The sequence below is a fragment of the Paenibacillus cremeus genome, assembly GCF_007786445.1.
GTDB lineage: Bacteria > Bacillota > Bacilli > Paenibacillales > NBRC-103111 > Paenibacillus_G > Paenibacillus_G cremeus.
In genome coordinates this window covers 1-57671 of record NZ_VNJI01000047.1, presented here as the reverse complement: position 1 = coordinate 57671, position 57671 = coordinate 1, and the positions used below count along the sequence as shown (strand labels likewise).

The window sequence follows — 57671 nt, the reverse complement described above, 5'->3', positions numbered from 1 at the left end:
GCAGCTGCAGTTCTATTTGAGCGGTTTAAACCGGCTGAAGACGGTGAAACCGAATCGGCCGCGCGTGCGGGAGGTAGGCAGCGAGCTGACTGCTGAGGTGCCGGTGGAGGTAGTGCTGACGTTTGAGGATCAGCGGCCGGAGAAGCAGGTGTTTACTTTTACACTGAAACGAAGCGGTGAGGGGTCCCCATGGAAAATCGACACCCTGACGCCGATCTCACGCAGCAAACGATAAAAATGGTTATGCACAAGGAACTGGCAGGCGGCTTGGCGAAGTAGGGGAGAGCATAAGCGATCTGAAAGGAGATTCACTTCAATGATCAGCTGTACTTTCCATGAGCTTCGCAAAGCCGTTTTTGCTGTGCAAAAAAAGCCAAAGTCAACCACTTTATTAGGGGCTTCCCTCGACAAGGAAGCGCTTCGCGCGCGGCTAAGCCAGCCATGCCTCGAAGCCTACATTGCTGAAGTCCGCGAAGAAGCGGTGCGGGCCAAGACAGAGCCGGTGCCGCAGCTGCCGTTCGAGCTGTTTCACCTGTTCTCCACGACGGGCACGAGGAAGGAATATGAGACGCCGTATTTTGAGCGCAGAGGAAGATTGTTAGCGCTTGCGCTGGCTACTTTGGCGGATGAAACGCAGGAGTTTGTCGTCACGCTGGAAAATTTGATCTGGGACATCTGCGGCGAATATTCCTGGTCGCTTCCTGCGCACCTTCCGTCCACGATGGAGAGCGTTCGAAGCGCACGCGTCGCGCCGGAGCATACGGTCGATTTGTTCGCTGCGGAAACCGCGCACGCATTAGCGGAAACGCTTTATCTGGTCGGCGAGCGACTGCACCCTTGGGTGGAGCTTCGCATCCGGGAGGAAGTGGAGCGCCGCATTTTCAAGCCGATCTTCGATACGCCGTACCACTTTGGCTGGGAGTCGCAGACGCACAATTGGTCGGCGGTTTGTGCAGGTAGCGTCGGGATGGCGGCGATGCTGCTGGTGGAGGACGCTGAGCGTCTGTCCGGGATGCTGGACCGGCTGCTTCGCGCGATGGGCTGCTTCCTGCAAGGCTATGGCGAGGACGGCTGCTGCTCGGAAGGGATTGGCTACTGGAATTACGGCTTCGGCTACTATGTGTATTTCTCCGAAATGCTGTATGAGCTGACGGAGGGCGCTATTGATCTGCTGCAGGGTGAAAAGCTTCGCGCTATCGCCTCGTTCCCTTCGGCGGCTGCGCTGACGGCGCCGGTGTACGTCAACTTCTCGGACTCCAGCCAGCGGCACGAGCCTTATCCGGGGCTGCACAGCCGGCTGCACCATCGGATTGGGCAGCAGCTGCCGGAGATGACCCGGGTGCCGTCGCTGCATGCCGATCACTGCTACCGCTTTGCGGCCAACGTGCGAAGCCTGCTCTGGACCGATCCGGCGCTGCTGCGAAAGCCGGCGGCGGTGGGCACGTTCTATTTCCCCGAGACGGACTGGATCGTGGACAAGCAGTTAGCCGCAGGGGGCATGCTGGCCTTCGCCGCCAAGGGCGGACACAATGCGGAGCCGCATAACCACAATGACCTCGGACACTTCATCCTGCATATCGCGGGCGACAGCTTGCTGGCCGACTTGGGAGCAGGGGTGTACACGAAGGGATATTTTGGCGCCCAGCGCTATACGTATTTACATAATGCCTCGGAAGGGCATTCCGTGCCGATCGTTGGCGGCCTGCCTCAGGCGGCCGGGCGTCAGCATGCCGCGCGCCTCCTTCGCCGGGAGCAGTCCGAGGGGACGCTCCACTACGAGCTGGAGCTCGCCGGGGCGTATCCTGCGGAAGCGGGGCTTCGCTCGCTCATCCGCGCCTTCGAGTGGAAGGTGGAGCAGGCAGGTGCGGTGCTGTCGCTGACGGATGCGGTTACTTTTGCTGATGGAGGCCGGGCGATTGAAGAGGTGTTCATCAGCTACCATGAGCCGAAGCTAGGGGCGCCTGGGCAGGTGCTCTGGCAGGGAGCGCGTGGGGAAGTAACGCTGAGCTACGAGGCTTCGGAGTTCGATGCGGCCATCGAGGCCATTCCTACGCATAAGCACAGCTCGATGCCGGTCACGGTATACCGGGTGCGCCTGCAGCAAAAGGCATCAGCTCCAGCTCCGGAAGTGGTCTGCCGCTTTCAATTTGCTTGCCGATTGACGAATTGAGGTCATAATCCAAAGGAGAAAATGCAGATGATCACAGCCGCATTAATTGGCGCCGGCCATCGGGGAATGCATGCCTATGGTACGTATGCTTTGAAGCGCCCCCATGAAATCCGATTCGTAGCGGTGGCCGATCCGAACGAGGAGCGGAGACGGGCGTTCGCGAAGCAGCATGGCATTCCGGAGAGCGCGCAGTTCGAGTCGGAGGAGGAGCTGTTCGCGCAGCCGAGGCTGAGCGATTCCCTCCTGATCTGCCATCAGGATGCACAGCATTATGCTGCGGCGATGAAGGCGATGGAGCTGGGGTACCACATTTTGCTGGAGAAGCCGATGTCGCCCGACCCTCTCGAAGCGCTGCAAATGGCGGAGCAAGCCGAACGTCTCGGCTGCCTGCTGGCGGTTTGTCACGTGTGCCGATATGACCATTATTATAGCACCGTGAAGCAGCTGCTGGATGACGGAGCGATCGGCAGGCTGATGACGATTCAGTGGAACGAGAATGTCGGCTTCTGGCATCAGGCGCACAGCTTTGTGCGGGGCAATTGGCGCAACTCCGCGGAGACGAGTCCGATGATTTTGGCCAAGTCCTGTCACGACATGGATCTGCTGCAGTGGCTTGCGGGCGGCCGCTGCGTCAAGGTGTCCTCCTTCGGCAGCTTGAGCTACTTCAATGAAGCCAATGCCCCTGAGGGCTCCACAGCCCGATGTACGGACGGCTGCAAGGTGGAGCACGAATGCCCGTATTCCGCGCTCAAATGGTACTACAATGAGAAAAGCGGCTGGCCGCAAAACGTCGTGACCTTGGAGCCGAAGCTGGAGCTGCGGATGAAGGCGCTCTTGGAGGGGCCTTACGGACGCTGCGTATACCGCTGTGATAACGACGTAGTGGACCATCAGGTGGTCAATCTGCTGTTCGATAACGAGATTACCGCTGCCTTCACCATGACGGCGTTTACGCAGGAGACGAGCCGAACCTTCAAGCTCATGGGGACCCGCGGGGAAATTCGGGGGCATCATAAGCGCGGGGAGATCGAGGTCATTCATTTCTCCGGCAAGCGGGAGTTGATCTACCCGGAGGTAGTGGAGGGCGGCCATGGCGGGGCGGATACGCTGATCATGCAAAATTTTGTCCAGCTGGTGCGAAAGAACGAACCCGCATCAGTGAAAACCTCGGCTATGGAATCGGCTAGCAGCCATATGATTGCCTTCGCGGCGGAGCATTCCCGGGTCACGGGGGAGACGGTGACGATGAGCGATTTTGTGGCGGAAATTCGGGGCCGCCGCTAAAAATAATCATGCAAAGAAACCCGGTCATTGACCGGGTTTCTTTGTGCTTCCCGAGGCCTGCCGCATAAAAACTGCTCATCTATGGAATAATTTCCACGAGATGTTAAAGGGAAAGGCGGCGCTGAGGCATGTTCCGGTTTCTGGTACAACGCAATCGCAGCAAAGGGCGAACGCAGCAGGGCGAAGCGTCCGCGCAGCAGGTCATCGACTCGGGGCGAAGAATTGAGCCCTCGGTGCAAAGCAACATCGCCTATATCCAGCAGCTGCTGGGCTCACCCTCCGATCTGATTCTGCGCGAGTTTACGATCGGCCCTCTGAAGCATCCCTGCGCGCTAGTGGCCATTGACGGCTTGTTCGACCGTAAGGTGCTGAATGAAGAAGTGCTTCGGGTGATGCTGTCGGGTGAATGGCAGCAGCACAAGGAGCTTCCCGAAGACGGGGACCAGCTGCTGCAGATGCTGCAGCAAGAGGTGCTGTCCGTCACGGATATTTTGAAAGCGACTACGATGGACGAGCTGATGCTGGAGGTCATGTCGGGCAATGCCGCGCTGTTCGTTAGCGGCTCCCATCAGGCGCTGACCCTCAGCAGCCAAGGCTGGAAAAGCCGCGCCATTCAGGAGCCGGTCACCGAGCAGCTGATCCGCGGTCCCCGCGACGGGTTTACGGAGGATTTGCGGAGCAACACGGCGGCGATCCGGCGTCGGCTGAAGGATCCGAATCTGCGCTTTGACACCGTGAAGATTGGGCGCAGGGCGAAGAAGGATATCGTCATCTGCTATATCGAGGGGATCGTCAATCCTGAGCTGGTCAAGGAAGCGAAGCGCCGGGTCGATACCATTGATCTGGACGATACGGAAGATTCCGGCATGATCGAGCAGTGGATTATGGACAGCTTCATGAGCCCGTTCCCGCAGCTCCAAAGCACGGAGCGTCCGGATCGAACCTCAGCCTCCCTCGTTCAGGGAGGGGTAGCGATTCTGGTGGACGGCACACCCTTCGGGCTTACGCTTCCGCTCACCATTACGGCGCTCGTTCAATCGCCCGAGGACTATTATCACCACTGGATTATCGCGACCTTGATGCGGGTGCTGCGGATGATTGCGGCGTTTATCGCCACGTTCCTGCCGGCGCTCTATATCGCTTTGGTTGAATTCCACCAGGGTATGATTCCCTCGAAGCTGGCGTTCTCGATTGCCGGCAGCCGGGAAGGGGTTCCGTTTCCGGGGGTCATCGAAGCAGTGCTGATGGAAGTGACGCTGGAGGTGCTGCGGGAGGCAGGGGTTCGGCTGCCGAAGCCGATCGGGCAAACCATCGGTATCGTCGGCGGTCTGGTCATCGGCGAAGCGGCCGTATCGGCAGGCATCGTTAGTCCGATCATGGTCATCGTCGTCTCGATTACGGCGATTGCTTCCTTCGCGCTCCCTTCCTATACGTTTGCGATCTCGCTGCGCATCCTCCGTTTTGGAATTATGATGCTGGCCGCCGTCTTTGGGCTGTTCGGCATCGTCCTGGCGTATATCATGATCAATATTCATCTGGTGAATCTCAAGAGCTTTGGTGTCCCGTTCCTTACTCCGTTTGCGCCGTACTTGAAGAAGGATTGGAAGGATCTCGTGATCCGGGCTCCGGTCACCATGCTTACGAGACGCCCGCAAATGCTGCAGACGGACGATAAGGTTCGAATGAATACAAGGGGTGACTCGACCCAGTGAAATCATTTGAATACGGCGATCAAGAGGTCACAACGACGGAATTGTTCATTCTCTTGCCTTCGTTTATCCATGGCGTGGTCATTCTGACGATCGCCCGGATCTTGAATGAGAAGGTGTTCCCATTTGGCGGCGTGCTGGCCATCCTCTTGGGCGGCGTGCTCACCGGGCTGGCGGCCTGGCTGGCTGCGAAGGTGGCCAGCGGGTTTCCCGGCCGTTCGTTTTTCGATTATGCCTCCCTGATCGTATCGAAGCCCGCTGCACTGGTGCTTACTTTGACGATGGCGGTTCATTTTTTGCTGATTACGGCCTTCGAGGTATCTGCTGTAGGAGATATTACAAGGCTGTATTTGCTGCCGAAAACCCCGATGTTCGTGTCCGCGCTCTCGTTTTTCCTGGTCATCATTTATGGGGTATGCGGCTCGAGGGTCGGCTTGGTGCGGCTCAATTTGCTCTTTTTTCCCATTTACTCGCTCATTCTGGTCGTCACCCATCTGTTTGTCGTGGAAAACTTTGACCTCGCCAACCTCAAGCCGATTGTGATCACGGATACGAAAGGCGGCTTCTGGTCCGCTACGGGAAAAGGAACGTTGTTCTTCGTCGGCTTCGAGATCTTGCTGCTGTACAGTCAATACGTTAAGCAGTCGAGTAAAATTCCGAAAGCAGCTGTAAAAGGAATGATCCTAACCGTCGTCATCGCTTTATTCAGTTATGTAATGGTCTCGGGTGTAATGGGGCATCTGGCACCGGTACAGCTAATGTTCCCTGCCATTGAGGTCATGAAAGAAGCGCAAATTACAAGCGGGATTGTGGAGCGCGGCGACGTGCTGTTTTTTGTCATTTGGATGATGACGATTTTCAATACCGGAGCCATGGCGTTCGACGCGATGCTGCTGGCCGTGGAGCCGCTGTTTCCGCGGATGAACAAAAAGCTGGCGGCCATGGGCATGGCGCCGTTGATTTTTCTGATTGCGATGCTGCCCAAAAATACGCAGGACGTCTTCCGCATCATTCAGGTCGATACGTATTTGCAGGTGCCGCTCGCCTTTGCCGTGCCTCCGCTGCTGCTGTTGGTCGCCAAATGGAGAAGGCTGATGCATCGGGAGGTGGGGGGATGAAAAGTTTTGAGTACGGCGATCGGGAGATGAGCTCGACGGAGCTGTTTTTCTCAGTCGCATCCATGATTCTCGGACTAGGAATTCTGACGCTGCCCCGGGGGCTGACGACCACCGTGCCCTCCTCGGACGGATGGATCTGTATCGTGATCAGCGGAGTGATTGCCATGGGAATCGCGTGGATTTTGGCGAAGCTGTCCGCTTCCTTTCCCCAGCAAACCTATGTGGAATTTTCAGCCAGGTTAGTGGGAAAGCCTATGGCTTTGGGGCTTGCGGCGTTATTTCTCGTGGCCTACATCTGCTTTGCCAGCTATGAAATTCGCGGGGCGGCCGAGGTGTCGAAGCAGTATTTGTTCAAAGTAACGCCGGTAGAGGTCATCGGTTTGGTCTTCACTTTGGTCGTAGTCTATGGGGTTTGCGGGACGAGGATCGGGCTGCTTCGGCTCAATCTGCTGTTTTATCCTATCGTATTCGGTGTCTTTCTGCTCATGCTGGCGATGAATATCAATACCTTTGATTGGGAGCATCTGAAGCCTATGGGGGTCAGCCATTGGAAGGAGATCGCTCTGGGGACCAAGGAAAGCGTGTTTTCTTATCTCGGGTTCGAGGTGATCCTGTTCTATACGGCGATGATGAATCGGACCGAAAAGGTCGCACAGGCGACCGTTTGGGGCGTTGGTATCACCATGGTGCTGTACCTGCTGCTGTTCCTTTTCGTGGTTGGCGCCTTCTCCGCTGAGGCGACCGCCCAGCTGACGTTTCCGACCGTAGAGCTGGCAAAGGAAATCGAGGTCCCGGGCGCGATCATCGAACGGCTCGAATCGTTGTTTTTTACGATTTGGCTGATGACGATTTTCAATTCGGCGGCCATGGCGCTTGATATTTGCGCTACCATCGTGAACGCCTTTGTGAAAGTGCGGAACCCGAAGACCGTGGTGTTCTTCCTGACGCCGTTCATCTATTTTTTGGCCTTCTTTCCGGATAATTTGGCCGAATTAAGCGACTTTGGCACCTTCACCAGCGTGGCGGATCTGACGGCCGGGATGCTGATTCCCATGGTGCTCTACGGCATTACAAAAATCAAAGGGGTGCCCGGCCATGGCGGGAATTAAATCGCTGCTAAGGGTGCTAACGGTGCTCGTTCTGGCCGGACTGACGCTGATGACGACCGGCTGCTGGGACCGGGTGGAGATTGACGAGCGCGGTTTTGTGATCGGCATCGCCGTAGATCTCCCGCGTAATCCGAAGGCAGAGAAGCGCAGCGCGAAGGAGGCGCCGAACAAGCCGAAGGGAAAGCAGCGATATGCGGTGACCTATCAATATGTCTTGCCCGGGAGGCTGGGCAGCAGCGGCGGGGGGCGGGCGTCTTCGTCCTCCTCCGGGGGCGAGGCCTTCCTGAATGCGACGTCCGAAGGTGATACGCTCTATGATATCGACAAACAGGAAACGACTCGCATTAGCCGCTCGCCCTACTATGAGCATATGAAAATCATTATCGTCTCCGATGAGCTGTCGAAGCGGCCCGGAGAATTTTCCAACGTGCTGGATTTTTTTCTACGGACACCGGAGATGCGCCGAAGCGCCAAGGTGCTGGTCTCCTCCGGAGAAGCCCGGGCCGCTCTGGAGATTCACCCGGAGACGGAGAAGCTCACGGCGATTTACATTAACTCCATCACGGAGAACAGCAAGAAAACCGGCCGAATGCTGCCTGCCACGAAGCTAGGGGATATTCATGAGTATTTGCTGTCGAACCGGAGCTTTGCCGTGCAGCGGGTTGTTGGTACGGGCGGCAAGGAAGCGAAGGTCGTGGGGGCCTCAATCTTTCACAGCAAGAGCAACCGGATGATCGGTTTTTTGGGACCGGAGGAGACGGAAGGGCTCAATCTGCTCACGGGGAAGTTTCATAGTGGGATGGTGAAAGCCCAGGTGGATGACGGACTCGTGGTCTTCGAGGCATCGACGGCCAAACGCAAAATTATCGCGGATGTTAGCGACCCACACCATATCCGGTTCACCATTCAGCTGCAAGTGGAGGGGACGATCGGGGAGACGTTCAAGCAGATGGATTTTCAAAAAAAGGAGACGCTCCAGAAAACGGAAAAAGCGGTTGTGCAAGAGATCGAGCGGATGGAGAAAGAGGCGATTGCGAAGCTTCAAAAAAGGTTTAAAACCGATGCGATCGGACTGGGGGCCTATTTAGAAGAAAACTACTATAAGGTGTGGAAGCCCATCCAGTCCAACTGGGACTCGGGGGATAACCTGTTTGCAAGCAGCGAGATTGCGCTGCAAACCAGCGTGAAAATTCGACGGGCGGGAACGATCAACCGTTCCACCCGATCTTAGGAAGGGGAATGAGAATGCTGGATTCGGTTAAAAGCTTTATTCCGCCCGCCATGATCTGGGTCGGCGCCGTGCTGTCGGGCTTGCTGCCGTACTTAGTATACCGGATCAACAAGAAGCTGCATGAGCTGGGAGATCCGCCTTGGAAAAAGCAAGAGCCCTGAATATCGGTCGGCGTATGAAAGAAGCCCTGCCTCCATTGGACATGGATGGCAGGGCTTTGGTATTTAAACTTAGGTACAGAAGAAGGACTGTATTCGTCTCAGATCGAGACCGAAGTACACCCAGAAGCCAAACGGACCTTGCCCGAACCAGCGATAGCCGGCGATCGAGTTGCGGCCGACGAAGGTCAGAAACATCCAGTATTGCTCGCCGTTGGTTTGCCAGATGTATACATTTCGGAAAAGGCATCTCCGGATGCTGCCCGGATCTACGGCGAACGCCGAGGCTTGCGCCTGCTGCGGGATGAAGGAAGGTGGCGCGGATTGTGGTGCGCCGATTTCACCTGGGTTCGTTCCTGGGCCCGCGCCGCCTCCTGGCGCGCCGCCGGGGAAGCCACCCGGAGTACCGCCAGGGAATCCGCCTGGTGCACCACCCGGTGCACCGCCGGGGAATCCGCCCGGGCCGCCTGGTGCGCCGCCAGGAAAGCCACCAGGGAATCCGCTCGGTGAACCGCCGGAGAAGCCGCCTGGCATGCCTGTATCGCCCGGCATCATCCCGCCAGGCATTCCTGTGCCACCCGGCATCCCGCCAGGCATTCCTGTGCCACCCGGCATTCCGCCAGGCATGCCCATGCCACCCGGCATTCCGCCAGGCATGCCCGTGCCACCCGGCATTCCGCCAGGCATGCCCGTGCCGCCCGGCATTCCGCCAGGCATGCCCATGCCGCCCGGCATTCCGCCAGGCATGCCCATGCCACCGGGCATCCCCGGGAACAGGGCGCGATACGGGTCAAAGAAGTATGGATCATAATAGTAAGGGTCTGGGTAAAACATGTATACACCTCTCCTTTTCGCTTAAGCAAGGCTTCCAAATCATGCGAATGCCTATAGACAATACAATATATGTGCCAATCGCCTAAAGGTGACCGCGGGCATGAATGAATTCGAGTGGAAATCAGCAAAATATGGGTATCTTGTAGCGAGGGGTAAATCACATTGAAGCACACAAAAAAGCTGCTTACCTTACTGGGAACTGTTATGTTATTAACGGGATGCGGAGCGGGCAACAATAGCGCTTCTCCGACCCCTTTCGGAACTTCGTCCTACCAAGGCAGCACGGATGACCGGCTGTTCAACCCTGCTGTGGCGGACCGCGATCCCCTGCTGCAAAAGGGTGACGCCAGCATCGAGCAAGTCCTCCACGGCTATCGGGCGCAGGATGCCTCTACTAATCGAGGCAGCGGCATCCGGATGCTGGGAAGCAGCGAGTTCGTCGAGGTGCTCCCGGATCCCGCTGTCGCGCCGCAGCAAGGCAGCTATGCGGAGAACGCGATTGCGACCGCCTATATGTATTACGGGGCGCCGTATCAATACGGCTCGGACCGAACGGACCCTTCCACCTTCGACTGCTCGGACTTTACGCACTGGGTTTTCCTCTATGCGCTCGGGATGGACCTTCCGAAGGACTCCCGTGCTCAAGCGCGGTATGTGCAAACCTTTTCCAAGCGGACCTACACCGATATCACCCAGGCCCAGCGCGGCGATTTGCTCTTTTTCGGCGACTTCCGGGGGGTTAAGCAAGAGCGGTACGTCGGCGTGCCGAAAACGATGGACAGCATCAGCCATTGCGGCATCGCACTAGGAAACGGAAAAATCATTCATACGGCGTCCAAAGCCACAGGCGGCGTACGCGTCGATGAGCTTTCCAATAATCATTTGGAGTGGCGGTTTATTTACGGAGGCTCGGTATTGGACGTCCAGTAATCTTGGCTTGTTTTGCAGCAGCTTGTTCCTTTTTGAGGGAATGAGCTGTATTTTTTTTGAGCGGCGGAGGGTATTGACTTCGAGTCAACTCTAACCGATACAATAGGGGCATCTTTCGGGGAGGAGTGGTGCAGGATGAATACGAAGATCGTGGTGACGCAGTACGGAGGCGCCGAAGCGCTGGAGGTAGTCGAGGAGCCGCTGCGGCGGCCCGGCAAGGGAGAAGTACGTATACAGGTGCAGTGTGCAGGCGTGGCGCTTTCGGATATTATGAGGAGAGAGGGAAAGTATCCCGGTTCACCGACGCCGCCTTTTACCCCGGGGTATGATGCGGTAGGGATTGTAGATGCCGTAGGAGAAGGAGTACACGATTACACGGTAGGGGAGCGGGTGTGTGTCTTTTATCACGGCACGGGCGGGTATGCGGCGTATGCGTATGCTCCGGCCAGCGACCTTGTGCGCGTCCCGGAATCCGTGGATGCCGGGCAAGCGGTGGCGGTCATTCTGAACTACGTCACGGCGTATCAAATGCTGCATCGCTTCGCCCGAGTGTCCGCCGGTGACCGGCTTCTCATCCATGGAGCCAGCGGCGGGGTCGGTACGGCACTGCTGGAGCTGGGGCGGCTCGCTGAGACCACGATGTACGGCACAGCATCTGCCGCGAAGCACCCGATCGTATCGCAATATGGCGCAATGCCGATCGATTACCGCACGGAAGATTTTGTGCAGGTGGTTCAGCGTTTGGCACCCGGAGGCGTCGAAGCGGTTTTTGACCCGATCGGGGGGACGAACTGGCAGCGGTCGATGACCACCTTGAGCCGCCAGGGGCGGTTTATCGGGTACGGCTACACCTCGGTGCTGGGGGAAGCGAAGACGGAGGACTGGCTTACCGATTGGCGGGCGCTCGCCGAAGGGCAGCGGACTGCGAGCGGGAACCCTGCCTATATGTACAGCATAACGACCTTACACCGGGAACGGCCGGACTGGTTCCGGGAGGACCTTGGCGTCCTCTTTGGCTGGCTGGAGCGGGGGATCATCGATCCGCTGGTGTCCCACCGGATTCCGATTCGGGACGCGGCGTGTGCGCACCAGCTGCTGCAGCAGTCGCAAGCGGCCGGCAAAGTGGTTCTTACGGCTTTATAGGTCACATGACAGGTTGACAACTGCAATCGTTGAAAATCGCGATTTCAGTTGCAGCAAGGAGGAGAAAGCCCATGTATTCCATCGGGGACATTGCCGAAATCACGGGGCTCACGGCCTACACGATTCGATATTATGAAAAAATCGGCGTTCTCCCGAGTCCCTCCCGTCAGGACGGCCGACGCATTTACTCGGAGCAGGATCTGCAGTATGTCCGGTTCATCCACGGGCTCAAGGCAACCGGAATGAGCCTGGAGGACATCGCGGCCTTCACCCAGGACGGCTGCCTGCTGACTCGTGATCCGGCGGAGACCGGCATCGGCGAGATGCTCAGCAAGCGAATGGCCATCCTGGATGGCCACATTCGGCTGCTGGAGCAGCAAATCCTGCAGCTGGAAGCCGTCAAGGCGGTTGCGCAGGAGAAGAGCGCGTTTTATGCCGACTTGCTGGAGAAGGAAGAACGGGAGCGCTCCGGCTCCGCTTAAAAGCCAAAAGAGACGACGCTCCCCTATCGGGAAAAAAGCGCCGTCTCTTTTTTAAATCAAAAACATCGCTACGATCGTCGTCACGACCAGCCCTACAATGACGGGCACGAGGTTACGCCGCGCCAGCTCGAACGGATCTACGCCGCAGATCGCCGCCGCTGGGATGAGCGCCCACGGGATGAGGGTCCCGCCGCCGACCCAGATTGCGGCAATTTGCCCGAGGGCAGTCAGTGTCGCAATGCCGGAGCCGATTGCGGTGGAGAACAGATGCGCGATGGAGCCCGCCAGCGAAATACCGGAGAAGCCGGAGCCGTCGAGGCCAGTGATCGCGCCGACCACAGTCAAGGTGACTGCGCCGATCGCTTGATTCAGCGGCACCGTATGGGCGAGGGCGAAGCCGAGGTCGTTGACAAGCCCTTGGGACCCGGCAGGCAGCACCTTGCCGAAGATGTCCGTGAAGGCGGAGTCGCCCAAGTAGAAGAAGGCGGCGATCGGAATGACCGGACCGAATACCCGGAAGCCGAACAGGAAGCCGTCGATCAGGTAGCTGGTCGCCTGCTCCAGCCCTTTTCCGCGATGGGCCAAGAGCGAGATGAGCAGCATGGCGAGCAGCGCTGTGCCGCCGATGAGCGCCGTGGCGTCGCCGCCCTGCAGCTTCAGCACGAACATCGCCGCCACATCCGCCAGGAACAGGAGCGGAATGATCACTGCGAGCGTGGTTCGGGCTGGGCGGGACAAGAACGACGCGGCTGCAGGCGTCCCGTCTTCATCCGCTGCGGCTTGCGCCGTGACTGTCCGCCCCGTGTCGGCGGTCAAGCTGCCGCTGCGCAAATCCCGGCGCACCATCCAGAAGGCGGTGACGGTGGTCACGACGCCCATGACGATGACCAGCGGCACGCTGGCCGAGATGACATCGGCGACCGGAATGCCTGCGGCATCCGCCGTCAGCTTCGGTGCGCCTTGAATAACGAAGTCGCCGGAGAGCGCGATCCCGTGGCCGAACAGGTTCATCGACATGGCCACGGCCAGGGCGGGCAGGCCCACGCGCAGCGCGACGGGCAGCAGAACGGCCCCGATCAGCGCCACCGCCGGTGACGGCCAGAAGAACCAGGAGATGATCATCATGACGATCCCGATGACCCAGAAGGCCAGGGCCGGCGTGCGGATCAGCTTGGCGAACGGCGAAATCATCGCCTCATTGATGCCGGTTCGCGTCAGCACCTTGCTCATCGCCACGATGATCGAGATGATCAGAATCGTGCCGAGCAGCTCCTTAATGGCATAAATAAAACTGTTAAACACCCCGCTGACCGAAGCCTCCAGGGAGTGGGTCGATAGCACACCGAGCAGAAAAATGCCGACAATACACAGGATCGTCGTATCGCGCCGCAGCACCATGAATCCGATGATCAGCACAATAAACAGCAAGTAAACCCAGTGCAATGATATTAATGTGACATCCACTTCCGTACACCTCCACTAGACAAAAGCCTAATGCTTTTGATACTACAACGTATGCACGAATTGGATTTTGGTGAGATCATGCCCTGGGAGGGACAACGGAACTCAGTTCCGCTAAAACGCCGAATGGGGGCTTTCGTGTGCTAGCAGCGGAACTGTATTCCGCTATTTGCTCCATTTTGGAGCAGAGGACGCGCATACGAGCTAAATAACGGAACTGAGTTCCGCAAGCCTGAGCCGTCGCGCAGCGCGGAAAACCCGCGCTAGTGCGCGCCGCCGGCGCCTGAGCTGTCGCGCAGCGCGGAAAACCCGCGCTAGGGCCCGCCATCGGCGCCTGAGCCGTTGCGCAGCGCGGAAAACCCGCGCTAGGGCCCGCCACCGGCGCCTGGGCCGTCGCGCAGCGCGGAAAACCCGCGCTAGGGCGCGCCACCGGCGCCTGAGCCGTCGCGCAGCGCGGAAAACCCGCGCTAGGGCCCGCCACCGGCGCCTGAGCCGTCGCGCAGCGCGGAAAACCCGCGCTAGGGCCCGCCACCGGCGCCTGAGCCGTCGCGCAGCGCGGAAAACCCGCGCTAGGGCTCGCCATCGGCGCCTGAGCCGTCGCGCAGCGCGGAAAGCCCGCGCTAGGGCTCGCCACCGGCGCCTGAGCTGTCGCGCAGCGCGGAAAGCCCGCGCTAGGGCTCGCCACCGGCGCCTGAGCTGTCGCGTAGCGCGGAAGGCCCGCGCTAGGGCTCGCCGCCGGCGCCTGAGCCGTCGCGCAGCGCGGAAAACCCGCGCTAGGGCCCGCCGCCGGCGCCCGAGCCGTCGCGCAGCGCGGAAAACCCGCGCTAGGGCTCGCCACCGGCGCCTGAGCCGTTGCGAAGCGCGGAAAACCCGCGCTAGGGCTCGCCATCGGCGCCTGAGCCGTCGCGCAGCGCGGAAAACCCGCGCTAGGGCTCGCCGCCGCGCCTGAGCCGTCGCGTAGCGCGGAAAACCCGCGCTAGGGCGCACCATCGGCGCCCGAGCCGTCGCGCAGCGCGGAAAACCCGCGCTAGGGCCCGCCGCCGGCGCCTGAGCTGTCGCGCAGCGCGGAAAACCCGCGCTAGCCGCCTGCCCCCGCCAATCCCCCGAAAAAAGAAAAATAACGGAACCACGTTCCGTTATTTGCTCCATTAAACGCTATATTAATTTAAACCGTCTGCAGCACAAACTTCTCCACCACATGCTTAACGCCGTCCTCGTTGTTGCTCAGCGTCACGTAGTCGGCGATCTCCTTCAGCGAATCGACGGCATTGCCCATCGCGACGCCGAGTCCGGCCACCTCCAGCATCTCGCGGTCATTCCAGCTGTCCCCGATGCCAATGACCTGCTCCAGCTCCAGGCCGAAGTGGTCGGCCAGATGCGACAGCGCATGCCCCTTCGTCCCCTCAAAATGTGTGACCTCGAGGAAATGAGGCTTCGACTTCGTGATGTGCACCTGCTGCCCCAGCAGTCCGCGAAGCTCCTGCGCCACGCGATCCAGCTTCGCCGGCTCATCGATCATGAGCAGCTTGGTTGAAGACTTGCCAGCCAGCTCCGCAAAATCCGGATACACCGTGAACGGAATCTTCGACAGCTCGGCGTACGCTTGGGCCTTCGCATTGTCTTCCTTCACATAAAGAATGTCATCGACGTAGGCTTGCAAGTGCAGGTCCTGGCGAGCACAGTAGTCAAAAATAAGGCGTGCAGCCGACTCCGGAACGTTGCGCTCGTAGAGCACTTGGTCGTCGATTGCATTTTTCACCAAGGAGCCTTGGTACGTAATGAGCGGCACATTCAGCTCCAGCTGGCTGGCGAGCTGCTTGGCCGAAGCGTACATGCGTCCGGTGGCGAGCGTGACAATGACGCCCTGCGCCATGGCCTCGGCCAGCGCTTGTTTGGTACCTGGAGTAATCTGTTTCTCATCGTTGATTAACGTGTCGTCGATGTCGATGGCTAGCATTTTGTACATAGTAGGTTTCTCCACTCCCGTGATCTCTAAATTGACCTCATTATACCCGAAAAATGCCCCCGGGGCTACAGGACAGCGCCACAAGCCCTGCGGCTTGTTCATTTTCCGTTCATATGAAGTTCATATAGGTTTGCTATTTTGTTAATGTACATAATGATCAATTACGTGAAGCATTAGCGTCGAGAGGAGTATGCTTTTTGAAGATCAGCCTGGAGGGCAAATTACGTGTAATCGTGCTTGTTTTCACCGGCCTTGGAGCAAAAGGGGATTGAGCTTCACCTTGAGCTGGCTGAAACGAAAATCGTCGCCGACGAGGATCAATTGAACCAGGTGTGGTTAAATTTGCTGCAAAATAGCATCAAGTTCACTCCAGCGGCGGGACAAATTACGCTCGAGCTTACCTTCAAGAGGAGATGGCCGTCGTTCATGTCCATTACGGTCAAGCTGCCTAAAGCCCCGAGACCGAGCAACAAATAAAAAAACAAGCGGCGGTACGAAGCCGCCACGTGTTCGTCTGACTTATGAAGTTCATTCTACTCATTCAGGTGATAAGGCACGGTCGCAACGACGATGTCTTTTTCACGAAGCAGCCTGGAGCGGATCCGGTAGGCTGACTGATTGTGCAGCAGCCGCTGCCACCAGGTTTTAGCTACGAATTGAGGGAGCAGCACCATCACGGTCTGTTTTTCCCGGACATGCGAATCGATCCGTTCGATAAATTCAATCAGCGGCTTCACGATGGTACGATATCTGGAGCGGAATACGACGAGTCGCACGCCAGGATTCCATTGCTCCCACTTGGTCTGCATTTTTTCCTCATCCTCATCGGAGAAGGAAATGTAGAACGCTACGACGTTCGGTGTCAAAGTCTTGGCATATGAGATCGTGGACGCGACCACACGGTGAATGCCGGCGACCGGAACGATAATGATCGATTCCTTTTGCGGCAGCGGCTCCTCCAAGTTGATGCGCAGCTGGTTGGCCACGTCCTCGTAGTGGTTGTAAATCTTCGTGATGCACCACAGGAGCAGCGGCGTGACGACGATGACAATCCAGGCGCCTTCCTCGAACTTGGTGATACAGAAGATCAGCAGCACCGCAAACGACACGAGCGCACCCAGCCCGTTAATGGCCAGCTTGCCCTGCCAGCCCTTCTGCTTCTCCACCAGCCACTTGCGCACGAGCCCGCTCTGCGCCAGTGTGAAGGATAAGAAGACGCCGATCGCATACAGCGGAATTAAGGCATCGGTTTTGCCGTGGAACGTAATCAGCAGAATGCTAGCCAGAACACCCAGCGTGACGATCCCGAAGTGAAACGACAAGCGGTCTCCGCGGTTCGCGAACATGCGCGGGAAGTTTTTGTCCTGGGCCATGATCGAGGCAAGGATCGGAAAACCGTTAAAGCTGGTATTCGCAGCCAGCGTCAAAATCATCATGGTAGCGATCTGCGTGGCGTAGTACATCGTACCGCGTCCGAACGCTTTTTCCGTTACCATGGAGAGCACGGAGGTATGCCCGTTCGGGTCGGGCGTGATGCCGTAGGCCAGGGTGAGCACCGTGACACCGCCGAAGATAATCGCCAGCAGCACCCCCAAGGTGAGCAGTGTCCGCTTGGCATTGTTCATCGATGGCGTTCGGAAATGAGGCACCGCATCCGAAATCGCCTCAATCCCGGTCACCGCTGAGCAGCCGGAGGAGAAGGCTTTGAGCAGGACGAACATGGTAAGCCCCGCGGGGACCGAGCTCGGAATGACATGAATCGGAGTTGTGTGGCTGGCTCCCGTGACCAAATCGAAGATGCCTTTGCCGATCAGGAGCAGCACGCACAGAATAAAGAAGTACGTTGGGAAAGCGAACACGGTCCCTGATTCCGACGTCCCTCGCAGGTTTAACCAAACCATCAGCCAGACGAGCACCAGGGCAATCGGTACGATATAAGGAACGGCGATCGGGAATGCGGACGTGATCGCCTGAACGCCCGCGGAGATCGATACTGCTACCGTTAGGGTGTAGTCAATCAATAAGGAAACGCCGGTCAGTCTTCCGAACGACATCCCTAAATTTTCTTTGGTGACCATGTAAGCCCCGCCGCCCTGCGGATAGGCGTCAATGACTTGTCTGTAGCTGATCACGAGAATGGAAATCAGAAGAATAATGGCAATGGCAACCGGCAGTGAAAAAGCGTATGCCGCCGCGGCTCCCACAGCTGCGAGTGCGATTAGGATTTGCTCGGTTCCGTAAGCAACGGAGGATAAAGCGTCCGACGAAAGAATCGGCAGCGCCTTCCAGACCGGCATGCGTTCATGTTCTAGCTCATTGGACTTGAGCGGCCTTCCGAATATGACGCGTTTGATAGTTTGGCCTGTCATTTGTGCACCTCGAAATAAAAAAATAATTTCTCATTGAATAAATACTGCGTGTGTTTGTTTGTGCCCATGTGTCCATAACAACACAAAAAACACAAGGTTAGAGTCTTGTGTTATCTCCCCTTCTCACCCGTCGCTTACGAGGTTAGCTGTCGGATTAGGGCTGTGAGAAGCTTGCCCCTCCCATGCGTCTGCATAGGATTCACCCCGTTGTTGGGTCCCCCGTTTTTCGTGTTGAAAATTCAGCGTTATGAAATTATTTGTAAGCATGACTTGAATATTACGATTTTGTTCCCTGATTGTAAATCGTCCGACACCGAGGATTGCGCGAGTATCGGACCGGATTAGGGCGAGATAGCGTTTACATCCATCTCAAGGTTCATCGTTCTTGCTTTTTTAGCCGATTGCTTGCCTCCTGAAAAAAAGTCAAACGACCATCCGCCAATTTAGGCTTAAGGAACGGGTGGTCTGCCTACACGTACATTTTGGTGCTTTAATAAGATACAATGATTTGCCATTCTTCCAGCGAAAGGCGGATTCAGATGGGAAAAGCGAAGCGCAAAGCGTGCGTAACCAAGCGTGTGAGGCAAACCCACACCCATGAATTTTTGGCCAGCACCAAGCTTGCGGAACAAGGTAACGACCGGCACAATCATCGGTTTGCAGGAGTAACCGGCCAAGTCATCCCGCGCGGAAACAGTCACGTGCACAAGATTAAATTCAATAACACCGATTTCCTCAACCATCTTCATAATCTGAAAAACATTACCACCGGCCCTGCGATTCCAGTTGGCAACGGCAAGCATATCCACTTTGTCACAGGGATGACGACGCTCAATGATGGCCATCGGCACCAGTTTAATTTTGGGACATTAATCGATAAGCCATTGGTGTAAAAAGATAGGTTACGCAAGGGGGGCTGCCGCGGGGGCAGTCTTCTTTTTATATTCGATTTACCGATCTCGCGTAGCTGGATATAATAGAGCCAATACGAAAGATTTTCAAATGAGGTGTGAGCGTGCAAAATTATAAAGATCTGTTGAGCGACATTCTGGAGCATGGGGTGCAAAAGGAAGACCGGACCGGCACCGGTACGATCTCGGTGTTTGCCCGGCAGCTGCGGTACGATCTGGCGGAGGGCTTCCCGCTGATCACGACGAAAAAGCTTCATATCAAATCGATTCTCCATGAGCTGCTGTGGTTTCTGAGCGGGGAGACGAATATTAAATATTTGCGCGACAACGGCGTGACGATCTGGGATGAATGGGCGGATGAAAATGGGGATCTCGGCCCGGTGTACGGCTCGCAGTGGAGATCGTGGCCGACGCCGGACGGACAGGCCATCGACCAGATTCGCCAAGTGATCGAGCAAATTCGGAACAATCCGGATTCGCGCCGTCATCTGGTGAGTGCATGGAATCCGGCCGAAGTAGGCCGTATGGCGCTGCCGCCGTGCCACTACGTGTTCCAATTCTACGTGGCGGAGGGCAAGCTGTCCTGCATGTTCAACATGCGTTCGGTGGACACCTTTCTCGGACTGCCGTTCAATATCGCGAGCTATGCATTTTTGACCCATATGGTGGCGCAGCAGTGCGACTTGGAGCCAGGAGAGCTGATCTGGACGGGCGGGGACGTGCATATTTACTTGAACCATCTGGAGCAGGTGAAGCTGCAGCTCACCCGTGAGCCGTTCCCGCTGCCAAAGCTGATCATTAAGCGGAAGCCGGACTCGATTTTCGATTATCGTTTCGAAGACTTTGAAATCGAGGGGTATCAAAGCCACCCGTCGATCAAAGCTCCGATTGCAGTTTAGGTACAGATATCCGGGAAGGGGAAGGGTCGTATGATTTCGTTTGTTTTTGCTATGGATGAGGCGCGCGGCATCGGGATGGAGAACCGGCTGCCGTGGTATTTGCCGAACGACTTTGCTTTTTTCCGGCGGCTCACGACCGGGCATACCGTGCTCATGGGGCGCAAAACGCTCGATTCGATCGGCAAGCCGCTGCCGAAGCGGCATAATGTGGTGCTGACGCGGGATCGGTCGGTCGAGATTCCCGGCTGCGAGGTGATTCACTCCGTGGATGAAGTCGTGGAAAGGTATGGCCGCGGCGGAGTGAAGGAGGGCGAAGAGCTGTTTGTGATCGGCGGCGTGGAGACGTTCCTGCTGTTTTTGCCCTATGCGGATCGGATGTATATTACCGAGATCATGCACCGTTTTCCGGCGGATACGTTCTTTCCGGAGGTGGATGCGCACGATTGGGTAGAGGTTACGCGTGAGCGCGGACTGAAGGATGAGAAGAACCCGTACGATTACGATTTTGTCGTGTATGATCGGGTGAGAGGATGAGCTGGCGGCGGCTTGCAGCAGGTGTGGCAGGGTGTCTCGCGCTGCTGCTGTGGCTGCCAAGGGGACAAGCTTTTGCGGCTTCCGGAGTTTCCTATGAAACTTCTACGTCGTCCTATGGCGGCAAGTCCTTTACGGTGTCATGGGTGACGGCGGATTTGTCGGATCCGCACCTGCGCGTGATGCCGGTGACGGCGGAGGACGGGATCGGCCATGTGGAGAGCTTCGGCAGCCTGATGGAGCGCAGCGACGCGGTGGCCGGCGTGAACGGGACATTCTTCGACGCGTACGAGGCGGACGATTCGAAACGGCATCCGAACGGGCTGATGATCGATTCCGGCGGCTTTGTCCGGTCGGGTGAGAACGTGGCCCTGGCGATCCGCACGAATAAAACGGCGCTGATTCACCGGCTGACCACTCAGCTGAATGTGAAGGTGAAGCACGGCAAGTCTTCGTACAGCTTCAAGCCGTGGGGCGTCAATACATACTATAGCGACGATGTGGCGGGGCAAGTGATCGGCTATACCCGCGCTTATGCTTCCGTGATTGACAAGCCGGGCGGTGCCAAGGTGATCGTCGAGAGCGGAAAAATTACCGCCATCACGGAGAGCGCGGCGAACGTGCCGGAAAGCGGTTATGTGTTCTTTATTGGGCATACCAGCGGCAACGACCGCTACTTACTGCCGAATTTGCACACGGGCGATGAGATGGAGCTGGAAGCCACGGTAGCGGACGGCTCCAACTGGATTACGGAAACCGCGGCGCAAGCCTGGGAGTCGGCGATCGGTGTGGGGCCGAAGCTGGTGACGGCCGGGGCCGTCGATGTGGATGCGGCACGCGATGGATTCAGCGATCCATCGATGGTGAGCTCCGCGAACATTCGCAGCTTCGTCGGGGTGGACGGCGCCGGTCGGCTGGTGCTCGGCACCATCTCCTCGGCGACACTGCAGCAGATGGCGAATGTGCTGGCTGGGTTCGGCTTTCAGGAAGCGATGAACATGGACGGCGGAGCCAGCTCGGGCCTCTATTACGATGGCACGATGAAGCGGACGCCGGGCCGGCTGCTCAGCAATGCGCTGGTGATCAAGTGGTATGATCAGCCGCAGGTGCAGGTCGTGGTGAACGACCGCTTCGTGAATGAGTTCCGCGGCTTCGTGCAGCAGGATGTGACGATGGTGCCGTTCCGCGGCATTTTGGAGCGGATTGGCGCGGAGTTCAGCTGGAACGACCAGAATCGGGTGCTGACGGCGAAGCGCGGGAAGACGGAGCTGACGCTGCGTCCGGATGTGGCGGAAGCGGTAGTGAACGGGAAGCCGGTCAAGCTGCAGCAGGCTCCGGTCATCGTGGACGGGCATATTTATGTCCCGCTGCGTTTTGTTGCGGAGACACTAGGGGCGACGGTAGCCTGGGATCAGGCGCTTTACCGCACATCGCTGCAGCTGAAGTGAGAAGGACGGCTGCTTAGGATTCAGGAATGAAGCGGGCGGTTTTCGTGCATCTTAAACGTTGAGTGATGTCACCATTCTATTCCACTCGCGAGGAGATGCCGAGCATGACCCAGACCAACCAGCATCAAATGCCGAGCCGCCACGTCATCGACAATGCGGAAAAGGCGATCCAAGTCGCCAAAGACGCTGAGATGGCCGTCCGCCACGCGCAGATCGAATCGAATCCGCACAAGCTTCAAGCCGCGATGGCAGAGCTTGAGGCGGCTCAGCATGCCGTAGCCAAGGCGCAGAGCCAGATGAACGCGCATTGGGATGATAATCGCCCGCATCAGGAGCTCGTCCAGGTGCAGGACGACCTGAATCAGGCGCAGCAAAGCCTTGAGATCACGGCATCGAATTCGATGCAGCCGAAGCAGGTTCGCTAGCGCGAACAGAACCAAGACTCCTCGGATCACCGGGGAGTCTTGGTTCTTTTTTGTCGGTTTGACGCGGCGATGCGCAAGCGGGGGTAGGGCGTGGCTCCGGGCCTGATCGACCCATGCAAAGCGGAAAATCCGCTATAGAGCGTGCCTCCGGGCCCGGTCGACCCATGCAAAGCGGAAAATCCGCTATAGGGCGTGCCTCCGGGCCTGGTCGACCTGTGCAAAGCGGAAAATGCGCTTTAGGGCGTGCTTCCGGGCAAGGACGACCCGTGCAAAGTGGGTAATCCGCTATAGGGCGTGCCCCCGGGCAAGGGCGACCCGTGCAAAGCGGAAAAACCGCTATAGGGTGTGCCCCCGGGCAAGGGCGACCCGTGCAAAGCGGAAAAACCGCTATAGGGTGTGGCTCCGGGCCTGGTCGACCCGTGCAAAGCGGAAAATCCGCTATAGGATGTGGCTCAGGGCCCTCGGGCCTACAGGACCATCCCTTCATAATAGAGCTGAGACCAGGTGGCCGTTACAAACCGACTAGTCTCCGTTTTTTAGCCTATCACCTTTAGATGGCTTGCATATGCATATATTGATAAAGCACAACCAGAGCGAACGTGAGTAGCATACTCCACAGTGCATACTTCCATTGCTTGACTGTAACGTCCATTTGGTTTCTCTCCCTCGTATGTGTATGTAGTGATCTACGTTAATTGTAAAATAGTTCGGTCCAGCATGGTGTTAAGTTTTCATGAAGCCCCTGCGCTGCGCATTAAGCCTCCGGTTCCTTCATCCGCCGAAGCTCCTTAAGCGAATAAAACGTGCCCCTCCAGTAAATGCCTCCCTGCCGCAAAGTCAGCCATACGGATCGAATTACGATATACGTCAGCAGCCCGACGGAGAACGGGAACACGATCCATTCGATGCCCGTGCGACCCGTCATGGAGCGGATCAGCATCCAGTACACCGTCAGCATCAGCGCGATGTCCAGAAGAAACACCAAGCTTGTCCAGCCGGGCGCGGCCACCATGCCGATGAACGGGAACAGAAACATCGCCAGCTGCCCGATCACGCCAAGCGCTGCTAGAGTCAGGCTGTAGTGGAAGCCGGAAAACGTATTTTTCTCCAGTCCGCGCATCGCCTCCGGTACGCTCCGGTACCACTCCACCGCGAGATGGTGCATGCCCGAAGCCAGCCGCTGGCGCAGCATCGCCTGCTTGACCAGTCGGCCCAGCTGCAGATCGTCGTCCGGACGCAGCGCGATCGCTTGATGGGTGCCGATCCGTTCATAGGCGTGCCGGGTGATCAGATTGAACGCCCCGATCCCCATGCCGTGCCGCTGCTGAAAATCATCATTGGCCCGCCAAGGCCGAATGAACAGGCTGAAGGAGAAGAAAAAATACTGCACGAACGCCTTCAGCCAAAAGCCCTTCGCCACCATCCGAGGCGCCAGCGTTAGATGGTCCGCCTGCTGTCCTTGCATAAAATGCACGGCATCGGCCACTGTCTCCGGTTCAAACCGCACGTCCGCATCGGTAAACAGCAGGTATTTGCCGCGCGCCTGCAGGTAGCCTTGGTAGAGCGCGTGATTTTTGCCGAGCCAGCCGGAAGGAAGCGACGTGATATGAATAATCCGCAGCGGAATATCGATACCATCCCGGCCGAGAGACCAGCGGCGCAGCTCGTCCAGCTTCCGGCCCGTGGTGTCCTGCGACCGGTCGTTGACTGCGATGATCTCCAGCCGCGGATAGGTTTGCCCGAGCAGGTGCTGCACCGTTTCCGTGATCGAGGACTCCTCCTCCTTGGCGGCGACAATGACCGAGACCAGCGGCTGCTCCCCGGCCCCGGCGGCAGAGGAACGCGGAAGCTCCAGCATCCACTGGCGGGAACGCATTGTGTCCCACAGCATGAAAAGCCAATATAACAGTGTCACTAGCGCCCAAGCCGCCATGATCCGCATCCGTGTCACCCCCTTTTGAACCCACGCTAAACCGGCATGTCCGTGTCGCATCTTGTCACCAAAGTATATCACGGCGTCTTGGGCCGCAACAAATGTTGCAGGGGAGGGGCGGGAGCAGTATGCTACAAGTAAGCACGCTGAACGCGAATGATAGAGCAAAGGGGGCCAATCATGACAGAGCATTCGATTCAGCCGTTGTTCCGTAAAAAAATAAAAGCCGCCGAGCTGTCCGAGTTTCTGCAAATGATTCACAGCCGCGGCGTTAGGACAAGCGATTTGCTGTTTCTTTGTATTGGAACCGACCGCTCGACAGGAGATGCCTTAGGGCCGCTGGTCGGGACGATGCTGGAGGAGGCCGGCTACCCCGATGTGGTAGGGACGCTGGCGCATCCGTTCGATGCAAGCAATATGCGCGAGCGACTTGCCGCTCTTCCAGCAGGGAAAAAGGTCATCGCCATCGACGCCTGCTTGGGGCAATCGGCTTCTCTTGCTTGGTACCAGGTGTCGAACCGCCCGATTGAACCGGGCAAGTCGGTCGGCAAGCAGCTGCCGCTGGTCGGCGATTATTCCATCGCAGGCATCGTGAATGTGGATGCGGGGCAGAAGTATGCGATTTTGCAAAGCACCTCGCTGTACCGCGTCATGAAGATGGCGGGGGAGATTGTAGGGGCGATCAAGAGCGTCTTTCCACGGGACGGACAATAACGATAGCCAAAAAGGGAGGTTCGGGCATGCGGGACGGCGGTATGGACTGGGGATCGGGCGGTGGAGGCGGCGGTGGAAGGCAAGCCTTGCAGATGAGAGGGAAGGCCAAGCTGAAGGACGTTTCGCTAACCCGCATCTACGGCTTGTTCAAAGGCTACCGGCTGCCGCTCGCCGGTATTCTAATCCTTGCGCTGATTGGAGCCGTCATCGGACTGGTGCCGCCGCTCGTCATGCGCGAAATTATCGACAAGGCGCTGCCGAATGGCGATGTGCCGCACCTGCTGCTGCTCGTTCTCCTCATGGTGCTGCTGCCGCTGGTGAGCGGCTTGATCGGCGTGTGGCAAAACCATGAGAATACGAAGGTCGGACAGGGGGTCATGCGCGATTTGCGGCAGGACCTGTTTGCGAATTTGCAGCGGCAGTCAATGAGCTTTTTTACCGATGCGAAGTCGGGGGAGATCATCCAGCGGCTGACGGGCGACGTGCAGGCGGTGCAAAATGTGGTCACAACCCTGGTCGTCTCCGCAGTCACGCAATCCGTCATCGTCGTCACGACCATCGGCATCTTGTTCGCGCTCGACTGGCGGCTGGCCATTCTGGCTACGATTATCCTGCCGCTGTTTCTGCTGCCGGTGCGCAAAGTATCCGAGATGCGAAAAAAGCTGCGCGGTGAAACCCAGCGAACCCGGGGTGAGATGTCGGCGCAGCTGGGCGAAATCTTTGGTGTGTCCGGGGCGCTGCTGACGCGAATTTTCGGGCAGGAGCCGCTCCAGCAGCAGCAGTTTACGCACCTGAACCAGAAGGTGATGGATCTAGAGCTGCGGCTCAACCTGGTTGGCCGATGGTACGGCATGGTAATCGGCGTGCTCGGTCCGCTCGGGACAGCGCTGATCTATCTGTACGGCGGCTATAACGTGATCCACGGCTCGATGACGATCGGCAGCATCGTGGCGTTCACGGCGTATCTGGGTCGGCTGTACGGTCCGGTAGGGACACTGCTGAACCTGCAGGTGGAGGTCGGCACGACCCTGGGCGTGTTCCAGCGGATCTTTGAATATTCCGATCTGGAGCCGGAGGTTGCCGATCTGAAGGAAGCGCTTCCGCTCAAGGAAGTGTCCGGTCACGTGGAGTTCCGCAATGTCTCCTACGCCTATCAGCCGGGACAGTACGCGCTTCGGCACGTCTCGTTCGAAGCCCGGCCAGGCGAGGTCGTCGCCATCGTGGGGCCGAGCGGCGCCGGCAAGTCGACGCTGATCGGCATGCTGGCGCGGCTGTACGACCCGGCGGAGGGCAGGGTGACGATCGACGGGCACGACGTCAAGCAGGTGACGCTCGCCAGCCTGCGGCGGCAGGTGGCGTTCGTCACCCAGGAGTCGTTCCTGTTCCACGCCACCGTGCGCGACAACCTGCTGTTCGCCCGCCAGGACGCCTCGCCGCAGGAGCTCGAGGAAGCGTGCCGCAAGGCCTACATCCACGACGTCATCACAGCCCTCCCGGAGGGCTATGATACGACCGTCGGGGAACGCGGCCACCGGCTGTCAGGCGGGGAGCGGCAGCGGCTCGCGATCGCGCGGGCGATTTTGAAGGACCCGCGCATCCTCATCCTCGACGAGGCGACGTCGCACCTCGACTCGGCTTCGGAAGCGTACGTGCAGGCCGCGCTCGATGAGCTGATGCGGGGCCGCACCACGCTCGTCATCGCCCACCGGCTCTCGACGATCTTGTCGGCGGACCGCATCGTGGTGCTGGAGCGCGGCCGCGTGCGGGAAACCGGCCGCCACGAGGAGCTGCTGGCCTTGGACGGCCTCTATGCGCGGCTGTACCGCACACAGTTCGCCAAGGCCGAGGAAGCCGCCGTGGAGGCGGAATAATACAAAAATGGCCTCTCAGCACACTTGAAGGTGTGCCGGAGGCCATTCTTTTTTCACGTGAATTACGCAGTCGCCTTCAATCCAACAATGCCGACCACAATCGCGAGCAGAAACCCGATCCGCAGCGCATCGCGGGGCTCCCCGAACAGCACCATCCCCAAGATGACCGTGCCGAGGGCGCCAATCCCGGTCCAAATCGCGTAGGCCGTCCCAATCGGCAGCTGCTTCAGGGCAAGAGAAAGAAAATAAAAGCTAACGATCATCCCCGCTACCGTAAAAACGCTCGGCCATAGCCGCGTCCATCCGCTCGTATATTTCAGGCCCATCGCCCATACCACTTCCATCAATCCCGCGATGACCAAATAAAGCCAAGCCATGTCATTTCACTCCAATCCTGCTAAGCTGACCGCAGGCGATCAGCTTATGGTTGTATTGTGCATCTGATCCGGGTGCGTTAACCCTTGCCAAAAAATACGCCAAACCGTCTGCAGCCGCTGCTCCCAATCGTCCCGCTCGTAGTAGAACTGCTGGATGAACGTTCCGTCGAGCAGACAATAGAAGGAGGTGACGAGATCCTCCGGCCGTTCCCGGCGCAGCAAGCCCGACTCGATCCCCTCGGTGAAAATCCCGGTGAGCAGCTCCGTGAGCCGCGTCTCGGAGGCGGCAAACTTCGTCTGCAGCGTTTCCTGCATGGAGGCAGGCGGAAACAGCAGCGTCCGCTTCAGAAACGTCATGTGCTCCTCACTGAGCAGATACGTCTGCGAGGTATCGCGAAGAATCGTATAGAGCCGTGACTCCACAGGTTTCTCCCGCAGCCGCTCCAGAAGCTCGGTCATCCGCTCGTTGTGCTCGTGCAAAACATCCTCGAAGACGGACAAAAACAGATCGTCCTTGCTTTTAAAATGGGCATATAATGAAGGGGTCTTGATCCCCACGGCTTTGGCAATTTCCGATAGCGGCACGCCGTCGTATCCGCTGCGCGCAAACAGCTGCAGGGCAGCCTGTTTGATTTTTCGTGCGGTCATGAATCTCGCGCTCCTTCCTAACTAACGGTAATTAGGTAATGCCATTATAGGACCCTTTTTCGCCAAAAGCAAGCCCTTTCTTTATAACAGAAACGATAATCCATCGCCTAATGCCATCTTATCCGTCCGAAGTCCAAGCCGCCGCAAAAAACGCACATAACCTGGATCGTCCCCATATATAATGGATATTACCTTTTGGGTGGACTACATCGACGGGAGGAAAACACCATGGCGCAAGTGTTGCATATCAATATCGCCGATACCGCAGGATGTGTCTATTGCTGTCTTCGTAACAAGGTCGTGCAGCTTGATCAGGAGCAGAAGGAGAACTACTGCCAAGGGTGTGGGATGTTCGCCGGATTCGCCGACGGGCTGGGCGTGGAGTGCTTGTGGATCGATATGCGTCCCGTAAACAACCCGCATGTGGTGACGGAGCCGCTGAAGGAATTCACCAGCAACCAGCTGAAGCAGATTTACAAGCCGAAGCCCTAAAGGCGCACAAAAAAATGCGTCGAGGCGTGATCCGCTTCTAACGCATTTTTGAGTGCTTACATGAATAGATCCCACAGCTGTTTGCCGATGAGCAGCAGCGTCACGCCGATAAACAGCGGCTTCACATACTTCGAGCCTTGCCGGATAGCGAACTGCGAGCCGACCAGCGCTCCGGCGATCATGGACAGGCCCATGGGCAAGCCGTACCCTAAGTGCACCGAACCAAAGTAGAAAAAGGACCCCAAGCTGGCAATGTTACTGGCAAAATTCAGCACCTTGGCATTGGCCGAAGCGCCCACGAAATCGAAGCCGATCAAGAGGAACAAAAACAGCAGGAACGAGCCGGTGCCCGGTCCGAAGAAGCCGTCATAAAAGCCTAGAACAAATGCACAGACGATGGTTGCAATAAGGCGAGGAAGGGTCAGACGAGCGACTTCGCCTCCGTTGCCGTCCCAATTTTTTTTGAACAGGGTGTAGATCAGCACGACGATCAGCAGTCCTACGACCAAGGGCTTCAGGAAGTCGGAGGGCAGCAGGTGCACCGTATACGTCCCTAGCGCGGAGCCGATGAACGAGAGAGGGAAGAGGGCATAGACCATTTTTCCCTTGATTTTGCCGGAAAATAAAAAGGACGCCGTACTCGTCAGCGACGACAGCGTGCCTCCCAGCTTGTTCGTTCCAAGCACCATGCTTGGCGGCAGGCCGGTGAGCAGCAGCGCGGGGACGGAGATCAGACCGCCTCCGCCGACCACGGAATCGATGAACGCGGCTACAAAGCCCGCAGCGATCAGAAACAGGAGCATGTCGAATGATGGCAGTTCCATGGCTGAAAAGTTCTCCTTAATTACGCATTCGTTTGGGATTGAAAATCGATGAAAACAACAGCTTCAAGTATATAGAATCCGACAAGTTTCTACAATCCAAAAGTTTGGAAATTGGTAATTGCAAACGGGACAGCCCCGTGGTATGTTCAAGGCAGACTTTCCTAGCGTTTATCCTAAAATATGGCGAAGGGTGTGCAGCAGCAATGATCCATAAGTTAGAGCATATCGGCGTAAAAGTGAATGACATGGATGCTTCGGTCAAGTTTTATACGGAGGTTCTCGGAATGCGACTGGCGAACCGCGCTAGACTGGATGACGGCGTGGAGCTGGGCTTCTTGTCGTTCCCGGATTCGGACAACATCGAGATCGAATTGATCGGCCGCGGCTCCGACGGGCTGTCCGACAACGGGAAGGTGCATCACATCGCGTTTACCGTGAGCGATATTGAAGCGGAAGTGGAGCGTTTGAAGGGACTTGGCGTAACCATGATCGATGAAGAGCCGCGCGAAATTTTGGGCGGGGTCAAAATCGCTTTCTTCTTCGGGCCGGACGGCGAGCGTTTGGAATATTTTCAGCCGCTAGCGAAGTAATCGGCGGCTCACCATGCTTCTTCCGCGCGCATATACTGCCTTAGCCTACTTTTGGGCGGGGGAGTGGCGTTGTGGAACAGCAGCAAGTGATGGAGACAGAGGCGAGGAAGACGAAAATCGTCACGCGGCGGCTGGAAAAGCCCAGGCTGGACGTTCAATATCCGCAAGTGGTGGGCATGGGTAACCGGCTCGTCAAGCGGAAGATCAATCATTCAATTCTGGATGCGGTCTACGGGCTGATTCAGCGGCAGGGCTATGTCGGCCATCCGGAGAAAACGGTAACTGGGAGCTATCAAATCAAGCTGCACAAGAACGGTGTGCTCAGCCTGCTGTATGCGAGCTCCGGCTATGCGCAGGGGGCGGCACACGGGATCGTGTATCGAAGCTCGCAGACGTTTCATTTGGACGATGCGACCGAGTACAAGCTCGCCGATCTGTTCAAGCCCGGCAGCTTCTATATAGCTCGGCTGAATGTGATCATCAAGCAGGAGCTGAAGGAACGGGAGAAGGAGCAGGATCTCCCTCTCCTTAAGGAGTTCAGCACGATTGCGGCGGACCAGCCGTTTTACTTGACGGAGCGGGCGATCGGTGTTTACTTTCAGCTGGAGGAGTATACGCCGTATGCGGTGTTCGAGGTTCCATACGTTGAGGTATTCGATATTCTCAATTCGGATGGGCCGGTCGGTTTGATGACTTAAGGTTGTTAGAAAGTATTTCAAGAAAAGCTACCGTTAAAACACGAATGTACTTCTCCGAAAGAGCTCCGATCAGGAGCTTTTCTTATTTTTTGAGGGCAGGGCAGACTAAGTTGCAACAGAAGGGAGGACGTTCCATGACAATGGTTACGGGAAAAATAGCAGTGGTGGCGGGTGCCACCGGCTTGATCGGCAGCGAGCTCGTCCGGATGCTGGAGAGCGATCCGGCCTATGCTCGCGTGATTGTCTTAGTGCGGCGGAAGGTCGATTGGGGGGTTCAAAGCAGGGTGGAAACGGTCGTCGTCGATTTTGACCGGTTGGAGGAAGCGCTCGAGGCTGTACCTGTGGGAGGGGCTCATGTATTTTGTGCCTTGGGGACGACGATCCGCAAAGCGGGAAGCCAAGAGGCATTTCGCCAGGTGGATTACGCGTATCCATTGGCGTTGGGACGCGCTGCGGCGAAGGCAGGGGCGGAGCAGTTCTTGATCGTGTCGGCGATGGGGGCGAATGCGGAGTCCGGCATCTTTTACAATCGGGTCAAGGGCGAGGTGGAGGAGGGGCTGAGGCAGCTGGGCTTGCGCGGACTGCACCTGTTTCGCCCGTCACTCTTACTCGGTGAACGCCAGGAATTCCGGTTAGGGGAGCGGATCGGCGCCGTGGTCAGCCGCGGGCTCGCGTTTCTCTTGGTTGGAGGTTGGCGCAAATACCGGCCGATTGCGGCCGCGAAGGTAGCGAAGGCGATGCTCCAAACGGCCGCCGCCGGGCGGGAGGGCGACTTCGTGTATGAGTCGGATGTGATCGAGCAGACGGCAGGCGGTTCGGTGTAGGGACTGGGCAGGGCGAGCGCTGGCCCATCGGCCTGCGAGCCCCAGCAAAGCGGAATTACCGCTTTGGTCGGGTGGCGGGGGCTACTTCTTGGTGGCCACGAGCAGCTTCGAAAAGGGGAAGGTATACCAGAATCGTCGGATTTTGAGGTCGGAGGTCAGCGAGGCGAGGAGCTGCTCGTACTCTTTCGTTTTGCCGAAGTCGGACAGCACCAGCACGCCCCCGGTCCGCAGCACTCGCCACATCTCCAGGATCGCCAGCTCCCGATCATCGGCCGAGCCGATATTATGCACGACAAAATGGGATACCACCGCATCGAACGACTTGTCGGCAAACGGCAGCCGCTGCGCCTCGCCGTCCATGACGCGGATCTGAGGCGTGCCTTCAAGGCGGCAGTTGAGCTCGAGCGCCTGCTGCCCGTTGCCGGACAAGTCCCGTGCGGACCACTTGTCCAGCGCCGTCACCTGGGCGCCTAACGCCGCTGCGCTGATGGCCAGCAGCCCGCGTCCGGTGCCGACGTCCAGCAGCCGCTGGCCGCTGCGCACCCCGGCCTCCCCGAGAATGACGCGGCGGTGCCACAGCTTGATCCAGGTGGAGTAGAGCAGCATCCACGAGCCGATCACGAGCGCCGCCGCCGTGACGGCGATTAGATACACCTGCAGCCAAAGCCAGGGGATCTCGACGGTGGAGAGCAGCACCAGCAGCAGCGCACCGAAGGCAAGCTGCAGCGCTACCCATTGCGGCGCATCGATGCCATATTTGAGACTAAATCGGGTCATTAGGAACATCCTCCTAGTAGTTGATAAGGGCCCGCACCGGCGGGGAGGGCCCAAAAGAGGGGTAAATTTCCCGCACATGGGCCCACACCGGCGCACACCCCTCGCTGGGCTTGTCCTCTCCAAGAGAGACCGCCGCGAGCCGCGTCAGCCTCCGAACGATTCGCGAAACGCTTTCGCCAGTACCTTTGGCTCCACGCTCCACAATTCGGCGATTTCTCCGCATACGTTCTCCTCAAACCAGTTGGCCAGCAGCTTGCGGTTGCTGCTGTTTTCCGCAATGAACGGCAGGTTCAGCATCACTTTTTTATAGTAGACCTGATCTGCTTGCTCCACCAGATCCGGGGCGATATAGCCGCCGCCCAGTTTTTTGCGCGCCCGGTACAGCTCCTTGCTGCAAGCGCGGCGAATGCCGCGGGCTGTCGGCAGAGGCTGGGTATGCTTCATTTTGTTGTCGTTGTGCATGGGGTACGCTCCTTCCACATTGCAACCGTTGCAGCTCTTGTTCTGCTGCTGGTTGTCGGTTGTCAATACCATTGCTATATGCTATGCGGAAGGAAGGCGGGCGGGTACACTTATTTGCGTCTGCCGTTCAGCCAAGTCCCGGCTTACTCGTCCACGACCAAATAGCCGATCATCGGGCCATGGTGTGCGATATCCGGATGAACGAGGCAGATGATCCGGTAAATGCCTGGCTTATCGGCGTGGAATTGGACGACGGTTTCCTGGCCCTTTTTCACTTCGCCCTTGATGCCGAGCCCTTCGATAATAAACGGATGGCTGGCGCCGTTCACGCCGTAGATGCTGAGCCGGATGTGCTCGCCCTTTTTCACGTAGATGGTTCCAGGGTCCCAGCGGTAGGCTTCGAGCTCTTGGCCGGTCGCATCGGTTGTCTTAAACTCGCCGGTAACGAGGTTAATGGTCCGCTCCTGCGCAGGAGCCGGGTTTAAGGCCGTCTCCACCCCGTCTCGGCCAAAATACAGCAAGGTAGCTCCGGCGAGCAAGAGGGCGGAAGCTCCAAGCTTGATGTAGCGCAGCTGGCGCTTGCCGATGATGAATACTTTGGTCATGGTCTGGTCAACACCTTTTTCAAGTAAGATGGTTTGTACCAATGTATGCGCGGGCTTGTCTCGGCATGCTTGAAAACACGAGGGGCGCCCGTGCGGCATGCCGAAGGATATGGTAGAATAGACTGGGGAAATAGGACTAGCACGCGGTAAACGATACCGAGTTGGAGAGGAAGAGACGCTAAGAACATGAGCGAGCTGCTGCACGGCTTAATTCAATCGGCGCTTCACTTTATTGAAGGGCTGGGAGTATGGGGAATTCTGCTGGGATTGATGCTGGAGGTCATACCGAGCGAAATTGTGCTTGCCTTTGGAGGGTATTTGGTTTCGCAGGGCGAGCTGTCGTTGATCGGCGCAATTGTGTTTGGGACGATCGGCTGTCTGCTTCAGCAAGTGATTTTATATTGGATCGGGCGCTACGGCGGCCGGCCGTTTCTGGACAGGTTCGGCAAATTCCTGCATCTGAAGAAAAAGCACCTCGATATCGCCGAGGGCTGGTTCCATAAATACGGCGCGGGCATGGTGTTTACGGCCCGGTTCATTCCGGTGCTGCGCCAGGCAATCTCGATTCCGGCCGGAATGGCGCGGATGCCGCTCAGCAAATTTATGCTGTATACGCTGCTTGGGACGATTCCGTGGGCGGTCATATTCGTCTATTTCGGACGAACGCTCGGCAACAATTGGGAGCAGATCAACGAGGTGGCCGGTCCTTACGTGAAGCCGATAATTTTTGCTTCGATCGTGCTGACCGCACTTTATGTGCTGTGGAAGTTTATGCGTCGGGACAAGACGGCGAAATAAAAATAGAAGAGCCCTGATCCAGCGGCTTGTTGACCGTGATGAGCGTTTGTCAGCAAGTCCAGTTGGAGCGGGGGTCTTTTTTTGGTACAATTATCCGTAGCATGAACATTACCCTTTAGGAGGATGACGAAGATGAGTGCCAATCTGGCGGACAAACTGCGTAAAGGCTTATCCCCTCAGCAATTTATCGACGGCATGACGAAAAACCAGGAGAAATTCCAGGAATGGTACGACAAGTTTGCCTGGGAGAACGCGGACGATAAAGAATTTTTCGAGTCGCTCAACAACCGTGACGATCTGCGCTGCTTAATCCTGATGGCCGACTGGTGCGGCGATGTTGTGCGTAACGTGCCGGCTGTATTTCGTGCGCTGGAGATTTCCGGCATTCCCGTAGAAGTGCTGATCAAGGAAGAGCATCCGGACGTGATGGCTCAGTTTCTGACCGGCGGCGGCGAAGCGATTCCGATCGTCATTTTCACCGACTTCAGCGGCCATGTCCTCGGCCATTGGGGACCGCGTCCGGCTCACGTACAAGCGGTAATGACCAAGTTCAAGCAAGAGAACCCGGACCGCGAGGCGCCGGACTATCAGGATAAAATTAAAGTGGCCCGTGCGGAGATGGGCAATCAATACGGCGAAGGCACCGGCTACCAGTCCGTGATCGTAAAAGAGCTGCGCGAGCTGCTGTCCTCGTTCTAATCCATCCTTAGGAGCATAAGAAAGTCATGGAAATCAAGGAATTGAAGGTGGAAGTGTTCTCGCTCGGACCGCTGCAGACGAATGCTTACCTGCTCTCCCTTCCGGGAGTCAACAAGGGGATCGTCATCGATCCGGGCATGAATCCGCAGTCGCTGCTGAAGCGGGTGAAGGATATGGAGATTGAAGCGATCCTGCTCACGCATGCGCATTTCGATCACATGGCTGGCGTCGATGAGCTGAGGAAGCTGAAGGGCTGCCCCGTCTATCTGCATGATGCGGAGGCCGACTGGCTGACGAATCCGAACCGCAACGGCTCGGCCAAGTGGCCGGAGCTGGGCGGGCCGATCGTGACGGACCCGGCGGAGTATGCGCTGGACGAGGGCCAGCAGCTGAAGGTGCTGGACGGCGTCGTGCTTCGCGTGTTCCACACGCCGGGTCATTCGCCAGGCAGCGTCAGCTTCCTGTACGGCAAGCATCTGTTCGGCGGCGACGTGCTGTTCAAGAACTCGGTAGGCCGCACGGATCTGCCGGGAGGAAGCGAGCGCGAGCTGCTGGATTCGATTCACGGCAAGCTGTTCGAGCTGCCGGATGACACGATCGTGTATCCCGGTCACGGCCCGCGGACGACGATCGGCTTCGAGCGCGAGCACAACCCCTACGTGTAAGCATCAATGAAAAAGAACCGTTCCAACGTGTTTGTCACACGCGCGGAACGGTTCTTTTTTTTACCCCAAAATGCTTCGTACGGCGTTTGTCCGCCCGGGCACGAGTCTATTTTCATACGGATGGGTATTTACCGTGTTCCCGGTAGGTGAATCACCATAGACTGTTGGTGTGTTCGATAGGAGCACGAAACCAGTCCACCAGCGACTGCGGGCTGCTTCGGCGGCACACCGAGTGTGACAGCTGAAGCTGGAACCCGCCAAATTTCATGGAGGTGTCCAATTCCTATGGAAAAATACCCAATGCCTAACGTAATGCCGATGCCGACTCCTTACCCTGCAGCGCCTACAGCGGTTTCTCCGGCGTCGATGATGCCGATGAACGCAAATCCGGCGTTCACTTCTCCAGCTTATAACGCGCCAGCGCCAGTAAACGTGCATGCAAGCTACGAAGAAATCAACATCTATCCGCCGAAAAAGCATCACCACCACTACCACGGATGGACTTCAGCAGGTACAATCCTGGTACTTTACATCCTGCTGGTCATCGTACTTCGCAGCTGCTTTTTCAAATAAGAACTGACGCACATGTAAGCTGGTGGTTCGCACGGTAATGTAACCGGCTCCGCCATCGATCGCGTCAAGGCTCCCTGCAGGTAGAACGGCGATACGCAGCCCACATTGCAGATTAGCGTCCGTTGTCAGCGCCCAGTCAGGAAAGCAGGGAGCCTTGCGAAGGTGGATACAGCCATTACTGGTATTACTTACATAGGTCCGTTCGATTCATGCCGTTAATCATTAACCCCGTGGGAGCCGAATCTCCACCGTTGTGCCTCGCCCCGCATGAGCATTTCGGTACAGCTTCATCGTAAACTGCTCCCCGTGCGCCAGCGTAAAGCGGCGATAGACGTTCTGGATCCCGGTGTGCTGCTGGAAAAAGGGAGAGGAGGCCGCTTCTTGGCCATCCCCGTTCATCAACTGCGATAACACTTCGAACACGTCATCCGCGATGCCTCGTCCATTATCCGACACCCTAAACAGAACCTCTCTGCCTGCCGCGCGGACAGAGATCTGAATCTCAAAGTCGTCAGAGCCGTCCGGATGGGTTAACGGGCTCCAGCCGTATTTCAAGGCATTTTCGACAAATGGCTGAATACTCAGCTTCATGATCGGCATCTCCAGCAGCTCCGGCTCGATGGAGAACACGGTCCGCACACGCTGGCTGTACCGGTAATAATGGATGTGCAGAAAGTCCTCGGTATATTTGATTTCTTCGGCGAGCGGCGCCCGGCCCCCGTCTTTGCGCACGTTATACCGCATCATCCGCGAGACGCACTGCAGCATATCGCTGACCGCTTCCCCGTTATTGTGCAAGGAATACGACTCAATCGTCTCCAGCGTATTGAATAAAAAGTGAGGGTTAATTTGCGCCTGCAGCTGAAGCAGCTCTTTTTCCTTTTCGCTGACCTTGGTTTGGATGACCTCTTGCCGCATAATGTCCAAATCGTCCAGCATTTTATTATAGGTCTTGATCAAAAAGCCGATTTCATCCTGTACCGTATACTCGATGGGAACGGATTTCCCGCGTCCGAGCAGCTGCATGCCGGTCATGAGGCGATACAAGGGCCTGAGCACGATGCCGGTAAATGGATATGCGACGAGCAGGGCTACAATGAAGCTGATCAGTGCGATCACGGAGGTCAACAGTCGCGCCTGCCGCACCCCTTTATTCACTTCGTCCAGCGGTGCAACACCGATCAAGCTCCAATCCCCCATCGAAATTGGATTGGTTATGATCTGGTAGGACTTGCCCTCCAGGGTGAAATTGAATGGCTCGGCGTCGAGCGAACGACCTTTAAGCTCATCACGCAGCGGATATAGCAGAGCAGTAGGCTCTCCGAACTGAAACATCTCTCCACTGCGGGTATTAAACAACAGCACCTGTCCGCTCGGCCCCAGCTTGGTTTGATCCATCAGCTTCTCGAGCCAAGCGGCATCGATCTCGATCAGGATCCAGGCATAAATGGACTGTTTTCTCAGATCGATCACTGGCTTGACGAACGTAACGACCTGCTGGGACGAAGAAAAGATGGAGTAGCGCAGCGGATGCGGGGCGATGAGGCCCTCTTTGGTCATGTCGAACACTTGGCCATACACGGGATCCTGCTGAAACGGATATTCCACCTGTACGTGCACCTTTTGGGATTCCGAATACACTTTGCCTAAGCGATCCACGTATAGGACACTAAGAATTTCTTTTTTCGATTGAATGAGCAGCTGGAGCAGAGGACGAAAGGTAATAGAATAGCCGGCTTGCGCAGGGACATTATCGCGAGGGACCGAAAGGAATTTTTGAAATTCCGAATCGATGAGCACCGTATTCAGCGTTTCATTCACGCCGGATAAATAATTGTTGATTTCACTGGACATATATCGAAGCAACTGGGAGGAAATCGCAGCGGTATAGTGGGTGCTGGAGCGAACGATAAACAGCTGTGACATAAAGCCGACCGTGAGTGCGGGCACGAGCGAGAGCAGAATCAAGATGACGAACAGCTTGCTTCGAAGGGATAGTACGCGCAGCTTTTGATGCATCGTCCTAAAGCCTGGAGTCATGGTGGAGATTCCCCTTTTTACGACAAAATCTTCGGTCGCCAGCAGATCGGTAACGTGGTTAACTAGAGGTAAGGGCTTCCATACAGCATGATGCCCGTGCGTAGTTACTTCGATAGTAACGGCGCAAATTCCTTGCAGAGGTGCGGAAGCGATGAAAATTTGCGTGGTGGATGATGAAAGCGCGGTGCGGGCAGGCATTATCTTCAAATTAAACAGCCTGTCCAAGCCGCTCGATGTGTTTGATGTGGAATTCGGACAAGCCGCGCTGGAAAAGGTGAGACACATCCGGCCGGAGATTGTGATTACGGATATTTTAATGCCGGAGCTCACCGGCTTGGAGCTGCTTCAGCAGATCAAGCGCGAGCTGCCGGCGACCAAGGTCGTTCTCCTGAGCGGCTATAACGAATTTGAATATGCGCGTAAAGCGCTGCAGCTGGGCGCCACGAATTATTTGCTGAAGCCCGTCGACCGCGGAGAGCTGCTGGCGCTGGTGACAGCGGTGGAGCTGGAGGGACAAGAAAGGCTGGCGGCAGACGTTCACACCTATGCAGCCCAATTGTCGGAGCATCACATTGAGCTGGAGCTGCTTAGTCTGGAGGCGGCTGATCTATGGAATGACGAGACCGCTCCAAAGCGGATCGACCTCACCGACAGTGATGGCGATGGTATTTCCGCCACAGGTAATTTGATCTTCACCTTTCAGTGCAACCGAAATATTAATGGTGCTGTGCGCGAGTGCAGCTGGACGGAGCCGGGCTGTTTTACGGGGAAGGAGCAGTTCGTACCGGCCTTGCTCAAGAAGCTGGAGCGCTGGGAGGCTACTCGCTTTTTCGGTGCCGCAGCTCCCCCTCATACGACCGGAGAGCCTCAGCTGAAACAAGCCGCTCAATTGCGGCAAGCCATTCTTCACGCGGTGAAAGAACAGGATGTGCCAGGGCTCGAGCTGCAGCTGTCCTCTTACCTGCACTGCGTTGGAGGGTTCAGCCTGAAATCGCTGCGCAAGGAATGCTCCTATCTGATGGCGGCGCTCGACGAGGCACTGACCACCAGGTACGACATTACGATGGTGGAGGAAAATAAACTGGCCTATTGGACCAGCTGGATGGAGCAGCATCCGCATTGGAGCTGCCTGAAGGAGCGTCTGACGAAATTCGTGCTGGGCGGGGTAAAAGCATTGGCAGAGGTCGGTCAAGCCGAGCCGATGGATCTGGTGGACAAGGCGATGCAGCTCGTGCTGCGCAATATTGGGGGAAGCATCAGCCTCGAATCCGTCGCCGCTTCGTTATCCGTGCACTCGGTGACGTTAAGCCGAATTTTCAAGCAGCACACCGGGGAAAACTTCGTTCGCTACGTCGTCCGCCAAAAAATGAAGCAGGCTGAGCGACTGGTGCTGGAGAGCGACAGAAAGGTCGGCGACATCGCGGATGAGGTAGGCTACGCCGATTACCGTTACTTCACTCTCTTATTCAAGCAGGCGTACGGCCTGACCCCCACGGACTACCGGAAAAAGCATCGGGGCGCAGAGCGTTAAAAAGTTCCTACCTGCGATTAATTTATTCTCCTACCTTTGATGGAAGCGCTTAACTATACTTGGCTTGAAGGGACCACATTTGGTATAGGGGGATTGAAAGTGAAAAAAACGCTCACCACTAGCTTGATGACGATGCTGGCTTTAAGCGCGGTATTGTCGGGCTGTAACGGGTCGGACAGTGCCCAGCCTGCAGACGGGAAAGTCTCGGATAAAAACGCGGATAAAAAGCCGGTGACCCTTAAGTTCTGGAGCCGCTGGCCGGAGTCGCAGCAGGTGTTCGAGCAGGCGTTCAAAGAGTTTCATGAGAAATACCCTTGGATTACGGTCGAAATGCCGCCCGTTGCGTCAGCGCAGTATGCGGCCCAGCTTCAGGCAGCGGTAGCGAGCAACGATCTGCCGGATATCTTCGCGAACCAAAGTGCCGTTCCCATGGACCAATTGAACCAGCTGGGACTCATCCGCGATCTGGAGGATGTCCTCCCGCAAAAGAAAAAGGACGAGTTCTACGAAGGAACGTGGGCAGAGGGCTTTACAACGCTTGGTGGCAAGGTGTATGCGCTGCCCCATTTTACCCCTCGCCGGTATGCCCATGTAATGTACTATAACCTGGATGTTCTGAAGAGCGTAGGCTTATCCGAAAAGGACGTCCCCAAATCGTGGGATGAGCTGGTCGCCGTAGGGAAAAAGATCAAGGAGAAAAACAGCAGCATCTATCCGCTCGTTCTCGGGGTCAAAACGGACTGGCTCATGGGCGGCTTCATTGGACAGATGGCGTCCGCCATTTACCCGGATGTGCTGCCTAACGATGGCGTGAACGCCGGATTTAATTACAAAAAAGGCGAATACGAGCATGCCTCTGCCGGGATCGTCCAGACCATGCAGTTCCTCAAGCAGCTGCAGGACGATAAAATTCTTCATCCGAACAGCTTGGTCATCGATTACCGTGAGGCATCCACCTTGTTCGCCGGCGGCAAAGCGGCTTTCGTCATCGACGGTACGTTCCTCACGGCCGAGCTGCAGCAAAATAACAAGTTTAACAACTTCGGCGTAGCGCCGCTGCCGACCAAAGACGGGAAGCCGCAGTATTATGCATTCCAAGGGGAAACGAAGGCCGCCATTCACGTCAGCAAAAATACGAAGCATTATGAGGAAGTAAAGCTGTTCCTCCAGTTTTATATGGACCGGGTGTATACGAAAGAGCTGGAAATGGGCGTAGAAGGCTCTCCGATTATTGCCCAAAACAAAGACACCAAGGTGAATAACCCTCAGTTCGTGCAGGCTCAGACAATCCAGGATCAGACGTTCATTTTATCGCCGCATCAATACACTCGCAATACAGCTGCGGTCAAGGTCAACACGGAGCTCAACGGGAAGAAGCCGAAGGAGAATCTCGGTAAAATCTTTGAAGGCTATTTAGCCGGACAAATCAAGGATCTGGAAGGGACACTCAAGAAGCTGAGCGCGGATTACAATACAGCCCTGCAGGAGTCGGTCAAAAAGGTGGCGGCCAGCGGCACTAAAGTAAGCATGGATGACTATAAGTTCCCGAACTGGACTCCGATGCAGCCTTATTCCAAAAATAAATATGACGAGCTGGGCAAATAATGCCTGGCTTGTCATCCGGTAAAGGAGAGGCAGCGATGAGTGTACAAACGTCCGTAAAGCCGTTGACCGCTACGGCCGTCGTGAAAACGAAAAGGGAACGCATCCGCTACATGTGGGCGTACTTATTCCTTTTGCCGCAGCTGTTGTTTTTTATCGTGTTTACGATCTATCCCATCATCATGAGCTACGTTTACGCCTTCTTTGATTGGAGCGGCTTCGGCCCTTTGACCAATTTTGTGCGGCTGGAAAATTTCACGAAGCTCATCCATGACGATAAGTTTTGGAACGCCTTTCGCAACAGTTTGATTTACATGGCCTCCAAAACCGTCATCCTGATGCCCGCGACGCTCATTATGGCGCTAATTCTCAATCAGGCCTTCTTCAAAGGAAAGGTCATTTACCGGACGGTGTATTTCTTGCCTGTCGTGACGACCACCTCGATTGTCGGGATCATCATGAAATTTATTTTCGGCAACGAAAACGCGCTGGTCAATGAAGTACTGATCGGACTCGGCCTCCTTAAGGAACCCATCCCTTGGCTGGGGCAGGCCGGTACGGCGATGGGGGTGCTGATCCTCGTCGGCTCGTGGAAATTTTTCGGCATGATGATGGTGTACTGGCTGGCGGGTCTTCAATCGCTTCCCGGTGATGTGTATGAAGCCGCGAAGGTCGACGGAGCAAGCTACTGGCAAACGCTTAAGAGCATTACCCTGCCGCTGCTCCTGCCGGTGGCTGCCGTCATTTTGCTGCTCACGGTCGTCAACAGCATGCATGTGTTCGATCTCGTGAAGACGCTGACGAACGGCGGGCCCTTTTTTGCCACGGAAACGGTCGATCTGTACATCTACAACTACGCCTTCAGCACGAGCGGCTTCCCGCAAATCGGTTACGCGTCGGCGGCCGGCATCGTGTTTGGCTTGACGATGTTCGTGATGACGCTGGTGCTCGGCTGGCTGGTGAAGCTGACCAAGGATAAACAGGAAGCGCAGGACGCCCGATTGTCCAGAGGAGGGATTTGACTTGGCCCAAAAACGTGCTTTCGTGGACGGGGTGTTCCATTTCATTCTGATCGTGTTCGGTGTGATCTGGATCTACCCGTTTATATGGATGATGTTCTCCTCGCTCAAGACGAATACCGAATATATCAATTCGGGCTTCCAGCTATTGCCTGAAACGGTGCAGTGGGAAAACTACGCCAGAGCCTGGAAGATCGGGCATTTCTCCACGTATTTCTCCAATTCGGTAATCATCACGTGTACGACCGTGGCCATTGTCATCCTCCTGTGTGCGTTAACCGGCTATGCGTTGGGGCGCGTTGCGTTCCCCGGCCGGAAGCTGTTTGTGGTCGCCATCACGGCTACGATGTTTATTCCGAAGGGCTATACGATTATCCCGATTTACCAGATTATTAAAAGCCTCGGGCTGCTCAATACGCTGCCCGGCATTATTCTAGCAGAGTCCTCCGGCGCGCACGTCCTTTTTATTCTGCTATACATGACGTACTTTGCTAATCTTCCCAAGGAGCTGGAAGAGGCTTCGGAAATGGACGGCTGCGGATTTTTCCGCACGTTCTGGCAGGTCATGCTGCCGCTCTCCAAGCCGATCGTGGCCACTACGGCGATCATGCAGTTTATATGGACATGGAACTCCTTTTTCGTGCCGCTGATCTTTAGTGTCAATAAACCGGGTCTGCGTACGCTGGCGGTGGGCATGTATTCGTTTGTCGGCGAGCATACGGTGGATTGGTCCGGGATGGCGGCCGGCGCAACCATTTCCGTGCTTCCTGTCATCATTGTTTTTATTGTGTTCCAGCGCTTTTTTATCGAAGGGATTTCCGGTTCTGTCAAAGGGTAAACCAGGGTAATCTACTTTCTCTCATGAAGGAGACATGGACATGGTTAGTACGAACAAACGACCACACATTATTATTTTTAATCCGGACCAATGGCGCAGCGACGTGATGGGGCATATGGGGAACGCGGCCGCCGTAACGCCGTACCTGGACCAGCTGACGCAAACCGAGGCGGTATCGTTCCGCAGTGCCTTCTGCCAAAATACCGTGTGCACGCCGAGCCGCTGCTCGTTCATGAGCGGCTGGTACCCGCACGTCCGCGGTCATCGCACGATGTACCACATGATGCAGCCGGATGAGCCGGTGCTGCTGAAGACGCTGAAGGACGCCGGTTATTTTGTCTGGTGGGGCGGCAAAAACGACCTCGTTCCGGCAGAAAACGGCTACGAGGCGTATTGCGACGTGAAATACAAGCCGGCCAAGCCGCCTCGGCGGGAAACGAATCTGCATGCCCACGACGTGTGGCGCGGGGAGCCGGAGGGGGACAATTACTTTTCCTTCTACGCCGGGAAGCTGGAGAAGGCCGAGGATGAGGAAGCGTACTACGATGGGGACTGGGCTAACGTGCTGGGCGCCATCGATATGATCCGCAACGCGCCTGCCGATCAGCCGCTGTGCATTTATTTGCCCTTGCTGTACCCTCATCCGCCGTATGGCGTGGAGGAGCCCTATTTCAGCATGACCGACAGAGCCAAGCTGCCGCCTCGCATCCCCGCGCCGGAGCAGTGGGATGACAAGCCGAGCCTGCTCAAGGGCATCTATGAAAAGCAGCATCTTCAAGGCTGGACGGAGGACCGCTGGGACGAGCTGCGCGCTACCTATTACGGGATGTGCTCCCGCGTAGACCGGCAGTTCGAAATGGTGATGGATGCGCTGCGCGAAGCGGGCATGTACGACGACTCTGCGGTGTTCTTTTTCTCCGATCACGGCGATTTTACAGGGGATTACGGGCTGGTGGAGAAAACGCAGAATACGTTCGAGGACTGCTTGTCGCGGGTTCCTTTTATCATCAAGCCGCCTAAGGATGTACCTGTCGCGCCTAGAGTGAGCGAAGCGCTGGTGGAGCTGATCGATTTCCCGGCTACCGTCGAAGCGCTGCTCGGACTCACGCCTGAGCATACTCACTTCGGCCGCTCGCTGCTCCCGGTCATCGCCGGTGAAACGGATGAGCATCGCGATGCGGTCTTTTGCGAGGGGGGCAGGCTGCACGGGGAGGAGCAGTGCATGGAGCGGGAGAGCACCTCGGTTACGAGCGGCGCCGGGCTGTATTGGCCGCGCATCCAGTGGCAGCTGCAGGAGGGCCCCGAGCACTCGAAGGCGGTCATGTGCCGGACCAAGGAGTATAAATATGTCCGCCGGATGTACGAGAAGGATGAGCTGTACGATCTGGTCCGTGACCCGGGGGAGACGATCAACCGGATTGCAGACCCGGAATATGCTGGCGTGCTGATGGAGCTGAAGGAGCGTCTCTTGACGTTTTATCAGGAAACGTGCGACACCGTTCCGCATCGACCGAATAAACGGATGTAACGAGCTGAAGGGCTTAGAGGAAACCTAAAGCCACCGTGTGACTTATCGTCGCATGGTGGTTTTTTTTATTTTGCGTAACAGTAATGATTTATTTTATTGCGAATATAATTTATTGCAAAACGATAAATATTGTGTTAAATTCGATGTGAAAAAACATGTGAGGTGTAAGTTATGAAACAAGGTACAACGCTTCTTTTAAAGCTGGCGGTCCTTCTGATTGGTCTTCCGGTGCTTGTTATGTGCGTCCTCGGGTTACCTATGATCGCTAAGGATGCAGCAGACAACCATTATGCGCTGGCCCATTTGCTCTATCCTGTGCTGGGGATTATGTACGTTACGGCGATCCCGTTTTTCACTGCTTTGTATCAGGCGCTCAAGCTTTTAAGCTATATTGACCGAAATCATGCGTTTTCGGAATTGTCCGTAAATGCCCTGAAGAACATCAAATACTGTGCGATCATCATCAGCGTCGTGTATGTGGCCGGCTTGCCGCTCTTTTATCTCCTTGGGGAGAAGGACGATGCCCCGGGGGTTATTGTCATCGGATTGGTCTTGATTTTCGCCCCAGCCGTCATTGCCACCTTCTCCGCTGTGCTTCAAAGGCTTCTGAAAGAAGCTATCGATATCAAATCCGAAAACGATTTAACGGTCTGAGGTGAAGCTAATGCCTATTATTATCAATGTAGATGTGATGCTGGCGAAACGGAAAATGAGTGTTACGGAGCTCGCCGATCGGGTGGGGATCACGATAGCGAATCTTTCCATCTTAAAAAATGGGAAAGCCAAAGCGATTCGACTATCGACGTTAGAGTCCATTTGCAAAGCTTTAGACTGTCAGCCTGGAGACATTTTGGAGTATAAAAGTGACGAAGGGGAGGTTTAGCATGGAAATGATTAGCCTGATTAACGAAAACCGGGATAACCCCCATGAGCTAGAGCGAATCTATAGAAAAGAACCCGAGGCGTTTAAAGCGTCACTCCCCAATGCCCGGGAACAGCACCCGGATTCGCAGGTGCTTGCCGTATGGTACGAGAGACTGCATTTCAAGGAGACGGTCCACCAAGAAAAGGCCTCCTTGCTTTCGAAGGATTTCTTATCCATGGGCGTGTTGGCCATTCTGGCCGGGATCGTCACGAGGGTTATGCTGCATTTTGTAGAAAAGCAGTTCATCGCCCCTATGAACCTTGCGTTTGGGATCCTTCCCTTAATGGCCGCCTACTTCGTATACAAAAATCCCCCTAAAAAGGGCGTTCTTTATATCCTTGGAGCTTTATTTCTAGTCTCCGGAGTTTATCTTAATCTGCTGCCGCTGGAGCATACGGACAGTATAATTCTGGCGTATATGCACCTTCCCATTTTTTTATGGACGTTAGCAGGGCTTGCATTCACAGGCAACGACTATCGCAAAGGGAGCACAAGATTAGCCTATCTAAAATTTAACGGGGAATTCGGTATCCTTTACGCCATTATGGCCATCAGCGGCATGCTGTTAACGGCATTAACGATGCAGCTGTTTCGATTTGTCGGACTGGATATCGCGGAATTTTATATGAAAAATGTCGTTGCCTTCGGTGCTGCGGCACTTTCGATTGTGGCTGTCTATCTGGTCTCAAGGAACCTGAAGCTGGCCAAAAATATTGCACCTTATATAGCTAAAATTTTTAGCCCTCTGGTGTTGGTCACCTTGCTGGCCTATTTGATCACTGTGATGTGGGTCGGGAAAAATCCGTTTTTGGACCGTGATTTCCTCCTAGCCTTCAACGGAATTCTGCTTAGCGTATTGGCCGTCACGATCTTCTCCATTACCGAAAGCGGCGCGGACGAGAACAAGAGCCTTTCCGATTATATCAACGTGGCCCTCATCGTGCTTGCTCTTCTCATTGACAGTGTGGCTTTATCTGCGATCGTGTTCCGGCTTTCCTCGTACGGGATTACGCCTAACCGGCTTGCTGTTCTAGGCATCAACCTCCTGATCTGGGCTCATCTCCTTTGGATTATGATATCCTATGGGCGCTTTCTTCGAAATCAAACCGGACCTTCGGCGGTTCAAGCGGCCATTACGAAGTATTTGCCAGTGTACGGAATCTGGGCCGCGATGGTGACGTTTGTTTTTCCTCTTCTGTTTTAGGTTTAGCGGCCCTGGTTTGATCTGGTGCACGCTTTGGCGACGGTGTTTTTCTTGTACGTGCTATCGGGCCCGATGATCGAGAAGCTGGAGCGGATTAAGATCAAATACGGGATCATGGATCGATGAAGTACTGGAGGTTCACTAGCGGAAAAGGGCGCAACTCCCCTAATCATGTACCCATACCTTAAGGAGATCAGCTCCATATAATGTGGTATGGGTTTAGGGAAACATCCCAAAGCTCAAAAACGGATGAGGAGTGATCCTAATGGGCGGCTATGGCGGTTGCGGTGGATACGGCGGCTTTACTTCGACTGGAACAATTTTGGTCCTGTTTATTCTGCTGGTTATCGTTCTTTCTGCTTGGGTTATCTAATTGATAGCTCCCGGCCCGGCCATTCGTGGCCGGGTATTTTCTTTTTGTCGGGGGAAAATCCAGTGCCCAATCCGACCAGGCGTTCACCTGCATACAATACAGTACCAACCATGAAGAAAGGATGAACGACATGAGCGGCAAATTTCCTACTGTCATCCGCAATTTGAACGAGGGACTGGATGAGCTGATTACGGCGATGGACAAAATGAACACGATCTACCAGAGCGCCGGGCAGCTGTCCCCGATGCTGAAGCAATTCAGCCGGCTGGTGGCCGAAGCGGCTGCAAAAACCTCGGAACCGACCGTGCGTGTAAGCCAAGTGAATCCCGCGAAAACCCGAATCGGGCAGCGTAAACGCAAAAGAAGAGCGTCGATCTCCGGCAGAAGCAGAGTAAGTAGACCTCGAATTTGGTAAAAGTATGGATAAAAATTGAAAAGGGGCTACCAAAAATTAAAAGATAATGATACAATAAGTATCATAGATATATGACCAATGTTTGACTACCTGATCCTAGCTTGGAAGGTCGGTTCAATATCATTCGGTGACCCTAGATAAAGGAGGGGGACGATGGTGGTGACGCCGAGATTGACCGACGAAGACGAAGCAGCGTCAATGGTTCGATTCCACGAGGCTCACCCTCTGGATGCAGCCTCTAGGGCCTTATTTCGAAGCGGCCGTGAAGTGCATGTCTGGTACGCCGCCACGGATGCGCCCACTTCTGTTATGTCCAACTTAAGCTGCTTGCTATCCCCTGAAGAGCAGCTTCGAGCGTTTCGATTCAAATACGCGCAAGACCAAAGCCGGTATATTATTTCCCACGCTCTTCTACGACTCCTCTTATCGGCATACACCGAGATAGCCCCCTCTGAACTTACACTGGAAAGCACGAAGCACGGGAAGCCCTATTTGGCAGCCCGGCTTGAGCATAAGCGCATTCAGTTCAATATTACCCACTCAAATGATACATTTTGTTGCGTTTTATCGAAAGACTGGGAGGTTGGTGTGGATGTAGAACAGATTCGAAAGGACTTCGACTGGTTCAGCATAGCCCAAAGCTATTTTTCCCCGATGGAAGCGGCCCAGCTCGAAGCCACGCCGGTCGATGGACAAGCTTCGGCATTTTATAAGCTCTGGACACGGAAAGAGGCCTTGCTGAAAGCCATCGGCACAGGTTTCACCGGAATAGGAGGCTTGGCGGATCATAGAGACGTCCATTCGATGTCGAGTTATGCGCTGCACTCGTTTCAGTGGAGTCCAGATTATCAAGGAGCCGTCGCTGTGAACTCATCCGTCCCGAGAGCTGTATTTTTCCATTATCCCGATTTAATAAGGCAGTTACTGATTCCATAAGAAACAGCTTTAAACTATTTCAAAGGTGCCGCATGGAGGATAAAAAACGGATGCTTAGGGAAATCACGAACTTAACCGGTAGGACGAGTGGAGCGTTGACATTTGAGCAGGAGTGGTACTGGTTGTTGGAGAAGCAGAAGCCGGGTCATTCTGCTTTGAATGAATCATGCATAATGAGGTTTAGAGGTGCTGTGCAGCACAAGAAATTAGAGTGCTGCATCAATGAGCTGATTAGAGACCATGAGGCGCTAAGAGCCGGCTTCAGCAGCCAAGAAGGTGCTCTAATCAGAACACTTCGGCCATTTACCTATGAAGCACTGCGGGTATACGATATCAGCCATTTGTCGGCAGAGGAGCGCATCCGTGAATTGAAGCGGCAAACTGAGCTCGAACGGACCCGTTCATTTGATGTGGCGAAGGAACTACTAGTACGTGCAGCAGTTGTCAAACAATCAGATGAGGAGCATGTTGTAATACTGACCGTCCACCGCCTTCTGATGAACGGTTGGACGATTCATGATCTGGCCGAAGAGTTATCCAGGCTATACGTTACTCTGTTTGGGGAAACAAATGGCATTACTATCCCCGAAAAAAGCGTGGCCTTAGGCATTGAGGCAGAGGGGGGCGAGGAGGGGGCTTACTGGGAGCAGCGACTTAGTGGGGAGCTTCCCGAGCTTCGGCTTCCATTCGATTATCCTCGGCCGCATCAGCCTACTTTGAATGGACAAGCTCATACCTTCCGGATCTCAGGCCCAGTTTTCCGCGACATGAGATCGCTCTGCATGCGGGAAGGCATGACGATGGAGTCCCTTTTATTAACTTTGTTAAATGTAATGCTGCACCGGTATACCGGCCAAGAGGACTTGATCGTCGGGATCGTGGGCTCATCCGGTGCCAAAAACCAAACATTAGTTATACGGTCATCTTTACATGGAGCTATGACGGCTTTGGAATCCCTTCGTACGGTAAGGGATATGCTTACTGAGGCTACCAGACATCCGTATATTCCGTTCGCTAAGCTCATGTCCATAGTTGGTAGTGAAGGAGGAGGTAAAGTCTCCAATCCGTTGTTTCAGGTCATGCTGAAGATGGAGCGTACGCCGAAGGCTCATCTCGACATCGCCGGACTTCGATTGGAAGTGACAGAGCATGACAATCATCCGGCATTCGTGGATTTAACCTTACGTGTGAAGGAAGAGGACGGAGAGCTGCTGTGCGCGTTCGTTTATAATACGGATGTGTTCGCTGAAGAAACCATTGCCAGAATGGAAGGGCATTTTACCAACTTGCTGGGAGGGCTTCTGGCTGCGCCTGATGCACCGATCTCAACACTGCCGTTGCTTAAGGAGGAAGAGAGGTATGAGCTCCTGGAAGCTTGGAATGGCAGGGGAGCGGCTTATCCTCGTCAAGCCAGCATTCACGAGTTGCTGGATCAGCAGGCTGACTGGCATCCGGACCGAACGGCCTTGCAATGGGATGCTGGACAAATGACTTACCGGGAGCTGGACAAACGAGCCAATCAACTGGCCCATTACTTACAAGAGCAAGGGCTGGACAAAGAACAATTGGTGGCCATTTGTCTCGAACGTTCACCTCATATGATTGTGAGCTTTATCAGCGTGCTGAAAGCAGGAGGAGCGTATGTACCGCTCGATATGACCTATCCTCCAGATCGGATAGCGCATATGATCGATGATTCCAACGTGTCCATTATCATTACAACAGATCGAATGGCGAAACAACTCCCTCCGACGAAAGCTCGAATGATCTGCCTTGATAAAGTGGTCCTGGCCATTGCCGCCCATCCTGAGCATCGCCCCATCTATCGAAGCGGAGCTGATAGCTTGGCGTATGTGATGTATACTTCCGGCTCCACAGGCAAACCGAAAGGCGTTGCAGTAGCCCATCGCGGGATCGTTCGTTTAGTGAAACAGATCGACTATGCGGATCTAGGCCCAGAGGAGTCGATCCTAAATCTGACCACGTCTGCATTTGATGTCTCCGCTTTTGAAATTTACGGCTCTTTATTAAATGGGGGCAGGCTTGTCCTTATGAACGCGGATCGGCCGTCACTGGAGCAGATTGGCGAAACGATCCGTAAAAATCAAGTGACGACGATGTGTATGACACCGGAAATGCTGAATCTGCTGATAGAGGACTGCAAAAACGCTATGGGCAGCTTACGTCAAATTTTATCGGCGGGCGATGCTCTGCCGGTATGGCTTGCGCGCAAATGCCTGGCTCAATTGCCCGATTGCCGGTTAATTAATGCCTATGGACCAACGGAAAATTCCGTTTACAGCACAAGCTATTGGGTGAAGGAAGTGGCCGATGAGGCGACGACGATTCCGATTGGGCGACCCATAGTAAACGATGGCGTCTATATCCTCGATCAGCATCTCCAGCCTGTGCCCAAAGGAGTAGCCGGGGAGCTGTACGTGTTTGGGGATGGAGTAGCCCTCGGGTATTTGAATAATGAGAGCTTAACGGCAGAGCGATTTCCAGTGAATCCATTCTCATCCAAGCCGGGAGCGCGAATGTATAAAACGGGCGATGTAGTACGCTATCGCTCGGATGGGAATATTGAATTTATCGGGAGAGCAGACCAGCAGGTTAAAATCAGAGGCTGCCGCATTGAATTGGGCGAAGTGGAGGCAGCGGTAGGACTATATCCCGGGATCCGCCAAATCGTGGCAGGAACGCATAAGCGCGAAGACGGTACAAGTGAATTGGTCGTTTATGTTGTCACGCAAAAAGGGGAGCGCTTCAATCAGCAGCAAATGCGGTCGTTTGTTCGTGAAAGATTGCCGGAATTCATGGTGCCATCCTATTTTATTCCGTTGGAGGAAATTCCGGTGACTCCGGTGGGTAAAATCGACCGTAAACGGCTGCCTGCGCCGAACGTTCCGTACAATCAAGCGAATGTTATCCTGCCAAGAAATAAAATAGAAGAGAAGTTAGCAGACATATGGGGGAGCTTATTAGACGGGAGACAAATCAGTGTAACGGATAATTTTTTCGATCTGGGCGGACATTCGTTATTAGCCATGCGTATGTTCTCTGAGATTGAAAGGGTATTTCACAAACAATTATCCGTATCTGTCATTCTAGAGGAGAATACGATCGAAAAATTGGCTAAATGCCTTGCCCTGGATCCTATAGAAACACCGATGCCCCCTTCTTTGGTGACCATTCAGCCGCTGGGCTCCAAGCCGCCGGTATTCTGCATTCATGGTGGAGACGGTGAAGTATTATCGTATCGGAACCTGGCTAATTTATTAGGTCAAGAAAGGCCGGTATATGGACTTCGCTTTACGGAACGGGACGAAGCCACCAGCATTGATGTACTGGCTGCAAAATATATTGAAGAAATCAAAGCCGTGCAATCGAGTGGTCCCTATTCCTTAGTAGGCTACTCTCTCGGAGGTATTATCGCTTATGAGATGGCGCGGCTTTTGGAGCAAGCGGGGGAGAAGGTGAATTTGCTGGGCGTGGTAGACAGCCTTAATCCCATTGTCTATCCTTCCAAATCGACGCTAAGGAAGCGAGTATCCAAAAATTTGAAATACCTTCGTCAGCTGCCTGTTGCTCAAATGCTATCGTTCATGAGACTCAAGTTCCAAAATGTAGTTCAACGCTTTCAAAATATGGTCAGAGTGGAAGAGGTTGAACAAGGCGAGCTGCATCTTCAAAATGCCCTTATGACCTACGAGCCTAAGCCGTTTCGGGGGAAAATGCTGCTCCTTCGTGCTAATGAGAAGCTGGTAAATGATGAGCTGTTTGTTGACGAGAAGATGGGCTGGGGAGATGTGGTCAACGGGGACATTACCGTGCATGAAATCCCGGGAAATCATTTTACGCTCATGAGTGAGCCGAATGTAGGGCATGTAGCAAAATATATTAAAAGCTATTTAATTGCGTCAGAACGGAACTATCCGTTAAAGTTGAACCGATAACAAAACGAAAGAGTCCTTCACGCGTTCACGCGTTGAAGGGCTCTTTGTTATTGTGCGCGGGAACACGAATCCATCCCAGCAGCTTATCGCTTCACAATGTTGAAATTATCTTCCAGCAGCAGCCAGTTCTGGGGAAAGCTTAAGCCCAGCTTCCAGTAGCTGATGCCGCGAAGCCCGAGCTCCTTGAGCAAGCTAAACTTGGCTTGAATGGAGCGGGCGTCCTCGAACCAAACGGCATGCTCCTTGCCTACATCGTCCCAGTACGAGAAATGAGGAGCCTGAGCGGTGTAATCGTACAAAATTTGCGCATTGCGCTCTCTTGCCAGCGTAATAGCTGCTTGAGGGCTTAACGCTTTGGCGAAGGGGCCGCCTTTGACATAGGGCAAGGTCCAGTCGTAGCCGTATAAATTTTGCCCCATCATGATCTTGGAACCAGGCATTTCACTGAGGGCATATTCCAGCACCTTACGCACCGGACCGATCGGGGAGACCGGCATGGGCGGTCCCCCGCTGTAGCCCCATTCATAGGTCATAATGACGACAAAATCGGCGATCTGTCCGTGGGCCTTATAATCGTGCGCGGTATACCATGCCCCGGTTTGCGCGCTGCTAGTCTTGGGCGCCAGGGCGGTGGACATCAAGTAGCCTTCCCCGTGAATCCTTGCAGCTGCTTTGCGCAGAAAGCGGTTATACGCCTCTTTGTCCGTAGGGCGCAGATGCTCGATGTCGAAATGAATATCGCGGAAATTAAGCGATTGGGCTGTCTGAATGATGTTGTCGAGCAGCTTATTTTGAAGGGCCTCATCGCTTAAAATGAGATGCCCAAGCTCCCCGCTGAACTGATCGTTCTCCAGATTGGTGACGACCATCATGAGCGTAACGCCGTTATTCCCGGCAATCGTGCTGAACTCGTTCAGCAGCGGAGCTTGAAGCGTCCCATCCCGCTGAATCCGGAAGCTGAAGGGGGCCAGGTAGGTCAGGTGCGGTGCAGCCTCCTCCGCCGATTGGTGAAGCGCAGCCGTCACTTCCGTGCCTCTCGGCTCAATGTAGGCGTTAGCCTCCGCCTTGCGGCGAGGCGCAGATGGAATATACAGACGCAGGCCAACCTGTAAAGGCCGGTTAGCATGTAAATGGTTGACGGAAGCAAGAGTTTGGGCGGAGATACCAAATTTACGGGCAATGGAGGACAGACTGTCGCCGGGTTGAACCCAGTAATAGTGTCCGGTAATCGGAATCACTAATGCCTGTCCTATGACCAGGGTATGGGCGGGAGATATCTCGTTCGCGCTGGTGATCGTTTCAACTGAAACTCCGTAGGCCTGGGCGATGCCGTAAAGCGATTGGCCCGACTGTACGACGTGAATTTGCATGGGTTACGTTCCCCTCCTTTATTAGGCTGAAGTACACAGTACACTTTCATACAGTGTATTCGCCCAGGAGGGAATAGGTGAAAGTCTATTTATCCAAACCCATTTCTTGCAATAAAACCTCGTGAAGCGCTTGTTTGGTGGCGGCGATGTTTTTCTGGGTCGTCTGAATCGTCGTGAACATGCTGACCTTGATCGGGACGGACATGTCGATACTCTTATTGGATAAGCTGACAGTGATGAGATCCTTCGTCTGCTTGACTTGATCCATGGTCTGCAGCTGGCTGAAGAGAATTTGCGGGATTTTGGTCTCCCTCGTCACCTTGTCCTTCACCTTCGTCGCGACCTGTGTCGATTCGTTGTACTGCTTCGTCAGGTCCTGAAACTCGTTATCTATTGTTTTTAAATAATCGCTGGCATTATCCAGTGTAGTATAGTTTTGAATTTTTTGAATGAACGTTACCATCGCTTGATCCGTATCGCTGAGCCATTGATATGTGTCCTTCAGCAAAAGCAGCTCTTGGGCGTCTTTATCGACTTTGGGTGCCTGCTGCGTCTTATCCAGCGTTACATTAACACTATACGTGTCCCCGTTCCAAGCAACCTCTGCGCCTAGCTGCTTCAGCATATACAAAGGCACCATCGTTCTGCCTTTATAGTTAATAGCCGGGACATCCTCTACCTGCAGTGCTTGGCCGCCCGACTGGACGTTCACGACCGGGCTGCCTTCGTAGTCGCCATTTAAGCTGGCTGCGTAAGTGATACTGGATAAGGATAATAGGCCTAAGGACAAGAGTGCGATTTTTTTCATCATGGTTCTTGTTCACCTCACGGGATGGAATGGCCTTGCTGATTCTCTGCTAAACTGCCTTTTACTTCTTTAACTATAAAGGATATGAGAGAGAAAAAGGTAGTTTTTTGTTGAAAAAGGGAAATCGAACACCGACAAAAAAAGATATTGCGTAATTGGAAAAATTATGCTAAATTAGAATAAATATCTCATTTTGAGCGGAAGAACCGCCTTATGACATGCGCTGGACAGCGTGTGCGTAAGGCGGTTTTTTGTCGTTATTCGGCGGGTGGTTGCCAAGAGAAAGGGGGCAAAGGACTATGGGAGGTGCAGGAATGCAGCATTCGAAGCTATCGGACTTGAAGGCAGGGGATGTGCTGGCCGGGCGGTATCGGATCGTTTCTTTGCTCGGCAGCGGAGGAATGAGTCTGGTGTTTCTGGCGGAGGATTTGAAGCTGAACGGCAAGCGCTGGGCGGTCGAGTATAATGAAGTAACCAATCAGTCGGAGTGTTGGGTGACAATAATGTTTTGAAGTTCCAAATAAAGTTTTGAAGTACAGATTATAGATGAAGCATTTGGAAAAAATACATATTAACCATGCAGAAGTAGTTAAGCCGAATTACTACCGAAACTACAATATCAAGCGTCCCTATCATAAATGGGGGCGCTTTTCATTTTCATTTGCCGTCTTATCAGCCCGATCTCAAGTGTGTAATCGAACAGCTTTTTCATATAACAAACAAAACAATTAAGGAATATTTTCGGGACATGGTGCCGTCCTAAATTTGAAATCAGGCAAATTAGAGTATTGTTCTTTGACCGATAAATTTAACGAATTTATTGGGTTGAATTTTGAAGACGCCAAAGCCGAACGAAGAGCTGAAGCAAGGGCACAGGAAGCAAAGACCAGGAGTCTGGCACAGAAGAGCAGCGAGAAACTGATACCACAGTGTCTTCAGTCACGGGTTCTTATAGATCGGATTTTACGAACAAGGTGAATTGTTTAAGAGTTATTTGATCTGGTATTCTCTCGGCCGATTCTATTCTATATGGAAGTGGTTCGTACGTACAGTTTGGTGTTCGCAGGTCCGGTTTGATCTTTTTTATGTTAAATAGGCGTACTGAGATAATACCAAGTAACTACATAAAACCAATATGGAATAAAGATGAGAAGGATTTATATGTTTTATCATTATATTTCAAAATAAACCTAGATGATTATTCTTATGTTTATTTCAAAATAAATTTAAGTGAGCTATAATTCATATAGATAGTTAAGACGATGGGGTGAGTTCATGATTCATATTGCCGATCGGATCCAGGATGCAAAATCAAAACTCGTTTACGGCTTGATCCGCAGCCATGGCACTGTATCCAAGCAAGACCTAATCCAATGGAGCGGACTCGCCCCAAGTACGATGGTAAGAATACTTGATGATTTACTAGTTGAAGGATTAATTCGAGAAGCGGGTTACGGCGAATCGACGGGAGGCCGCAGGCCTTTCTTATACGAGACTAACCCGAAGTACGCATACGTACTTGGACTTGAAATTTCGAAGGGATTTTTACCAATCAAGTGCTAGGTTTCGGGATCGGTTCCGTAGGGCCTATAGACCGGAAAAACGGCATCATTCTTGACCCGGTTCACTTCTCATCCATTGGCGGGAACAATATCCCTATTTGCAACTGGCTTGAACAGGAGATCGGGATCCAGGTTAGTATTGATAACGGTGCCAATGCTTCTTTACTGGGAGAGTATTGGTCGGGTCATTTACAGGATCAGGCGCATTTGCTTTATCTGCATGTAGGGGTCGGGATACGTTCGGCTATCATGACCGGCGGTAAAATGATGTATGGAGCTATTGAACTTGAGGTCTCAATCGGTCAAATGATTATTATGGGCGGACCTTGAATTAGCACGAACGAGCTGTTATTTGATATTGCTGTGCAAGTGGCGAAGAAGAAAACTTATAATTCAGACCATTACTGCCCGGAATTTAGGAAAGCAACGCTTTGAGAAGATTCCATTGCATATGGTTTAGCATTAATGCTGATTGATCAATTGACACAATAATGATTGAGCGGAGGATTTTCAATGAAGCTATTTACTCCGATATCCGGAATCATGGCTGATAAATACATTCGTGCGCCCGTGATCGGGATGAGTTTTGCCAGCGTAGGATGCGTTCTGCTTGTATGGGGTTGCCGGCGGCGGGGGATGACAAATTAGACCGTGCACTTGAAGGGAAATGTTTGGTTTATAATAAATAGAGTTAGAGCTTTATATTAATATTAACGAATGTGAGGAGTTTAAAATGTTGAATCCCATCGCGATTTCATTGGGACCTATTAATGTCCATTGGTATGGAATTATTATTGGTATTGGGGCTTTGCTTGGTTTAATTCTTGCGACGCGTGAAGGCAACCGATTTGGAATTTCTTCTGATTTTTTTATGGACCTACTTTTAATCGGATTACCATCAGCTCTTATTGGCGCAAGAGCTTACTACGTAGCGTTTGAATGGAGCAACTATAAGAATAATTTAACTGAGGTTTTTGCAATATGGCATGGGGGCATTGCTATTTATGGTGCACTGATTGGTGCAATTCTTGCTGCTGTTTTTTATACGCGCCGGAAGGGGTATGATTTTTGGCGCATTGCCGATTTTTGCGCACCTGGATTAATTACAGGACAGATGATCGGGCGATGGGGAAACTTCATGAATCAAGAAGCTCATGGGGGGCCTGTCACTGAGAGTTTCTTGAGCAATACGTTGCATCTTCCAAGCTTCATCATCAATCAGATGTATATTAATGGGCAGTATTACCATCCGACATTTTTATATGAATCATTATGGAGTCTAGCCGGGCTTCTGCTGTTGTTATGGATCCGCCGAAGAGCGTTCTTACGGGCAGGCGAGCTGTTTATGAGTTATTTCATTTGGTACTCACTCGGTCGGTTTTATGTAGAAGGCGTTCGAACAGATAGTCTTGTCTTTGCAGGCCCGGAATGGTTGGCATCGCTTCTTAAGGCGATGTGGAGCCCCATGAGTTTTTTCGGTTGGGGTGCTATGGAAGCTGATAAAAATATTAGAATTTCTCAGTTACTCGCGGTTATTATCATTATCGCTGCCATTGTTTTTATTTGTATTCGACGGACAAGTAAACATTCAATTCCATATCGTTCACCCATTAACCCCAAAACATCGATAGCTTTAACAATTCAAGGACAGCATCCCCAAGAAAGTTAATATTTCGTTTCGGACTCCTGCCATTTGTATGGCGGGAGTTTGTTTGTGCGCCTCACAGTCGCACAATCTAGGTGGTTCAAATCCACCCGGTAACTTTACCCTTTAAAGTGCCGTAGCCGAAGTAAAGGTCCGACCCTCCGGAGGAGGAAGGACTGACAGGGTGTCTC

Annotated in this window: 57 protein-coding genes and 1 riboswitch (1 of these 58 running past the window's edge); of the genes, 43 read left to right on the top strand and 14 right to left on the bottom strand. The window is 54.7% G+C overall.

The genetic code is table 11. The features are described 5' to 3' along the window. From FPZ49_RS27035 to FPZ49_RS36080, 8 genes are all read left to right on the top strand, one after another. Positions 1-235, top strand: the 3' portion of a protein-coding gene (locus tag FPZ49_RS27035) for a hypothetical protein (protein WP_144853059.1). Its footprint begins 908 nt before the window's first position; only the last 235 of its 1143 coding nucleotides appear in the window; its start codon lies beyond the left edge, outside the window; its stop codon occupies positions 233-235. An 81-nt stretch (positions 236-316) separates the two neighbouring features. Next, complete coding sequence (locus FPZ49_RS27030; RefSeq protein ID WP_261381646.1) at positions 317-2170, top strand: heparinase II/III-family protein; 1854 nt, start codon at positions 317-319, stop codon at positions 2168-2170. A 27-nt stretch (positions 2171-2197) separates the two neighbouring features. Next, entirely contained in the window at positions 2198-3454 is a 1257-nt protein-coding gene (locus FPZ49_RS27025; protein ID WP_144853057.1) for a Gfo/Idh/MocA family protein, read from the top strand. Between the two features lie 128 nt (positions 3455-3582). Further along, entirely contained in the window at positions 3583-5166 is a 1584-nt protein-coding gene (locus FPZ49_RS27020; protein WP_144853055.1) for a spore germination protein, read from the top strand. Next, on the top strand, positions 5163-6281 hold the full coding sequence (locus FPZ49_RS27015; RefSeq protein WP_144853053.1) for a GerAB/ArcD/ProY family transporter: 1119 nt from the start codon (positions 5163-5165) through the stop codon (positions 6279-6281). The genes FPZ49_RS27020 and FPZ49_RS27015 overlap by 4 nt, the downstream gene beginning before the upstream one ends. Beyond that, positions 6278-7390, top strand: coding sequence for a GerAB/ArcD/ProY family transporter (locus FPZ49_RS27010; protein ID WP_186446130.1), 1113 nt, complete (start codon positions 6278-6280; stop codon positions 7388-7390). Before FPZ49_RS27015 ends, FPZ49_RS27010 begins: the two co-directional genes overlap by 4 nt. Further along, on the top strand, positions 7377-8621 hold the full coding sequence (locus FPZ49_RS27005) for a Ger(x)C family spore germination protein (RefSeq protein WP_144853050.1): 1245 nt from the start codon (positions 7377-7379) through the stop codon (positions 8619-8621). Before FPZ49_RS27010 ends, FPZ49_RS27005 begins: the two co-directional genes overlap by 14 nt. A 14-nt stretch (positions 8622-8635) precedes the next feature. Then, complete coding sequence (locus FPZ49_RS36080) at positions 8636-8782, top strand: hypothetical protein (RefSeq protein WP_186446129.1); 147 nt, start codon at positions 8636-8638, stop codon at positions 8780-8782. A 69-nt stretch (positions 8783-8851) separates the two neighbouring features. Here FPZ49_RS36080 and FPZ49_RS27000 read toward each other — a convergent pair whose 3' ends face one another. Continuing rightward, the gene (locus FPZ49_RS27000) at positions 8852-9613 is read right to left on the bottom strand and encodes a hypothetical protein (RefSeq protein ID WP_261381645.1); all 762 of its coding nucleotides are present in this window, start codon (positions 9611-9613) and stop codon (positions 8852-8854) included. A gap of 162 nt (positions 9614-9775) precedes the next feature. On the opposite strand from FPZ49_RS27000, the gene FPZ49_RS26995 reads away from it, so the two are divergent. From FPZ49_RS26995 to FPZ49_RS26985, 3 genes are all read left to right on the top strand, one after another. Continuing rightward, complete coding sequence (locus FPZ49_RS26995; protein WP_144853048.1) at positions 9776-10543, top strand: C40 family peptidase; 768 nt, start codon at positions 9776-9778, stop codon at positions 10541-10543. Between the two features lie 135 nt (positions 10544-10678). Next, entirely contained in the window at positions 10679-11686 is a 1008-nt protein-coding gene (locus FPZ49_RS26990) for a medium chain dehydrogenase/reductase family protein (protein WP_144853046.1), read from the top strand. Between the two features lie 71 nt (positions 11687-11757). Beyond that, positions 11758-12168, top strand: coding sequence for a MerR family transcriptional regulator (locus tag FPZ49_RS26985; protein ID WP_144853045.1), 411 nt, complete (start codon positions 11758-11760; stop codon positions 12166-12168). A gap of 51 nt (positions 12169-12219) precedes the next feature. Here the strand turns inward: FPZ49_RS26985 and FPZ49_RS26980 are convergent, their stop codons facing one another. Then, a complete protein-coding gene (locus FPZ49_RS26980; RefSeq protein WP_144853043.1) occupies positions 12220-13632 on the bottom strand; it encodes a hypothetical protein in 1413 nt (470 codons plus the stop codon). Positions 13633-14794: 1162 nt separating this feature from the next. Further along, positions 14795-15595: a Cof-type HAD-IIB family hydrolase gene (locus FPZ49_RS26975; protein WP_144853041.1), complete on the bottom strand. Its 801-nt coding sequence runs from the start codon at positions 15593-15595 to the stop codon at positions 14795-14797. A 237-nt stretch (positions 15596-15832) separates the two neighbouring features. On the opposite strand from FPZ49_RS26975, the gene FPZ49_RS26970 reads away from it, so the two are divergent. Next, positions 15833-16072: a sensor histidine kinase gene (locus tag FPZ49_RS26970; RefSeq protein ID WP_144853039.1), complete on the top strand. Its 240-nt coding sequence runs from the start codon at positions 15833-15835 to the stop codon at positions 16070-16072. 56 nt (positions 16073-16128) lie between these two features. On the opposite strand, the gene FPZ49_RS26965 is transcribed toward FPZ49_RS26970, so the two are convergent. Beyond that, positions 16129-17964, bottom strand: a complete 1836-nt coding sequence (locus FPZ49_RS26965; protein ID WP_144853037.1) for an APC family permease — start codon at positions 17962-17964, stop codon at positions 16129-16131. 115 nt (positions 17965-18079) lie between these two features. Further along, positions 18080-18219, bottom strand: a riboswitch (cyclic di-AMP (ydaO/yuaA leader). 284 nt (positions 18220-18503) lie between these two features. On the opposite strand from FPZ49_RS26965, the gene FPZ49_RS26960 reads away from it, so the two are divergent. The 5 genes from FPZ49_RS26960 to FPZ49_RS26940 all read left to right on the top strand — a co-directional run bounded on the left by FPZ49_RS26960 (position 18504) and on the right by FPZ49_RS26940 (position 22178). Then, complete coding sequence (locus tag FPZ49_RS26960) at positions 18504-18857, top strand: YmaF family protein (protein ID WP_144853035.1); 354 nt, start codon at positions 18504-18506, stop codon at positions 18855-18857. 122 nt (positions 18858-18979) lie between these two features. After that, positions 18980-19774, top strand: coding sequence for a thymidylate synthase (locus FPZ49_RS26955; protein ID WP_144853033.1), 795 nt, complete (start codon positions 18980-18982; stop codon positions 19772-19774). Between the two features lie 30 nt (positions 19775-19804). Then, positions 19805-20308, top strand: a complete 504-nt coding sequence (locus FPZ49_RS26950; protein WP_144853031.1) for a dihydrofolate reductase — start codon at positions 19805-19807, stop codon at positions 20306-20308. Further along, positions 20305-21753: a stalk domain-containing protein gene (locus FPZ49_RS26945; protein ID WP_144853029.1), complete on the top strand. Its 1449-nt coding sequence runs from the start codon at positions 20305-20307 to the stop codon at positions 21751-21753. The genes FPZ49_RS26950 and FPZ49_RS26945 overlap by 4 nt, the downstream gene beginning before the upstream one ends. A gap of 104 nt (positions 21754-21857) precedes the next feature. Then, positions 21858-22178: a hypothetical protein gene (locus FPZ49_RS26940; RefSeq protein WP_144853027.1), complete on the top strand. Its 321-nt coding sequence runs from the start codon at positions 21858-21860 to the stop codon at positions 22176-22178. 754 nt (positions 22179-22932) lie between these two features. On the opposite strand, the gene FPZ49_RS26935 is transcribed toward FPZ49_RS26940, so the two are convergent. Further along, positions 22933-24120, bottom strand: coding sequence for a glycosyltransferase (locus FPZ49_RS26935; RefSeq protein WP_144853025.1), 1188 nt, complete (start codon positions 24118-24120; stop codon positions 22933-22935). A 171-nt stretch (positions 24121-24291) separates the two neighbouring features. Here FPZ49_RS26935 and yyaC point away from each other — a divergent pair, with 171 nt between their 5' ends. Together yyaC and FPZ49_RS26925 are read left to right on the top strand one after the other, a co-directional pair. Further along, complete coding sequence (gene yyaC, locus FPZ49_RS26930; RefSeq protein ID WP_144853022.1) at positions 24292-24825, top strand: spore protease YyaC; 534 nt, start codon at positions 24292-24294, stop codon at positions 24823-24825. Between the two features lie 26 nt (positions 24826-24851). Next, entirely contained in the window at positions 24852-26696 is a 1845-nt protein-coding gene (locus tag FPZ49_RS26925) for an ABC transporter ATP-binding protein (RefSeq protein WP_261381644.1), read from the top strand. Between the two features lie 62 nt (positions 26697-26758). Here the strand turns inward: FPZ49_RS26925 and sugE are convergent, their stop codons facing one another. Continuing rightward, positions 26759-27073: a quaternary ammonium compound efflux SMR transporter SugE gene (gene sugE / locus FPZ49_RS26920; protein ID WP_144853020.1), complete on the bottom strand. Its 315-nt coding sequence runs from the start codon at positions 27071-27073 to the stop codon at positions 26759-26761. Between the two features lie 39 nt (positions 27074-27112). After that, entirely contained in the window at positions 27113-27721 is a 609-nt protein-coding gene (locus FPZ49_RS26915; protein WP_144853018.1) for a TetR/AcrR family transcriptional regulator, read from the bottom strand. Positions 27722-27949: 228 nt separating this feature from the next. Here FPZ49_RS26915 and FPZ49_RS26910 point away from each other — a divergent pair, with 228 nt between their 5' ends. After that, entirely contained in the window at positions 27950-28213 is a 264-nt protein-coding gene (locus FPZ49_RS26910) for a hypothetical protein (RefSeq protein WP_144853016.1), read from the top strand. 56 nt (positions 28214-28269) lie between these two features. On the opposite strand, the gene FPZ49_RS26905 is transcribed toward FPZ49_RS26910, so the two are convergent. Beyond that, positions 28270-29037 carry a sulfite exporter TauE/SafE family protein gene (locus FPZ49_RS26905; protein ID WP_144853013.1) on the bottom strand — a complete coding sequence of 256 codons (768 nt, stop codon included), beginning with the start codon at positions 29035-29037 and terminating at the stop codon, positions 28270-28272. 203 nt (positions 29038-29240) lie between these two features. On the opposite strand from FPZ49_RS26905, the gene FPZ49_RS26900 reads away from it, so the two are divergent. The 3 genes from FPZ49_RS26900 to FPZ49_RS26890 all read left to right on the top strand — a co-directional run bounded on the left by FPZ49_RS26900 (position 29241) and on the right by FPZ49_RS26890 (position 31149). After that, complete coding sequence (locus tag FPZ49_RS26900; protein WP_144853011.1) at positions 29241-29627, top strand: VOC family protein; 387 nt, start codon at positions 29241-29243, stop codon at positions 29625-29627. A 71-nt stretch (positions 29628-29698) separates the two neighbouring features. After that, the gene (locus tag FPZ49_RS26895) at positions 29699-30325 is read left to right on the top strand and encodes a DUF3298 and DUF4163 domain-containing protein (protein WP_261381643.1); all 627 of its coding nucleotides are present in this window, start codon (positions 29699-29701) and stop codon (positions 30323-30325) included. A 134-nt stretch (positions 30326-30459) separates the two neighbouring features. Continuing rightward, positions 30460-31149, top strand: a complete 690-nt coding sequence (locus FPZ49_RS26890; protein WP_261381642.1) for an NAD(P)H-binding protein — start codon at positions 30460-30462, stop codon at positions 31147-31149. An 81-nt stretch (positions 31150-31230) separates the two neighbouring features. Here FPZ49_RS26890 and FPZ49_RS26885 read toward each other — a convergent pair whose 3' ends face one another. The 3 genes from FPZ49_RS26885 to FPZ49_RS26875 form a co-directional block, all read right to left on the bottom strand. Next, entirely contained in the window at positions 31231-31926 is a 696-nt protein-coding gene (locus FPZ49_RS26885; RefSeq protein WP_144853009.1) for a class I SAM-dependent methyltransferase, read from the bottom strand. Between the two features lie 144 nt (positions 31927-32070). Next, positions 32071-32388 carry a dehydrogenase gene (locus tag FPZ49_RS26880; RefSeq protein ID WP_144853007.1) on the bottom strand — a complete coding sequence of 106 codons (318 nt, stop codon included), beginning with the start codon at positions 32386-32388 and terminating at the stop codon, positions 32071-32073. A 143-nt stretch (positions 32389-32531) separates the two neighbouring features. After that, positions 32532-32993: a cupredoxin domain-containing protein gene (locus FPZ49_RS26875; RefSeq protein WP_144853005.1), complete on the bottom strand. Its 462-nt coding sequence runs from the start codon at positions 32991-32993 to the stop codon at positions 32532-32534. A 195-nt stretch (positions 32994-33188) separates the two neighbouring features. On the opposite strand from FPZ49_RS26875, the gene FPZ49_RS26870 reads away from it, so the two are divergent. From FPZ49_RS26870 to FPZ49_RS26855, 4 genes are all read left to right on the top strand, one after another. Then, a complete protein-coding gene (locus FPZ49_RS26870; protein ID WP_186446131.1) occupies positions 33189-33791 on the top strand; it encodes a DedA family protein in 603 nt (200 codons plus the stop codon). A 132-nt stretch (positions 33792-33923) separates the two neighbouring features. Further along, positions 33924-34490 carry a thioredoxin family protein gene (locus FPZ49_RS26865; RefSeq protein WP_144853001.1) on the top strand — a complete coding sequence of 189 codons (567 nt, stop codon included), beginning with the start codon at positions 33924-33926 and terminating at the stop codon, positions 34488-34490. Positions 34491-34516: 26 nt separating this feature from the next. Continuing rightward, the gene (locus FPZ49_RS26860) at positions 34517-35155 is read left to right on the top strand and encodes an MBL fold metallo-hydrolase (RefSeq protein WP_144852999.1); all 639 of its coding nucleotides are present in this window, start codon (positions 34517-34519) and stop codon (positions 35153-35155) included. A gap of 285 nt (positions 35156-35440) precedes the next feature. After that, complete coding sequence (locus tag FPZ49_RS26855; RefSeq protein ID WP_144852997.1) at positions 35441-35728, top strand: hypothetical protein; 288 nt, start codon at positions 35441-35443, stop codon at positions 35726-35728. Positions 35729-35950: 222 nt separating this feature from the next. Here FPZ49_RS26855 and FPZ49_RS26850 read toward each other — a convergent pair whose 3' ends face one another. After that, a complete protein-coding gene (locus tag FPZ49_RS26850; protein ID WP_222429974.1) occupies positions 35951-37768 on the bottom strand; it encodes a sensor histidine kinase in 1818 nt (605 codons plus the stop codon). Positions 37769-37919: 151 nt separating this feature from the next. Here FPZ49_RS26850 and FPZ49_RS26845 point away from each other — a divergent pair, with 151 nt between their 5' ends. From FPZ49_RS26845 to FPZ49_RS26785, 12 genes are all read left to right on the top strand, one after another. Continuing rightward, complete coding sequence (locus FPZ49_RS26845) at positions 37920-39299, top strand: response regulator transcription factor (protein WP_144852993.1); 1380 nt, start codon at positions 37920-37922, stop codon at positions 39297-39299. Between the two features lie 99 nt (positions 39300-39398). Further along, positions 39399-40904, top strand: a complete 1506-nt coding sequence (locus FPZ49_RS26840) for an ABC transporter substrate-binding protein (RefSeq protein ID WP_186446127.1) — start codon at positions 39399-39401, stop codon at positions 40902-40904. Between the two features lie 35 nt (positions 40905-40939). After that, positions 40940-41923 (top strand): carbohydrate ABC transporter permease, encoded by a 984-nt coding sequence (locus FPZ49_RS26835; protein ID WP_186446126.1) that lies wholly within the window; start codon positions 40940-40942, stop codon positions 41921-41923. Between the two features lies 1 nt (position 41924). After that, positions 41925-42758, top strand: a complete 834-nt coding sequence (locus FPZ49_RS26830; RefSeq protein ID WP_261381641.1) for a carbohydrate ABC transporter permease — start codon at positions 41925-41927, stop codon at positions 42756-42758. A gap of 40 nt (positions 42759-42798) precedes the next feature. After that, a complete protein-coding gene (locus FPZ49_RS26825) occupies positions 42799-44286 on the top strand; it encodes a sulfatase-like hydrolase/transferase (RefSeq protein ID WP_144852987.1) in 1488 nt (495 codons plus the stop codon). Positions 44287-44457: 171 nt separating this feature from the next. Continuing rightward, positions 44458-44940, top strand: a complete 483-nt coding sequence (locus tag FPZ49_RS26820) for a DUF2975 domain-containing protein (protein WP_144852985.1) — start codon at positions 44458-44460, stop codon at positions 44938-44940. A 10-nt stretch (positions 44941-44950) separates the two neighbouring features. Beyond that, complete coding sequence (locus tag FPZ49_RS26815; RefSeq protein WP_144852983.1) at positions 44951-45169, top strand: helix-turn-helix domain-containing protein; 219 nt, start codon at positions 44951-44953, stop codon at positions 45167-45169. A gap of 1 nt (position 45170) precedes the next feature. Then, entirely contained in the window at positions 45171-46415 is a 1245-nt protein-coding gene (locus FPZ49_RS26810; RefSeq protein WP_144852981.1) for a DUF4153 domain-containing protein, read from the top strand. Between the two features lie 265 nt (positions 46416-46680). After that, on the top strand, positions 46681-46788 hold the full coding sequence (locus FPZ49_RS26800) for a sporulation protein YjcZ (RefSeq protein WP_144852979.1): 108 nt from the start codon (positions 46681-46683) through the stop codon (positions 46786-46788). A 130-nt stretch (positions 46789-46918) separates the two neighbouring features. Next, complete coding sequence (locus tag FPZ49_RS26795; RefSeq protein WP_144852977.1) at positions 46919-47203, top strand: hypothetical protein; 285 nt, start codon at positions 46919-46921, stop codon at positions 47201-47203. A 153-nt stretch (positions 47204-47356) separates the two neighbouring features. Next, complete coding sequence (locus tag FPZ49_RS26790; protein WP_144852962.1) at positions 47357-48139, top strand: 4'-phosphopantetheinyl transferase family protein; 783 nt, start codon at positions 47357-47359, stop codon at positions 48137-48139. Positions 48140-48189: 50 nt separating this feature from the next. Continuing rightward, positions 48190-52095, top strand: coding sequence for a non-ribosomal peptide synthetase (locus FPZ49_RS26785; protein WP_186446124.1), 3906 nt, complete (start codon positions 48190-48192; stop codon positions 52093-52095). Positions 52096-52178: 83 nt separating this feature from the next. Here the strand turns inward: FPZ49_RS26785 and FPZ49_RS26780 are convergent, their stop codons facing one another. After that, a complete protein-coding gene (locus tag FPZ49_RS26780) occupies positions 52179-53465 on the bottom strand; it encodes a LysM peptidoglycan-binding domain-containing protein (protein ID WP_144852958.1) in 1287 nt (428 codons plus the stop codon). An 85-nt stretch (positions 53466-53550) separates the two neighbouring features. Beyond that, positions 53551-54276 carry a stalk domain-containing protein gene (locus tag FPZ49_RS26775; protein WP_144852956.1) on the bottom strand — a complete coding sequence of 242 codons (726 nt, stop codon included), beginning with the start codon at positions 54274-54276 and terminating at the stop codon, positions 53551-53553. A gap of 311 nt (positions 54277-54587) precedes the next feature. Here FPZ49_RS26775 and FPZ49_RS26770 point away from each other — a divergent pair, with 311 nt between their 5' ends. From FPZ49_RS26770 to lgt, 4 genes are all read left to right on the top strand, one after another. Then, on the top strand, positions 54588-54785 hold the full coding sequence (locus tag FPZ49_RS26770) for a hypothetical protein (protein ID WP_144852954.1): 198 nt from the start codon (positions 54588-54590) through the stop codon (positions 54783-54785). Between the two features lie 763 nt (positions 54786-55548). Then, positions 55549-55836, top strand: a complete 288-nt coding sequence (locus tag FPZ49_RS26765) for a hypothetical protein (protein ID WP_144852952.1) — start codon at positions 55549-55551, stop codon at positions 55834-55836. Next, on the top strand, positions 55830-56165 hold the full coding sequence (locus FPZ49_RS26760; protein WP_186446123.1) for an ROK family protein: 336 nt from the start codon (positions 55830-55832) through the stop codon (positions 56163-56165). The genes FPZ49_RS26765 and FPZ49_RS26760 overlap by 7 nt, the downstream gene beginning before the upstream one ends. Positions 56166-56568: 403 nt before the next feature. Beyond that, positions 56569-57504 carry a prolipoprotein diacylglyceryl transferase gene (gene lgt / locus FPZ49_RS26755; protein ID WP_144852948.1) on the top strand — a complete coding sequence of 312 codons (936 nt, stop codon included), beginning with the start codon at positions 56569-56571 and terminating at the stop codon, positions 57502-57504. Positions 57505-57671 lie beyond the last annotated feature (167 nt).

Coding starts and splice junctions, on each gene's coding strand:
- FPZ49_RS27030 (WP_261381646.1), top strand. CDS start 317: ATGATCAGCTGTACTTTCCATGAGCTTCGCAAAGCCGTTTTTGCTGTG.
- FPZ49_RS27025 (WP_144853057.1), top strand. CDS start 2,198: ATGATCACAGCCGCATTAATTGGCGCCGGCCATCGGGGAATGCATGCC.
- FPZ49_RS27020 (WP_144853055.1), top strand. CDS start 3,583: ATGTTCCGGTTTCTGGTACAACGCAATCGCAGCAAAGGGCGAACGCAG.
- FPZ49_RS27010 (WP_186446130.1), top strand. CDS start 6,278: ATGAAAAGTTTTGAGTACGGCGATCGGGAGATGAGCTCGACGGAGCTG.
- FPZ49_RS27005 (WP_144853050.1), top strand. CDS start 7,377: ATGGCGGGAATTAAATCGCTGCTAAGGGTGCTAACGGTGCTCGTTCTG.
- FPZ49_RS36080 (WP_186446129.1), top strand. CDS start 8,636: ATGCTGGATTCGGTTAAAAGCTTTATTCCGCCCGCCATGATCTGGGTC.
- FPZ49_RS27000 (WP_261381645.1), bottom strand. CDS start 9,613: ATGTTTTACCCAGACCCTTACTATTATGATCCATACTTCTTTGACCCG.
- FPZ49_RS26990 (WP_144853046.1), top strand. CDS start 10,679: ATGAATACGAAGATCGTGGTGACGCAGTACGGAGGCGCCGAAGCGCTG.
- FPZ49_RS26985 (WP_144853045.1), top strand. CDS start 11,758: ATGTATTCCATCGGGGACATTGCCGAAATCACGGGGCTCACGGCCTAC.
- FPZ49_RS26975 (WP_144853041.1), bottom strand. CDS start 15,595: ATGTACAAAATGCTAGCCATCGACATCGACGACACGTTAATCAACGAT.
- FPZ49_RS26965 (WP_144853037.1), bottom strand. CDS start 17,964: ATGACAGGCCAAACTATCAAACGCGTCATATTCGGAAGGCCGCTCAAG.
- FPZ49_RS26960 (WP_144853035.1), top strand. CDS start 18,504: ATGGGAAAAGCGAAGCGCAAAGCGTGCGTAACCAAGCGTGTGAGGCAA.
- FPZ49_RS26950 (WP_144853031.1), top strand. CDS start 19,805: ATGATTTCGTTTGTTTTTGCTATGGATGAGGCGCGCGGCATCGGGATG.
- FPZ49_RS26945 (WP_144853029.1), top strand. CDS start 20,305: ATGAGCTGGCGGCGGCTTGCAGCAGGTGTGGCAGGGTGTCTCGCGCTG.
- FPZ49_RS26940 (WP_144853027.1), top strand. CDS start 21,858: ATGACCCAGACCAACCAGCATCAAATGCCGAGCCGCCACGTCATCGAC.
- FPZ49_RS26935 (WP_144853025.1), bottom strand. CDS start 24,120: ATGCGGATCATGGCGGCTTGGGCGCTAGTGACACTGTTATATTGGCTT.
- yyaC (WP_144853022.1), top strand. CDS start 24,292: ATGACAGAGCATTCGATTCAGCCGTTGTTCCGTAAAAAAATAAAAGCC.
- FPZ49_RS26925 (WP_261381644.1), top strand. CDS start 24,852: ATGCGGGACGGCGGTATGGACTGGGGATCGGGCGGTGGAGGCGGCGGT.
- sugE (WP_144853020.1), bottom strand. CDS start 27,073: ATGGCTTGGCTTTATTTGGTCATCGCGGGATTGATGGAAGTGGTATGG.
- FPZ49_RS26915 (WP_144853018.1), bottom strand. CDS start 27,721: ATGACCGCACGAAAAATCAAACAGGCTGCCCTGCAGCTGTTTGCGCGC.
- FPZ49_RS26910 (WP_144853016.1), top strand. CDS start 27,950: ATGGCGCAAGTGTTGCATATCAATATCGCCGATACCGCAGGATGTGTC.
- FPZ49_RS26905 (WP_144853013.1), bottom strand. CDS start 29,037: ATGGAACTGCCATCATTCGACATGCTCCTGTTTCTGATCGCTGCGGGC.
- FPZ49_RS26900 (WP_144853011.1), top strand. CDS start 29,241: ATGATCCATAAGTTAGAGCATATCGGCGTAAAAGTGAATGACATGGAT.
- FPZ49_RS26890 (WP_261381642.1), top strand. CDS start 30,460: ATGACAATGGTTACGGGAAAAATAGCAGTGGTGGCGGGTGCCACCGGC.
- FPZ49_RS26885 (WP_144853009.1), bottom strand. CDS start 31,926: ATGACCCGATTTAGTCTCAAATATGGCATCGATGCGCCGCAATGGGTA.
- FPZ49_RS26880 (WP_144853007.1), bottom strand. CDS start 32,388: ATGCACAACGACAACAAAATGAAGCATACCCAGCCTCTGCCGACAGCC.
- FPZ49_RS26875 (WP_144853005.1), bottom strand. CDS start 32,993: ATGACCAAAGTATTCATCATCGGCAAGCGCCAGCTGCGCTACATCAAG.
- FPZ49_RS26865 (WP_144853001.1), top strand. CDS start 33,924: ATGAGTGCCAATCTGGCGGACAAACTGCGTAAAGGCTTATCCCCTCAG.
- FPZ49_RS26860 (WP_144852999.1), top strand. CDS start 34,517: ATGGAAATCAAGGAATTGAAGGTGGAAGTGTTCTCGCTCGGACCGCTG.
- FPZ49_RS26855 (WP_144852997.1), top strand. CDS start 35,441: ATGGAAAAATACCCAATGCCTAACGTAATGCCGATGCCGACTCCTTAC.
- FPZ49_RS26850 (WP_222429974.1), bottom strand. CDS start 37,768: ATGACTCCAGGCTTTAGGACGATGCATCAAAAGCTGCGCGTACTATCC.
- FPZ49_RS26845 (WP_144852993.1), top strand. CDS start 37,920: ATGAAAATTTGCGTGGTGGATGATGAAAGCGCGGTGCGGGCAGGCATT.
- FPZ49_RS26835 (WP_186446126.1), top strand. CDS start 40,940: ATGAGTGTACAAACGTCCGTAAAGCCGTTGACCGCTACGGCCGTCGTG.
- FPZ49_RS26825 (WP_144852987.1), top strand. CDS start 42,799: ATGGTTAGTACGAACAAACGACCACACATTATTATTTTTAATCCGGAC.
- FPZ49_RS26820 (WP_144852985.1), top strand. CDS start 44,458: ATGAAACAAGGTACAACGCTTCTTTTAAAGCTGGCGGTCCTTCTGATT.
- FPZ49_RS26815 (WP_144852983.1), top strand. CDS start 44,951: ATGCCTATTATTATCAATGTAGATGTGATGCTGGCGAAACGGAAAATG.
- FPZ49_RS26810 (WP_144852981.1), top strand. CDS start 45,171: ATGGAAATGATTAGCCTGATTAACGAAAACCGGGATAACCCCCATGAG.
- FPZ49_RS26800 (WP_144852979.1), top strand. CDS start 46,681: ATGGGCGGCTATGGCGGTTGCGGTGGATACGGCGGCTTTACTTCGACT.
- FPZ49_RS26795 (WP_144852977.1), top strand. CDS start 46,919: ATGAGCGGCAAATTTCCTACTGTCATCCGCAATTTGAACGAGGGACTG.
- FPZ49_RS26790 (WP_144852962.1), top strand. CDS start 47,357: ATGGTGGTGACGCCGAGATTGACCGACGAAGACGAAGCAGCGTCAATG.
- FPZ49_RS26785 (WP_186446124.1), top strand. CDS start 48,190: ATGCTTAGGGAAATCACGAACTTAACCGGTAGGACGAGTGGAGCGTTG.
- FPZ49_RS26780 (WP_144852958.1), bottom strand. CDS start 53,465: ATGCAAATTCACGTCGTACAGTCGGGCCAATCGCTTTACGGCATCGCC.
- FPZ49_RS26775 (WP_144852956.1), bottom strand. CDS start 54,276: ATGATGAAAAAAATCGCACTCTTGTCCTTAGGCCTATTATCCTTATCC.
- FPZ49_RS26770 (WP_144852954.1), top strand. CDS start 54,588: ATGCAGCATTCGAAGCTATCGGACTTGAAGGCAGGGGATGTGCTGGCC.
- FPZ49_RS26765 (WP_144852952.1), top strand. CDS start 55,549: ATGATTCATATTGCCGATCGGATCCAGGATGCAAAATCAAAACTCGTT.
- lgt (WP_144852948.1), top strand. CDS start 56,569: ATGTTGAATCCCATCGCGATTTCATTGGGACCTATTAATGTCCATTGG.